The following is a 43,173-nucleotide window of genomic DNA, read 5'->3' as shown; positions in this document are numbered from 1 at the left end:
CGTGGGGCGGTGCGGTCGCGGGCCGGTTCGTGGGGTGCTGCGGGGTCATCGCGGGACCGGACGGGCATCGTGCTCCGGCCTACCGGCGACCAGGTCGACCACCGCGTCGACCGACACCTCGTCCGGATGCCGTCCGTCGACGACGACCTCGTCGAAGATCCTCTGAACGACCAGGCGTTTGGCCTGGTGCACGCGGTCTTGGGGGACACCGGCGTCGGCCAGGAGCCGGGAGAACGACGAGGTGGTGCCCGACCCCTCGTGCACGCCGAGCTTGGGGCGGACGACGACCTCGTGCGGCAGGACGTCGCCCAGGGCGGCGCGCAGCACCCACTTGTCGCGCCCGTGGCGGCGCTTCAGCCCGGCCTCCAGGGACACCAGCACGTCGAGGACGTCGCGGTCCCAGTAGGGGTGCGTCGACCAGTGGCCGGCCACCGAGGAGAGCGTCGGCGTCATCTCGTTGAGGCCGTCGAAGGTGTCCATGTCGTGGCAGACGGCCGTGTCCAGCCGCGGCAGCCGGTTCTCGCGGTGCATGCCGCCGAGGGGGATGTCCGCACCGTAGCCGGTGAGGATGCGCCGGCCGGTGTCGCCGCCTTCTCCCGTGCCGCCCAGCCGCAGGTACAGCGCGGTCAGCGGCAGCAGGTACTCGACGACGTCCGGGTCCAGGCATTCGGCCGCCCAGACCGCGCGTGGCAGTCCGCGCAGCAGGTCGGCGGTCGGCACGGTGATCTCCCGGTGTACGGAGCCGATGTGCCGGGCGACGACGCGTGCCTGCGGGAACTCGTCCGCCTCATCGGTGCCCATCGAGACCGTGTCGATCGGCCCGGCCGACCGGCCGGCGGCCAGCGCCGCGACCGCGGAGGAGTCGATGCCGCCCGAGAGCACCACCAGGGGTGTGCCCGCGCCCGTGCGGGTGCGGACCGCACGCTCCAATGTGCGGCGGACGGTGTCGATCGCCTCGTCCTCCGGCAGGATCCGGCGGGCCAGCGGTGGCGTCCACGTGCGGTGGGCGGCGCACTTCCCGGTGGACACCTCGATGTCGAGGACCGTGCCGGCCGGTACCTGGTGGGTGCCGGGTCGGCGGCGCAGCGGGCGTCCCGGGGGGACGGGCCGCCCCCGAGGGGCGGCCCGCAACGCCTTCGCCTCCGTCGCCGCCAGCACCTGTCCAGGGGCGACGGAGACGTACAGGGGCACCGAGCCGGCGTGATCCGTGGCGAGTACGGCGCGCCCGCGGTCCGTGAGCAGCGCGGCGAACCGGCCGTTGAGGAGCCGGAAGGCATGGACGCCGTACACGTCGAAGAGGGCGACGACGAGCGCGGCGTCGCTGCCCGGCAGCACGCGGCCGGGCAGCAGCCCGATCAGGTCGTCCTGGTTGTACAGCTCTCCGGCGAGGACCAGCGTCCTGCCCCGGTCGCGCGCGTATGCCTCGTCCGGCGCCCCGGAGTGCACAAGGGCGGTGTGCAGACTCCGGTCGGCCGTCCGCTCGTGCCACCGTGCCAGGGAGCCGCGTGCCGCGAAGACCGGTTCGAGCGGCCGGGCGTCGTCCTGGCGGACCTCGGCCAGGAAACCGATGGCGGCGGGCAGGGTCGCCTCCATGGCTCAGATGGTCAGGGCGGCGAAACCGCCGGCCTGGAAGTCGTAGCTCACCGGTACCTCGATCAGGAACGGCCGTCCCAGACCGGCGCCCTTGCGCAGTGCGGCGAGCAGCTCCTCGCGGCTGGTGGCCCGGGTGGCCTCCACACCGTTGGCGCGGGCCAGGGCCGTGAAGTCGACGCCGGTGAACTTCACCGCCGGGTCGTGGGAACGGTGGTGGCCGATGTTCTGGTACAGCTCGATCAGACCGTTGGCGTCGTTGTTGACGACGACGGTGACGATGGGCAGGTTGAGCCGGGCGATGGTCTCCAGGTCGGCGCTGTTGGAGTGGAAGCCGCCGTCACCGGCGATGAGGAACGTCGGCTGTCCGGGCCGGGCCAGCTGGGCGCCGATCGCCGCCGGGATGCCGTAACCGAAGCTGGAGCAGCCCGCGGAGGTGAGGAAGCCGAAGGGCTGGTCGGCACGGGCGAAGAGCACGCCGTAGTGGCGGAAGAAGCCGATGTCGGAAACGATGGTGCCCTCGCCCGCCTCGGCGGTCTCCGCCATGACGGTGTTCATGGAGTCCATCACCTGGTGCACGCGCAGGCCGTCGTCGTAGTGACGGGGGTCGGCCAGGAACTCCGCGATCCGCTCGCGCAGCGGCGAGATGTCGTGCGGGGTCTTCGCGGCGAGGCCCGCGGTGTGCCGGTCCAGGTGCTCCACGAAGGCCCGTACGTCGGTGACGACGTCGAGGTCCGGCCGGTACACACGCGGCACGGGGTTGGCCGTGGGCGACACCCTGACGGTGGTCTTGTCCGCGCCGCGCCGCCACATCGAGGGGCGCAGGTCCTCGGCGTAGTCGTAGCCCAGGGTGAGGATGAGGTCCGCGGGGCCGAAGAGGGTCTCCAGGGCGGGGAAGGACAGGATGCCGTCCATGTAGCCGGTGACCGCGCCGTAGTTCAGCTCGTGCCCGTGGGGCAGCACGCCCTTGGCGATGTACGTGGTGATGACCGGGATCCTCAGCCGCTCGGCGAGGGCGCGCAGGGCGGGCACGGCCCCGGAGCGGATCGCGGCGGCGCCGACGACCAGGACGGGGTGCCGCGCCGATCCGACCAGCTCGGCCGCCTTCGACGCGGCCTCCTGCCAGCCGTCCTCGACCGCGCCGACCGGCTTGGCCGGGATCCGGGCCTCGGGCCGCGGCCGTGAGGCGTCGACCTCGCTGCCGAGCAGGTCGACGGGCAGGGAGATGAAGCTGGGCCCCACCGGTTCGGTCATCGCCGCGCTCATCGCCGAGTCCACCAGGTCGCCTATGTCGTCGGGCCGTTCGAGCTCCACCGCGTACTTGGTCATCGGGCGCATGACCGACACCGAGTCGAGGCACTGGTGCGTGTCGTTGGGGAAGATGTCGTGCGACTCGGACTGGGCGGCGAGCGCGATGACCGGTGACCGGTCGAGGACGGAGGTGGCGACCCCCGTGGCCAGGTTGGTCATGCCGGGGCCGAGCGTGGCCCAGCACGCCTGCGGGCGGCCGCTGATACGGGCCAGCACGTCGGCCGCGACGCCGGCGGTGAACTCGTGCCGGGTCAGCACGAAGTCGATGCCGTCCGCCTCGTCGAAGAGGATCGACGCGGCCTCGCGGCCGACCACCCCGAACACGGTGCGCACGCCGTGGTCGTGGAGCCGTCGCAACAGGGCGTGGGCGGTGGTCGGGCCGGTGCTGGGGCCGGTGGAGACTCGGGACATGGCAGTTCCTCTGCGTCAGAACGGATGATGGCTGCGCCTGGGGTGCTTCCGGCATACGGACTGTGCGGAGCCGAGGAGGTTCTTCGGCGACCACTGGCCACTGTGCCGACCCCGCCTTGCAGGGGAGTGGGCGCTCCTCTTGCACGGTCCCTGTGGACGGCTGAGGCGTCGCCGGTACGCGCCCTCCCATTCCGTCCGGTGGCCATGCGGGCATCGATCGGGCGGCCACGGCCCGTGTTCCGGGCACGGAGACGTCCGTACCTGTCGGCCTGATGGCCAGACCTGGAGCACCAGAGCTTTGGGCACGGGCAACTGGAGCACCGCATTCAGGCAAGGGCAGGCACAAGACGTCCCGATCCGGGCAAGAAGGGCACCAGCCCATCGGGGGAAGGTGGGTGCACCACAGGCCCTCCGCGCGCCACGCAGAAAGGAACGGATGACGCAGTGAAACCGACGAGCCAGGAGTCCCGAGCCGATGTGCGTGAACCGACCGGACCGCCGCCGATCGGCGCGTTGGGTGCTCTGTCCGTGAGCGTCGACAGCCGCCCTCTGGAGCTGGGACCGCCACGCCAGCGAGCAGTCCTCGCCCTGCTCCTGATCGGCGCGGGCAGCGTGGTGTCGGTCGATTCGATCATCACGCGGATCTGGGGCGACACACCACCGGCAACGGCCAACGCGACCTTGCAGTCCTACGTCTCCCGCCTGCGCAAGCTCCTCGCCGCCTGCGAGCTCCCCGACGGGTCGAGGCCCCGACTCCTCTACCAGCAGCCGGGTTACGCGTTGGTCATCGACCCCGACCACGTGGACGTCCATCGCTGCGAGAGGGCCGTGCGGGTCGGAGGCCGACTGGCGCGGACCGGCAGCGTCGAGGAGGCGCACGCCGTGCTGAGCTCGGCCCTGGGCACCTGGGTCGGTACGCCGTACGAGGAGCTGAGCGCGTACGACTTCGCCGTGCAGGAGGCCGGGCGGCTCGAACAGCTTCGGCTGAGCGCGGTGGAGTCGTGGGCGCAGTGCGCGCTCCGGCTGGGACGCGAGGAGGACGTGCTGCACCCGCTGGCCCTGGAGGCCCGACGCAACCCCCTGCGTGAACGGCTCATCGGGCTCTACATGCACGTCCAGTACCGGCTCGGCCGACAGGCCGACGCCCTGCGGACGTACGAGGACACGCGGCGCGCCCTCGCCGACGAGATCGGTGCGGACCCGGGCAAGGCGCTGGCGGCGCTGCACGCGGCGATCCTGCGGCAGGACTGTTCCCTGGACCGTGTGCCCGAGGTTCCCGTGCGGGACGCGCGAACCGGCTTCCAGGGCGACGCCGTGCCACGCAGCGCAGGTCCGCTCCCCCCGGGAGCCGCCGCCGAATCCGGCCGCATCACCATTCCTCAGCCCCGGACGCGCACCGGTCACTGGGGAGACACGGTGGTACAGCGGCGGGGACAGGGGACCGATCAGCCGGTGTTCGTCGGGCGTGACGACGAGCTGAGGGCCCTGCTGGACTGCGCCGTCGGCGCGTTCCACACGTCGGGGCGGGTGGCGTTCGTCGTCGGTGAGGCCGGAATCGGGAAGACGCGGCTCGTGTCCGAGCTCGGCCAGACGATCCCGGACAGCGTGCAGGCCGTCTGGAGCTCCTGCTCGGAGAGCGAGGACAAGCCGGACTACTGGCCGTGGACGACGCTGCTGCGCCGGCTGAGCGCGCTCTGGCCCGAAAGGGTGCGTCGATTACCCGACTGGGTCCGGCACGGCCTCGCCCACCTTCTTCCCGAGATGTGCTCGGACATCTGCGATCCGGCGGACCACCAGCCGAGTGCGCGATCGGTGACGGCCCCGCTGTCCAAGGACGACCGGTTCACGCTGCACGACGCGGTGTGCCAGGCACTTCTGCGGACCGTCCGGGAGCCGACGGTCCTGGTCGTGGAGGACGTGGACCGTGCGGACGCGCCGTCGTTGGCCCTGCTGCGGCTGTTCGTGGAGCAGCTGCGCGGTGTCCCGGTCCTCTTGGTGGTCACCACGCGCACGTTCCAACTGGCCCACGACGCCGAGCTGCGACGGGCCGCGGCCGTGATCCTCCAGTCGTTGGACGCGCGGCGGATCCTGCTCAGCCCGCTGGACCTCGCGGCCACCGAGTCGCTCGCGAAGAAGACACTGGGCGACCGTCCGGAGCCACGCCTGGTGGAGAGGCTGCACCGGCGAACCGCCGGCAACCCCTACTTCCTCGGCTACTTGCTGCATGCGCGGACGCAGGCGCCCGGCGCGGACCTGGACGCCGCGATCCCTCACGAACTGGCCGGCGTCGTGCTGCAACGCCTGTCGGGGCTGCCGCCCGGGGTACGCCGTGTCCTCGAACTCTGCGCGGTCACGGAGGACGGCTGCGAGCAGCGCGCGCTGGAGGCGACGCTGCGGCACGAGGGCATCTCCACGGACACGCTTCTCATGGCTCTGCACGGAGGCCTGCTGGAGCCCGACCCGTCCGGGGCCGAACGGCTGCGCTTCGTTCATCCGCTGGTCCGCGAGGCGGTCCGCCATGACCTGGAGAACCCGTGTCCGGCGCTGCCGGCCGCGGGCGGCGCGACGGCGCTGTCCGCGGGCTAGAAGCCCAATGAAGATGTTGCGAGAAGACCGTTCGGCAGCCTGGCTGGGCGGTCTCTTCTTCCTGTTCAGGGGGTTGCTGGCGCCAGAGTCCAGGTTCCCTTGCGGTGGTCGAGTCCGAGGTTGATCAGGCGGCGGAGGTTGAGGGCGGCGGCCCGGTGGTGGATCCAGCGTTCGCCGTTGATCCAGCCGCGGCAGGGCAGGCGGCGGTTGCCGCGGGCCACGAGCCAGGCGATGACCCGCTCGACCACGGGACGCCAACGCCGGTAGTCGGCCTGCCAGTCGGGATCCGATGTGGCCTGGCTGCGGGCGGCCTGCTGCAGGTCATGGTGGGGGCGCCAGGTGACGACCCGGCCGCCTTTCGCTGTGGTGCAGCGGGATTTGAGCGGGCAGGAGGTGCATTGCTTCGCGGTGAACCAGGCTTTGCGCTGGCGGTGACTGCCACCGGGCGCCAGCAGAATGGTGGTATGACCTCCTGGGCAGGTCACCGTGCCGTTGGTGGCATCGACGTGGAAGTCGTCGAGGGTGAAGCCGCCCGGGACGGCGGGCTTGAGAGCCGGGGGTTTGATCAGCAGGCGGTGTCCGGCCGCGGTGAGGGTCGCCCGCAGGTCGGCGCTGGAGTATGCGGCATCGGCCAGCACCTGAAGGACACCGGTCTCCTCGGCGAGCAACTCGCGGGCGACAGCGGCCTCGTGCCAGGCGGCCCCGGCGGCGGGCCGCAGCGCGATCGCGGTGATCAGCCCGGTTTCCGGCTCAACGGCGAGGTGGGCCTTGAACCCGTCGTGGTAGCGGGAGTGGGTCTTATGGGCGTGCCGGGCCTCCGGGTCGACAGTGGAGATCATGCGGTCGGGCGCGGTGCGTCGCGCGATGCGCCAGCGCCCGTCGGTGCCGTCCGAGCCGTCGGCGGGCTCGACGTCCTGTCCGGCCACCAGGGTCAGGATGCCCACCGCGTCGGCCGCCTTCAGACCCAGGTTCTGCTCCGGCAGATGCCCCAGCAGCCGCAGAGCGTCCGTGACGAGCGCGTCCACGAGTCGGGTGCGGGCCGCCTCGTCGTTCCAGGCGATACGGGGTTTGCCCGGGTCGGTGTAGTCATGAGCCCGGCAGTGCCCGGCGGCCACCGCCTCGGCGCCGGGGACATCACGGATCACCCGCCGGATCGCGGCGATCAACTGGGTGACGGTGTCCTGTGTGGCCACCGCATCCTCCAGCACCGCCGAGTCCAGCGCCCGCCGGTGTTTACCCTTCAGGGCGCCGGTGGCGGCCACCACCTCACGCACCTTCTCGAAGATCCGGTCCGGCTGCATGGAGCAGGCCAGCCGGCGCCGGAAGTACGCCAGCAGCGACGGGTCGAATGCCGGATCGTTCAGGCCCAGTCCGCACGCGGCCTTCCACCGCAGATCGCACCGCAGGTGCTGGACGGTCTCGAAGTCCGACAGGCCGTGCAGCACCTGCAGCACGATCGCGCAGGCCAGCTCGTTTGGTGGCACCGACGGGCGCCCGTCCGCAGACGGGTACATGTCCGCGAACATCGCCTCGGGAAACAGCGCGTCGCGGTGCTCGGCCAGGAACGCGAACACGCTCCCGGCAGGAATCAACTCCCGGCACACGGACCACACATCAGGCCCGACCGGCTCCTCGGGCGGCCGCCCCATCATGCCTACCAGCCTGGCCCCGAACCCCATGATCGAGGGCCAGAACAGCCCAACATTTTCACGGGACTTCTAGGGCCTGTCCGACGGCCAGCGTGCGCACTATGGCGCAAGCGTCCCGGGATGCGGGGGTGCGCGCCGACTACTTCGAGCACTCAGCAGCCAGCCTGGAGAAGCAGCTCGCCGAGGGGCTGACCGCCTACACCGCACCCGAGGTGGTGCAGCGCCTCAGGACTTCCCACTGATCACAACTCCGGCGATGAAACCGTCGAGCAGGCCGGGCTGGTACTGCCTCCGTACGGGGGTTTACCCCAGGCACCGCCTGAGGGGGGCCATCGGTTCGTCCGGGCGAAAGCCGGATGGGTCGGTCCTCTCTTCCGCTGATGGGATGGACGCCGTGGGGAATGACCATGAGCGTGTCCGCGAGACGCCGACGTGGCCTGCTCGTCCCGACCGGCCTTGCCGCCGTTCTCGTCGCCTCGTCGGGCGGGCCGGCGTCGGCCGACACCGATGCCCAGGCGGGGCCGGCGGTGACGAGGCCACGGCCGGCCGGTCCCCTCCAGCAGGCGGTGAACGCGATGCACGACACCGGGACCGTCGGGGTGCTCGCCGAGGTGAGGTCACCAGGCATACGTCACCCGGCGCGCGCCGGGACGGCCCAGCTCGGCACCGGGCGGCCGGTGCCGTGGGACGGCAGGTTCCGCATCGGATCCCCGGTGTTGTGGGCGACATCCCCGCGTTGAACAGTGCCGCCGGCTACCGGGCCGAACGGTTGCGCACCTACACCCCCGAGGAGCTGGTGGCGCTGGCGATGCGGCACCCGGCCCCCAACGACCCGGGCGTCTGGTCGTACTCCAACACCAACTACATTCTCGCCGGGATGATCATCAAGAAGGTCACCGGCCACAGCTGGGCAGATGAGGTGAACGCCCGGATCATCGGACGGCTGGGGCTGACGAGGACCAGTACGCCTGGCACCTCCGCGTCCATCCCGGGTGCGCACGCCCCCGGCTACAGCGCGTTCGGTACCGGCACCACGCTCGACGTCACGGAATTCAACGCGAGTGCGGTCGACGCCTCAGGATCGATCATCAGCAGTGCGGACGACCTGAGCCGGTTCTACACCGCGCTGTTCGACGGCCGTCTGCTGGATCCGGCGGAGCTCGACGAGATGACGACCGCCGTGCCGGCGCCGCAACTGGACGCGGAATACGGGCTCGGCCTTGCCAAGTTCCCGCTGCCCTGCGGCGGCAGCTACTTCACGCACGTGGGCAGCGTCTCCGGCTACCGCGCCCAGGTCAGTGTCACACCGGACGCGACCCGTACCGCCGTAGTGCTGGCCACCGGCGACGGAGACAAGCACACCCAGGAGGCCATGAGCGGGCTCATGGACCAGGAGCTGTGCCGCAGCAAGGTTCAGCGGTGATCGCGCGGCTTGCGGCACCGGTATGCCGCAAGCCGGGCCACCGCACTGCACTGATCACGGACCCGTCATGACGTCACCCCGAACCGCGAAGAGCAGTGGGCCCGGGGCGGCGGGACGAAGGGCCGCACCAGGTCGAGCCGTCCCTCGTTCAAGGGAGTTCCAGCGGACGGCGCAGTGGGCGGCAACCGGGGTGTGTCACGGTGGCCGGGCAGGCGCCGGGATGGCCGGCACCTGCGATTCGAGAAGGGATCTCCGGTCCGATGTACGCCTCTTCTCCCAAAGGTTTCCTTGTTCACCACGGCCGAGCCGGCATCAAGGACGCACGCCCCGACTTCGCCGTGATCGCCTCCGAGGTGCCCGCGGCCACCAGCGCGGTGTTCACCCGCTCCCGCTTCGCGGGCCCGAGCGTCCAGATCAGCCGGGAAGCGGTCGCGGACCGGATCGCACGGGGCGTCGTCGTCCTGTCGGGCAACGCCAACGTCGCCACCGGGGCGGAGGGCCGCCAGGACGCCGAAGAAATCCGCCGTCAGGTGGCCGAAACGATCGGAGCCGACTCCAACGACGTGCTGATCGCCTCGACCGGGTTGATCGGCCACCGCTATCCCATGCCCCTCCTGCGCCGCCATGTCGCCTCGCTTCGCTGGCCGTTCTGTGGCGCCGATTTCGACGCGGCGGCGACCGCCATCATGACGACCGACACCCACCCCAAGATCCGCCGCGCCCGCTGCGGTGACGCGACACTCGTCGGCATCGCCAAGGGGGTGGGCATGATGGAGCCCGACATGGCGACGCTGCTGACGTTCTTCTGCACCGACGCCGAGGTGGGGCCGGTCGTGCTCGACGCCATCTTCCGCCGCGTCATGGACCGCACGTTCAACGCGCTGAGCATCGACACCGACACGTCCACCAGCGACACGGCGGCCGTGTTCGCCAACGGCCTCGCGGGCCCCGTGGACCTGATGGAGTTCGAACGGACTCTGGGAGCCGTCGCACTGGACCTGGTCAAGGACATCGCCCGGGACGGTGAGGGTGCCACCAAGCTCATCGAGGTACGGGTCACCGGGGCGAGGGATGTCGCACAGGCCAAGCGCGTGGCCAAGGCCGTGGTCAACTCTCCGCTGGTGAAGACCGCCGTGCACGGAGCGGATCCGAACTGGGGGCGGGTCGCCATGGCGGTCGGGAAGTGCCGGGACGACCTCGACATCGTTCCCGAGCGCGTCACGATCGGCTTCGGGGGCCAGGAGGTGTACCCGGCAACCCCGGGCCCCGAGGAACTGGAGCGGGTCGCCGAACACCTCAAGCAGCCAGAGGTCGGCCTCCGCGTCGATCTCGGCGTCCACCCGCACTCCAACGCCGAGTTCACGGCCTATGGCTGCGACCTCACCGAGGGATATGTGCGCCTCAACGCCGACTACTCGACCTGACTCCACGGGCCCGGTGACGTCATGAGGAACGCCTCCGATTCCGTGGTCTCTCCGGACACGGGACACACGCTGGATTTCCGTACGGTACTGGGTCGTTGTCCCACGGGAGTCGCCCTGGTGACCGCGCCCGCACGGCGTTCCGGGACGGACCCGCTCGGGATGATCGTCGGCACTTTCACCTCGGTGTCCCTGGACCCGCCCCTGGTGGGTTTCCTGCCCGCACGCACGTCGACGACATGGCCTCTCATCCGGGCCGCGGGCCGATTCTGTGTCAGCGTGCTGAGTGCCGGGCAGAGAGGCGTGTGCGAGGCGTTCGCCGCGAAGTCGCCCGGCCGCTGGGACGTGCCCTACCGGTGGTCGCCCTCGGGCTGCCCTCTGCTGACCGACGCCGTCGCCTGGGTCGACTGCGCCCTGCACGGTCAGTGCGAAGCGGGCGACCACTGGTTCGTCACGGGCTCGGTACGAGCGATGGGCACGGGAGAGCAGGGGCCGCCGCTGGTCTTCCTGGGCGGCGGCTACGGAACGTACGCGCCGCGAGCCGTCCAGAGCCTGCCGTGACAGGCGCCTGCGAGGCCCTTCTGACCCGGGGCGGCCGCGCGCTGGATGGCCGGACTCCGTAGCGGACGTCGCCCGGCGCCAAGAGACTTCGCCGTCGTTGCCGCCTTCCCCGACGAACTCGCAGCCGCAGCTTGACCCGTTGGCATCGTGAGGTGTGTTCTCAGGGGGGATCCGCCGCCGCGTCGTGCAGCTTCTTCAATAGTTGGCCGGTGTCCGGATGGCCCAACTCGGCGAGAATGGCCGCGGCCTGTCCCCAACTGGCGTGTGCCGAAGCGTGGTTGCCCTGTTCGTGCAGTGTGTCGCCGATGTGGCCGAGCGTGTCTGCCTCAAGGGTGCGGTCGCCGATCTCCCGGAAGAGGACGAGGGCCTGGCGGTAGCAGGACAGGGCGTGGGTGTACTGCCTGAGATGGTGATGGGCATACCCGAGGCTGTCCCAGGCGGCGGCCTCGCCATTGATGTCTCCGGTCGTCTGGTGCAGGGCGACGGCCGTGGTGCACTGCGTCAGGGCCTCCTGGTGCCCGCCACGCAGGATGTGGGTCCAGCCGATCTCGTTGAGTACGCAGGCCTGCCTGCTGACGTTGTCCGTCGCACGGTAGTGGGCGAGAGCCTGGGCGTAGTGGTCCAGGGCATCCTGGTGGCAGACGCGGCTGTTGGCCAGGAAGGCGAGGCTCCGCAGCGTGCGGGCCTGGCCGTCGCGGTGGCCGAGGGCGGTGAACAGATCCAGGGCGCGGCCGAGGTGGGACTCCGCCTCCGCGTCCGCGCTGACGCGGTGCAGGGCGAAGCCCAGCGTGCGATGGATGTGGGCCTGCCCGAGCCGATCGTCGCGGCGCTTGGCGGCAGCCAGGGCGGCGCGCTGCACGGCGATCTGTTCCTCCCTGAGGCCTCGACGGTCCAGGAAGAGCTCCAGAGCGAGCGCCAACTGCCAGGCGTGGGTGGCGAATCCGGCGGTTGCGGCGCGCTCGACCAGGGAGAGCAGTCCCGGGAGTTCGACGGTGAGCCATGCGGCGGCGGAATCCCGTCCGATGAGGTGCTCGGGTGCGCTGCCGGCGTGGCGCGAGGGCGGCGCCTCACGTTCTACGCGGTGCGGGAAGAGCAGGTCGACCGCGGTCTGTGCGGTACGCAGGGCGTGGTCGAGGAGTCGCCCGAGCGCCTCTCGGCACCCTTGCTCGCTCTCCTCTTCGTGGCGGAGTTCGTCCGCGTAGGCGCGCAGCAGATCGTGGCTGGTGTAGCGGCCCGGGGCGTGCTCGATCAGGAGGTGGGCGCGGACCAGGGAGGTCAGTGCCGTGCGGGCCTCGCCCGACGTCAGGCCGGCCAAACTCGTTGCGGCGGATCGGGAGGCGTCGGGGCCGGGATGGAGTGCCAGGAGGCGGAACAGCCGCGCGGCCACGGGGGTGAGTGCCCGGTGGGACCAGGAGAACACGGCTCGGACGTCGGCCTCGTCGCCGGAGAACGCGTCCAGGCTGCCGTGGCCCTCGCGCAACTCGGCGGCGATCGATGCCAGCGGGAGGACGGGGCCTGCTGTGGCGCGCGCCGCCACGATGGCGAGGGCCAGGGGTAATCGGCCGCACAGGGCGATGATGGCCTCGGCGGCAGCCGGTTCGGCGGCGAGCCGCCGCGCCCCGATGCGCTGGGACAGGACGTCGCGTGCTTCGGCGTCACTGAGCGGGCCCAGGGTGAGCGACTGGGCGCCGTCGGCGGCGATCAGGCCTTGGAGTCGACTGCGGCTGGTGACGATGACGAGAGAGCCGGGTGAACCAGGCAGCAAGGGCCGTACCTGCGCGGAGTCGCGAGCGTTGTCGAGCAGAACCAGCACGCGGCGATCGGCCAACAGGCTCCGGAAGAAAGCGGATTGGGCGTCGGGTCCTGCGGGCATGTCGCGCGGATGCACGCCCAAGCCATAGAGGAAGGAGCGCAGGACATCGCCAGGATCCACGGCTGCTCCAGCAGGATCGAAGCCCCGCAGGTTCGCGTAGAGCTGGCCGTCTGGAAAGTGGTGGGCGACGCGGTGGGCCCAGTGCACGGCCAAGGCCGTTTTGCCGACGCCCGCCATTCCCTCGATCGTGGTGATCGCCGTGGCGCGGGAAGGGGCGCCGGGGGAGCCGAGTCGGAGTAACAGAGCTATGACGCGGGCGAGTTCGCCGCGTCGGCCGGCGAACACCGGTAGGTCGGCGGGGAGCTGGGCGGGACGGGCCGGCGGGGTGCGGGTTCCGGACGGTGCTGCGGGCTGCGGGTCACGGCGGGCGCCTGCCGCGTCGCCGGCGTCCGGCCCCGGGGGCGTACCGCATCGTCGTCCGTCGGAGGCGTCCTGGTCGAGCACGCGCTGCTGTGCGTCCGTCAGCTCGCGCCCGGGAGCGATACCCAACTCGTCGGCCAGTCGGTCCCGTACGGCGTGGTACGTCGCGAGCGCCTCGGCCTGGCGCCCGGCGGCCGCGAGGACGAGCACCAGGCGAGCTTGGAGCGGCTCGTCCAGAGGATGGGTGGCGGCGGCCCGACGCAGCGGGGCGAGGACACGCTCCGGTGCACCGGAGGCCAGGGCGTCGACGGCGGCGTGGCGTACGGCGTTGACGCACTCCTCGTCCACGGCGGTGAACACCGGGTGTGCCCGGATGTCCGCGGGGACACCGTCGGCGACCGGCCCGCGCCACAGCGCGAGCGCCTCGTCGTACAGGTCGGTCGCGGTCTTCGGCGAGCCCTCGCTCGCCGCCTGCCCGGCCCGCGCCGCCAAGCGGCGGAAGACCAGCAGGTCCAGACCGTCGGCGTGGGTGTCGAGGCGGTAGCCTCCGGAGCACCGCACCACCGCCCCGGCTGCCCTGTCTCCAGCCTTCGGTGTCTCTTGGCCCAGCAGGCGCCGCAGCGAGCCCACGTGATGGCGCACGACGTTCGTCGCGCTCTTGGGCGGACCCTGCGGCCACAGTACGTCGACCATGTCGCTCAGGCTCACCGGCGTACCCGCCCGTACCAACAAGAGGGCCAGCAGCGCCCGTTGCTTGGGCGGACCCAGAGCGAGCTCTGTGTCACCACACCATGCCCTGACCGGTCCGAGCACCGTGAACCGCATAGCCAAGACTGTAGTCGGCCCCGCGGTGACCGCCCGGTCACAGCGGCGGCGGTCGAGTCCGCCGCGAAGCTTTTTCGACACCTTTTCGACACGCCACCTCGTCTACGCTCGCGGCCACGCGGCGGCCGGAATGACACGTGTGCCCGGCAGTCAGTTGAACCGGCTGGTCGCACGCCCCGTACAGGTGTGATGCGTGGGGGCAGGAGACGGTCGGCCCGACTGATGGGACAGGGGCCCGGCTGAAGTCGACACGGGGGAGGGCGACGCATGACAGACATGGTCATAGGCCGCGCGGCCGTTGCGGAGGGCGATGAACGGCGCCGCCGCATCGTGACGAGCGCGCGCCGAGCAGGATCCGTTGACGTGACCGCGATCGCCGCTGACCTGGGGGTTTCCAAGGAGACGGTGCGACGCGACCTGAGCGTGCTGGAGCGGCGCGGCTTGGTGCGTCGTACGCACGGGGGCGCGTACCCGGTGGAGAGCAGGGGTTTCGAGACGACGCTGGAGTTCCGCACGGGGATGCACGTCGCGGAGAAGGCGCGGATCGCGGCGGCCGCCGTGGAACTCCTCGGGGATGCCGAGACGGTCTTCATCGACGAGGGCTACACCCCGCAGCTGATCGCACAGGCGCTGCCCGACGACCGGCCGCTCACCGTGATCACCGCGTCGCTCGCCACGGCCCAAGGCCTCGCGGCCAGACCGAAGATCACGGTCCTGCTCCTCGGCGGCCGGGTCCGCGGCGGCACGATGGCCACCGTCGACCACTGGGCGGCCCAGATGCTGTCCGAGTTCGTCATCGACTTGGCCTACGTGGGCGCCAACGGAATCTCCCGCGAACACGGCCTCACCACTCCCGACCCGACGGTCAGCGCGATCAAGCAGCAGGCCATGCGCGTCTCGCGCCGACGCGTGTTCTCCGGGGTGTACTCCAAGTTCGGCGCGGTGAGCTTCTGCCGCTTCGCCGACGCGCGTTCCTTCGAGGCGATCGTCACCGACACCCGGCTGTCCCCGACCGAGGCCCGACGCTACGCGCTGCTTGGACCGGAGGTGTTGCGGGTGTGAGGGCGGCTTGAGGTCCTCAGTCGCGAAATGGGCTGGCGCGTCCGTGTGACACGGGCTCGGTAGGTCATGAGACGTGGTGAACTCGGGCCGAGTGCGTGTGGTCCAGGGGCTTCCCCACGCCAACCGGTGTGGAAAGCCCCTGGACTCATCTCAGTGGGGTGTTACGAGCGAAGGGTCACCAGGACGATGCCGGCGGCGGCCGCGCCGAGTGCCACGGCGGCGATGCCGTGGGAGAGCCGGTGCGTGCGCAGTACGGGCAGGAGCCGGTCGGCCGCGTACCTGCCGGGGCCCGCCAGCGTCAGGCTCGCGGCTGCGATGAGCAGCAACAGCTCGTACTCGATGCCGGTGGGGCCGAAGAAGCCGTTGCCCCACTTCACCGCGATGACGTTGAGCATGACGCCGACGATGCCTGCTCCGGCGAGCGGGGTGAGCAGGCCGACGACGAGGCCGAGGCCGCACAGGGTCTCGGTGAGAGCGGCGACCACCGCCATGGCTTTCGCGGCGGTGTAGCCGCTGCTCTCGAAGAAGCCCGCGGTGCCGTCGAGGCCGCCCCCGCCGAACCAGCCGAACAGCTTCTGGCTTCCGTGGGCGGCCATCGTCAGACCGACCGCCCAGCGCAGGATCAGCAGACCGAGGTCAGCGCCGGACTGGGTGGACGTGGCGGGAGAAGCAGCGTCGCCGGGCGGGGTGGTGCGCGCGTCGGTGAATACGGACATGAGTGTCTCTCCTGTACTTGAGCGTGGCGGCTGCGGGTGAAGGCGCAGCACAGAGGCACCGACCGGCTCAGTTTGGGCTGGTCGGCCGTGGACGGGGGGAGAGAGCCCGTCTACGTTCTGCTGATCTGGATTCTGTGCAGGTCGACCGCGGTGGTGCCCGGGGGCGACGCGAGGGCAAGAGCCGGGATGTCGTCCTGTGGGCCGGCGGAGGCGGGTGTCGGCTTGGGGACGTGCGGCCCCGGCTGGTCGGGGCTCAGAGCGCGTGCGCCGAACGGCGCTCCCGGCTGGCCTTCGCTGCAGCCGGGCTCCTCGGCGCGCGCATCTGCGCGAGAGGGGAAGGCGACGGCGATGGCGGCGCGTTCGGCCGTCGGTCCGGCGGTGCGGGAGTCTGCCGCGCCGTTGATGCCGAACAGCGGGACGAGGCACACCAAGATGAGGGCGAGCAGAGCCGCACGGACGGTGCCGTACCGGGATCGCATCTGCCGCGTCGTCATGTTCCGACTGATGGTAAGCGGCGCACTCAATGGGCGCAGGAGAAGATGGAGACACCCGCGATGCGTGTCGCTCCACACCGAACTCGACAAGTGCCCGGGTCGGCGGCCTTGCGAACAGAAGCGGGCGGCGGGCACCTGCCGGTGATCCCGCCACCGCCCGCCCGCATCAACCAGCAGATGAGCCGAAGAAAGAGAAAGCGCCCTAGGCAGTCTCATTTCGGCGAAGGCAGGCCAATATGTAGATGGCATGAAACCTTGCCATGACCTTGGACTGTGGTCTGCCGGATCTGGATCATGAGATCCGTGACGAGAACGACGACGGGGCCCGATCCAGCAGCAGTTGTGCGGGACTACTACGAGCAGTCAGCGGAACGTGAGGCCGATCGGCTGGACAGGCCCACCGACGGGGCCATCGAACGGGAGCTGCACGCGCGGGCACTTGAGGAGCATCTGCCTCCTGCGCCCGCGCGGATTCTGGACAACGGTGGGGGCCCAGGCACGTGGACGCTGTGGCTCGCCCGCCGTGGCTACCGGGTGACGCTCACCGATCTGTCACCTGCGTTGCTGGACGTTGCCCGCGACCGTGTCGGACGGGCTTCCCGGCAGGATGCCGTGAATGTGGAGGCCGTCGCGGAAGCGGACGCGCGGGATCTGAGTGCCTTTCCCGACGCTTCTTTTGATGCCCAATTGTGCCTGGGGCCCTTCTACCACCTGACCTCCAGCACCGACCGACGTCAGGCCATACGGGAAGCTCATCGAGTCCTGCGACCAGGAGGGCTGCTCATAACAACCGTGATGCCGCGCTATATGCGCTTGGTTTCCACCGTACTCGAGCGCGGGTCCGCCGCCTTCACCACCGGCGCGGTCGATCTCATTCTGGACGAAGGCCGTTACGACGACGCGCGGCCCGGACGCTTCACCGGCGGATATCTCACCCGCCCGGACCATGTCACGTCCTTCTTCGAGGACCACGGTTTCCGTGTGCGGCGCCTGCTCGCATCGCAAGGCATCCTGTCCTGGGCGCAGCCGGAAGTCGCTGCGCTTGCGCAACGGGACCCCGACGCCTACCAGCGACTGCTCGACATCGCCTATCGGACTGCCGACGACCCGTCCATTCACGGTATGAGCGGCCATCTGCTCGTCATCGCCGAACGACCGGCGGTTCAAGCCGGGGAGACGCCGGCCACCGGGCGGGCCTGAGGAAGTGCCGGCCGCGTGCAGTCCGGTCACAGAGATCGCGACCCGCTCGTCCGGGCCCCCGCCCGGCTCGGCGGTCGGTCGTTCTCGGCCGTGTCCTTCGTGCCGCCTTGTCGATTCGGGCGGCTGCGCCGACGGCTCGCCGGCCGGACCGTGCGGCGGCTGCCCGTGTCGGCCACGGCTCCCTTCGGATCCCGTCCGACTGGCCCACCGTCTGAGTACAGGCTTTCCTGAATTCACGATGCGATGTACTGTCGCGACGTGCTGACTGTTGCCTCCGACATCGAGGTGCTGGCCCGCTTCGGCCGGGCGCTCGCCGAACCGATCCGCTGTCGCGTTCTGCTCGCGCTGCGCCGGGCGCCGGCGTATCCCGCCGACCTTGCCGACACGCTCGGCGTCTCCCGGACCCGGCTGTCCAACCACCTGGCCTGCCTGCGCGACTGCGGTCTCGTGGTCACCGTGCCTGACGGGCGCCGCACCCGCTACGAGCTCGCCGACGAACGCCTCGGCCACGCCCTGGACCACCTGCTCGCCGCCGTGGTCGCCATCGAGTCCGACCAGACCTGCCCGGACGCCGCCGCCAAGGACTGCTGCCGATGACCGCGACATCCCTCGGGCGGTCCCCGGCCCGCCGCGACGTTCTCGCTCGCCGCATACGGCTGCTGGTCGCCGCGACCATCGCCTACAACGTCATCGAGGCCGTCGTCGCCATCACCGCGGGCACCATGGCGTCCTCGACGGCGCTGATCGGCTTCGGGCTGGACTCCGTTATCGAGGTGTCCTCCGCCGCCGCGGTCGCCTGGCAGTTCTCCGCCCGCGACCACGCGGTGCGCGACGCCAGGGAGAAGACGACCCTGCGGATCATCGCCGTCTCCTTCTTTGCGCTGGCCGCATACGTCGCCTTCGACGCCGTCCGGGCCCTTGCGGGCACCGGTGAGGCCGAGCGCTCGGTCCCCGGCATCGTCATCGCCGCCCTCTCACTGGGGATCATGCCGTTCCTCTCCGCCGCTCAGCGCAAGGCCGGCCGCGAACTCGGCTCCGCCTCCGCGGTCGCCGACTCCAAGCAGACCCTGCTGTGCACGTACCTCTCCGCCGTTCTCCTGGTTGGCCTGGTCCTCAACGCCACCCTCGGCTGGTCCTGGGCCGACCCGATCGCCGCTCTCGTCATCGCCGCCATCGCGGTCAAGGAAGGCCGCGACGCCTGGCAGGGCAAAGGCTGCTGCGCACCCGCCGCCCACACCTCGGCTGCCGTCGGTCCGGAGAGCGCCGAGGCAGACGCGTGCGGCTGCGAGCCGGGCTGCGCCTGCTGCTCGTAGAGTCCGCGCCTTCCCGCCCGCGCCATCGCCATGAGATGCCCGGTCCGGGCATGCGCCTGAGTCGCGCGGGCGTTCCGTGGCCGCGCGGGGCGAACAGGATGACCGCCATACCGGCGAGGCAGACCAGTGCGCCGATGACGTCGAAGCGGTCGGGGCGGTAGCCGTCGGCGACCATGCCCCAAGTGATCGCCCCGGCGACGTAGACGCCGTACGCAGCGAGGATTCCGGCCTGCCGTCGGACTGGAGGGTGGCCAGCACCCCGTACAGACCGAGAGCGATGACGCCGCCGCCGATCCAGATCCAGCCCCTTGTGCTCGCTGATGCCCTGTCGGACCAGCCAGGCGCCCCCGGTCTCGCACTGTGCGGCGACGACGGACAGGGCGATGGAGCGCGCGACGAGCAGAACGGGAACTGCGCGGTCCGCCCGGTCGCGACCCCCTCGTGTCCTCGACCGGGCGGACCCGCAGGCGGGGCGACCGTCATGTGACCTGGTGTCGCTACAGCTCCGGCCCCCGCTTCAGAGCTTCGCGTCATTCCGGCGGTGATGGTCACTCGCCCTCCAATGTCACGTCACGGACGGTCGTCGCCCGCCCCCGTGGTGATCATTCTGCGACGGGTTCCGGCCGCATCCACCTAGCGTTGACGGCCCTCATACGCGCATACGTACGCCCTTGACGATCGTTTGACGCGCTCTCCGGACAGGCCGTCAGAGAGCCGCAAATTCCCTCACTTCCCGCCGGACCGCGCATGCTCGGCGTGGTTGCATGGCGCCCGGCCGCCGGAGAGGCCGCGGACGTCAGTGGCCTGACACGGCCGCCCTCGACAACCGCTTCCGGCCTTCCTCCGCGAACGTAGTCGTACGGCGCCTCTCCGGACGGCCGAGCCCGCCCGCCGATCCGGCGGCCACCCCACTCCCCGATCCGTTCGCGCCGAAGGTCTCCATGCAACCCGCCGTTTCTCCGCAGGCCTCACCCACCCGTCCTCGCCCCACACCGCCGGTCGAGCCCCGACGCTGGTTGCCCAGCGCCCTGTTCGATCCGCAACAGCTGGTGCGGTCGTTCCCGGACGCGCTGCGCAAGCTGCATCCGCGGGCGCTGGTCCGCAACCCCGTCCTGTTCGTGGTGTCGGTGGGCGCGGCTCTGACCACGCTCTCCGCGGCGTTCGACCCCACCGTCTTCAGCTGGGTGATCAGCCTCTGGCTCTGGCTGACGGTGATCTTCGCCAATCTCGCGGAGGCCGTCGCGGAGGGCCGCGGCAAGGCGCAGGCGAAGGCGCTGCGCAAGGCGCGTACGGACACGGTCGCGATGCGGCTGCGGCACTGGAGCTACGGCACGAACATGCGCACCGCCGAGACGGAGGCGGTCGCCGCGTCCGAACTCGGGCCGCTGGACGTGGTCGTGGTCGAGGCGGGCGAGATGATCCCGGCCGACGGCGATGTCATCGACGGAGTCGCGGCGGTCGACGAGTCGGCCGTGACCGGCGAGTCCGCCCCGGTGATCCGGGAGGCCGGCGGCGATCGCAGTGGCGTCACCGGTGGTACGACCGTGCTGTCCGACCGCGTTGTGGTGCGGGTCAGCGCCCGTCCCGGGCACTCCTTCCTGGACCGGATGATCGCCCTGGTCGAGGGAGCGTCCCGGCAGAAGACCCCCAATGAGATCGCGCTGAACATCCTGCTGGCGGCCCTGACGATCGTCTTCATCCTGGTGGTGGTGACGCTCCAGCCGATGGCCGCGTACGCGTCGGCGCCCCAGACGACGACCGTACTCGTGGCGCTCCTCGTCACCCTGATCCCGACCACGATCGGCGCGCTGCTCTCCGCGATCGGCATCGCGGGCATGGACCGCCTGGTGCAGCGCAACGTACTGGCCATGTCCGGAAGGGCCGTTGAGGCCGCCGGCGACGTCGGCACCCTGCTGCTCGACAAGACCGGAACCATCACCCTCGGCAACCGTGAGGCCGCCGCGTTCGTACCGATGCCGGGCGTCGAGGAGCTGCACCTGGCGGACGCGGCGCAGTTGTCCTCCCTGGCGGACGAGACACCTGAAGGCCGCTCGGTGGCCGTCCTGGCGAAACAGAGATTCGGTCTGCGCGAGCCGATGGACGGCGAACTGGAACACGCGACGTACGTGCCCTTCAGCGCGCAGACCCGAATGAGTGGCGTGGACCTGCGGTGGGGCAACGGCGCCGGTTGCGCCATCCGCAAGGGCGCGGCGCGCCAGGTGATGGACTGGGTGTCGCTGCGCGGCGGTGCCGTGCCGTCCCAGGCCAGGCAGTGCACCGATGCCATCGCCGCATCCGGCGGTACGCCACTGCTCGTGGCCGTGCACGACGGGAACGGTCCGCGGGTTCTCGGGGCCATTCACCTCAAGGACGTCGTCAAGGACGGCATCCGCGAGCGATTCGCCCAGCTGCGCCGCATGGGCATCAGGACGGTCATGGTGACCGGCGACAATCCGGTCACGGCTCACGCCATCGCCCAGGAGGCCGGTGTGGACGACTACTTGGCGGAGGCCAAGCCGGAGGACAAGCTCGAACTGATCAAGCGGGAACAGGCGGGCGGAAAGCTCGTCGCCATGACCGGTGACGGCACGAACGACGCCCCGGCGCTCGCCCAGGCGGACGTCGGTGTCGCGATGAACACGGGTACGTCGGCCGCCAAAGAGGCCGGCAACATGGTCGACCTCGACTCGAACCCGACCAAGCTCATCGAGATCGTCGAGATCGGCAAACAACTCCTCATCACCCGGGGCGCGCTGACCACCTTCTCCATCACGAACGACGTCGCGAAGTACTTCGCCATCATCCCGGCCATGTTTGCGGGCGCGTACCCGGGCCTGAAGCACCTCAACATCATGGGCCTGAGCAGCCCCACGTCCGCCATCACCTCGGCGATCATCTTCAACGCGCTGATCATCATCGCCCTGATTCCGCTGGCCCTGCGCGGCGTCCGCTACACCCCGGCTTCGGCCCACGAGCTTCTGCGCCGCAACCTGGCCGTGTACGGGTTCGGCGGCCTGGTCCTCCCGTTCGCCGGTATCAAGCTGATAGACCTGGCCGTGTCGGCGGTCCCCGGCCTCGGCTGACGGGCAGTCACCCATCAGGGCGCCGTATGGAAACACGGGGCGTCATTGCCCGGCTTGGCCGCACCCGCTTCCATGGACGTCGTGAACAGCGCGTGGAACCTGCTCGACCGGCCGCCCCATACGGGCCTCCGTCGCGCTCCCCGCTGTCCGCGAACGTCCGCACCACGCTGACCTGTTCGCCGATCTCACCGTGGGCGCCGTGATCCATGCGGCGCCCCGTTCCCATCTCTGTCTCCGTACATCCCGCCCTGTAGGCGCGGCGTACTCAAACCCTTGGACCTTCCATGCCCGAAAAATCCCTGTTCGGCCACACCGTTCTCGTGACCGGTGCCACCTCCGGCATCGGCCACGAGACCGCCCGGTTGCTCGCGGAGCGTGGTGCGACGGTGTTGTTGCACGGCCGTACCGCGGAGGACGTGAGCGCGGCAGCCGACCGTCTGGTCGCGACGTCGGCCGACATCCGGGCAGCCCAACTATGCGGTCTGGCGGCGGACTTCGCCCATCTCGACGAGGTCGAGACCCTGGCCCACAAGGTCGTCCGCGAGCACCCTCGGCTGAACGTCCTCGTGAACAACGCGGGCATGGCCGCCCCCGAGCGCCACACCCTCACGACCGACGGCAACGAAATCGCCTTCCAGGTCAACTTCCTCGCCCACTACCTGCTGACCTGCCTCCTGGAGCCCGCCCTCACCACCGACCCGGGCGGCCGCGTCGTCAACGTCTCGTCCTCGCTCCACCGCACCGCCAACATCCAGTGGAGCGACCCCAACCGGGCCCGCCGCTACTCGCGCCTGGCCGCGTACGCGCAGTCGCAGCTGGCCCTGACGGTGTTCGCGGCGGACCCGAGGGTCACCGCCGTCTCCGTGCACCCCGGCGTCTGCGACACCGCGCTCCTGCCGCTTTACGCCAACGACGGCGTGACACCGGCCGAGGGCGCGGCCCATGTGCTCCGGCTCTGCGACCCGGCCGTGGAAATCGTCAACGGTGCCTACTACGACCGCGGCGAGCGGGTCGAGCCGGCGCCGGCCGCGCAGGAGGACCGCACCGTCAGGCGCCTCAACAAGCTGGCGGACCTGCTGGTCGGTCGTGCCGGCAAGGCCGCTCTGAACTGACCCGGTTCGGGGGTGCGGGGCATCGCCGCGCACCCCCGACTTCGTATCCCCACGAGTGTCGACGAGGTTCCCATGATCGAGATCGCGCCTCACCAACTTCCCGCCCTCGCCCGCTGGTTTCCGGCGGGCGTTCCAGGACCCTCGATCGTCGGGGAGCACGCCCTGGTCACCGGCCATGGCCAGTGGTGGGCCGACCACCTTCGACAGCGCGGCGCGATCGCCGTCACCTGCGCGGGCCACACCGTGCTGCGCGGCTCGACGGAAGGGCTCACACCGGCGTCCCTCGCGCCGCTCGCGCACCACCACGTCGACGCACCGGCCCGCTTCCTGCCGCTCCTGAACGCCGCGTTTGACCAGGTCACACCGTGGGAGCGCATGGTCTGGACCCAGCAGGTTCGGGCGCGGCCCTGCAGGCCGCCGCGCGGCATCCACATACGCCGCCTTGAACCAGCCGACACCGACGGCCTCGTCGCCCTGGGTACCGACGCGGACTGGATCAGCGGAAGTTGGGGTGGCCCGCTGGGGCTCGCCGCCTCCGGACACGCCTGGACCGCCGCCGACCAGGGCGGCCGACTGCTCGCGATCGCCTGCACCTTCTTCCGCGGCAGGCAGTACGAGGACGTCGCGGTGTTCACTGTCCCCGACCGACGCCGCCACCGCCTCGGCCTGGCCTGTGTCACCGCGCTCACCGCCGACATCCGTGACCGCGGCCATCTTCCGAGCTGGAACTGCTCGGTCCTGAACCGGTCGAGCCGCCTGCTCGCCTGGACGGCCGGATTCCGGCTGGTCCGCGAGTACGTGCACTACGCGACGGGCAGCGCGGTGAGCGTGGCGTCGCAGCGCACCGCTGCCTGATTCCTGGGGGGGGCGGAGAGCAGCCGGGCATCGGCGGACCCGCCGGAATCGGGCTTCATCGCGTCGTGTCCGTCCAGCGCACCGGCGGCCGCAGTGGACAGCGGCATGAGCGACAACCCCGGGCCCGCCCTCGCGAAGACCGGCTGGTGCAGGCGTCGCAACAGGAGAGCGACTGCGCTTCAAGGGGTGCGGGCACCACGTCACAGCGAAGGGGACCGCACCGCCGGGATCTTCGGGTGGACGATGCGCAGCTGCTCCACGCGTCCGTCGTGGCGGAGGATGAGCCAGGTCAGAGACGGAGGGCAGTGCATCGGTAGGTCCTAGGCGTTGATGACGGTCATTTCCGGATGCCGATGGCCCTTCCGGCGACTACGCGGTGCAGGTGCTGGCGTACGCCGTCCTCCAGGAGGCGCGCATGACGGGAATGGGGTGGACGTGCTCGCCCGCGTGGTCGAGTCAGCGGACCATCTCGCCCTGCGCGGGCCACAGTTCGCCGATGGCCCGGGGTAGGGCTCCGCTCTCCCTCTCTTGAGGGTGGTCAGGGCTTCTTGCCCGCTGGCCTCGGTACGGCGGACTGCGTCGTCGTGGGTTTCTGTGGCGCTCCGCAGGAGGAGTCGGGCCAGTTTCGCGCGTGCCTGGCTGAGCCGGCTGCGGACGGTGCCCATGGGGATGTCGCAGGCGGTGGCGATCTCTTCGTACGAGGTCGTGCTGGTGAAGTAGCGAAGCATCACCACCAGGCGCAGCTTGGGCGGCAGTTCGGCGATGGCGTCCCAGATCCAGTCGCGCAAGGCGTGCTGTTCGACGAGGTGTTCACAGGTGTCGTGTGCGTGCTCGTCCCGATGGGGGTGGAGGTGGTCGAGGCCGTCGATTCCCGGGACCTCGCGGTCGGCACGCAGGTGCATCCGCGCGTTGTTGCGGACGATGGCGCGCAGCCACGCGCCCACGGCGGCTGGATTGCGTACGTCGCCGATGCGGCGCAGCGCGGTCAGCGCCGCGTCCTGGACGACGTCCTCCGCATCGGGGCCGTGTCCCAGCAGGCGCAGCGCCACGGCCCGCATCGAGGCCTGGTGGCGGGCGAGGAGCAGTCCGAGGGCTCCGGTCTCTCCGGCTTGGGCGCGCAGGGTGAGCTGTGCGTCGGTCAGCGGCTGGATCGGCCTCATGGCGGGCACCTCCCGGGGTGGGCGCGGACCGGGTGCCGCCCGGGAGCGAAGTGGTGCCCGGTCCCGGGCGGAGCTGTGCGTAGCGTAAGCCGGTATGCCGGATTCGTCAGCCTGCCGCTTGCTTGATCAGTGCGGCGACTTCGGCGGGCTTGGACACGTAGACGGCGTGGCTGGCGTCGGTCTCGACGATGGTCGCGCCGGCCCGCTCCGCCATGATGCGCTGGGCCGGGGGCGGAATCATGCGGTCGCCCGTGCTGATCATGTAGTGGCTGGGCTTGTTCTGCCAGGCGGGATGGCTCACGGCCCCTTCCAACGCGCCGATTCCCCAGGGGACTTGGGAGTCTGCGAGGAACTGGGCCTCGTCGGGCGGCAGGTCGGCCGCGAAGGACGCGGCGAACTTGTCACGGTCGAGATGGAGGAGCCCCGCCACGGGAGGCAGGATGGGCGGGACGGGGGCGCCGGGCGGCGGGTCGGCGATCAGTGTGTTCACGGACTCGCCCTTGTCGGGCACGAACGCGGCGATGTAGACGAGGGCCGTCACGTTGTCGTGCAGCCCCGCCTCGGTGACGACGGCGCCGCCGTACGAGTGCCCGACCAGCACCGTGGGCCCGTCCAGCGTGTCCAGGACGAGTTGGGTGGCGGCGACATCGCCGTCGAGGGAGAGCGTGGGGTTCTGCACGATCCGCACCTCGTACCCGTCGGCGCGCAGCAGGTCGTACACCCCCTTCCATCCCGACCCGTCGACGAACCCGCCGTGGACGAGGACGACGTTGCGTGCCTGGGGACGCCCTTCGGGTGTGTTGCTCACCGTGCACCAACTCCCTTGATCGGGGCGGCAGCCGACCTTGTTCGGCTGCCGGGTGGCCTGACACCTACGGGATGCGGGCGAACGCCCGAAGTTCGCCGCCGGGGGAGTGATGTGGGTCACATCGGGAGTTCGGGGTGGTTCGTGGAGGGTTCGGGGTGACGTCAACGGTCGCTTCACTGACCCGGAGACCTGTGACCGTTCCCTGAGGCAGGATGTGTTCATGATGCGTCCGGGGCGTGTCGGGGCAGTCTCGGCAGTGGTGTTCAGCGTTGCGGTGTGCTTGGTGGGCCTGTGGTGGACGGTGCGTGCGCTGTCGGAGGCGAAGGGAGTTTCCGACTCGGCGGCGGTACTGGCCCTCCTGCCCAGCCTGGTGGGCGTGGTCCTCGGGGCATAGGGAGCGTGGGCGGGAATCCGGGCCCTTCAGACACCGCTATCTGTCGCAGCGCGTCGCCTGCACGGAGCGGAGCCGGGCCCGCTGGCAGCCGGTCCTCTCCGCCCTGGAGTCGGTGGCGGCGGGCCCGGCCGACACCGTGCTGCCTGAACACGCCCTGCTGGCCGAGTGCCGTCGTGTTCGGACCCGTGGCAGCGGTCTGGGTCATACTCGCGCCCGAGTTCGCGAGGCGGCTCGCTTACGACGTCATTTTCGGAACAGAGCTGGGGGTGGTCAACTACCTGGCAAGTTCCTTCATCGGGTTGGTGATCGGGTGCTTCATCTTCAGCTTCCCCGTCGCGGGCGGTTCCGCGACCCTGCGGTACTTCGCGCTCCTTCTGCACACACGCAGGAAGCTGCCGTGGCGGCTGGGGAGCTTCCTTGACGACTGCTACGCACTCGGCATCCTGCGCGTGTCCGGGACGGCATGGCAGTTCGCCATCGTGAACTCCAGGACCACCTTGCCGTCCGCCCCACGCCACCACCCCGCTCATGAAGGAGAATTCCCGTCCGGGGCGGGGACGTCCTCCTACTCGGTGGCTGTGTGCCTGTCGCCGACCCACGACCCGCGGTTGGCGCGCCGCGCCGCTCGGCCATGTCCCCAGCTCAGCGCACCCGTCGCCGCGGCTTCAGCGGCACTGGCGGCAGGGTCGGGGCGGCCAGGGGGCCGCCGGGTGACACAACGGGTTCCCGACCGGGTTGCCTTGCGTCTCGGGCTCTCCGCCGTCGCCCGGCCGCCGCGCAAGGCGCGTGCGTAGCATAGGAGTTACTGAGGAAGGTCAAACCTGACTTGAGGAGTTCCGTGATCAAGATCAGCATCTTCCTGACCCGGCGCGCGGACCTGACCCACGAGGAGTTCGTGGAGTACTGGACGCACAAGCACCTGCCGCTGATCGCGAGCGTGACAGACGGAGCGGTACCGGTCCGGCGCCATGTCCTGCTTCTACCCACCAACGACGCGATCCCCGGCATACGCAGCTTCTACTACGACGGCGTCGTCGAGGTCTGGTTCGACGACGTTGCCGACGCCACCCGCTGGTTCACCTCCGACATCTTCACCACGACCGTCGCCGCCGACGAGGAGAACTTCCTCGACCGCTCCCTGACCCGTTTCCTCTACACCACCGAAACCCCGATCGTTGGTTGAGCACCACCGTCGAGGTACATCGACTGCGCGAGGTTCGGGGCGCTCGTGCTGGCCGTGGGCGGATGACTTCTTCCTCGAAGATCATTGGGCAGCGTTGGACTTCGCGGTTCTTGAGGACCAGCAGGGCCCGGGCCAGGGCAGTCGCCCGGTTCGGTTCGGCGCGGATCTTGCTGACGCCCCGCCAGTTCTTGGGGTGGGCGAAGCCGTGCTCGGCCGGCGCGCGGCCAGCAGCGAGTGCGGTGTCGGATAGTTTCTGAGTGTGACTCAGGAGCAGTTCCGGGCAGCTTTGTAGCCGGTGATCACGGCTGAGTCGGCATTCAGGTGCTTGGTGGCCAGGTCGAACAGCAGGGTTCGGCGCTCGGAGTCGGTCCAGGCCCGCTGGTACATCCAGCGGGCCAGCGCGAACCGGGGCGTCCGGTCGGGAACCGTGGCAGGGGCTCGAAGCTCTTCACCGTCATGTGGGAGACCGGCGATCACACCCACGTTCCGGAGTGGCTGCTCTCCCGGGCCAGCGCCCAGGACATCCGATCCTCCGTCCAGTCGCGCGGTGCGCACTGCGGCGGCCCACGGGATGGCATCCATCGTCCGGCCCGGCTGCTGGCGCAGCAGTCCGACCAGGGCACAGCGGATGAGGGCCTCATCGTGGATGACCAGCACACGAACCATGGGACGCGTCCTTCCCCGGGCCGCCGGGCGGCGGCAGTAAGCGGGGAGCGGATGGCGCGGACTATCCTCACCCTCCGCCCCGGACGTGTCATGTATGCACCGGGAGGGCCCTGGGGGCGTACGGGGCGCACCCGGGCGCACACCGGTGCATCTACTGCGGGGCATGGCAGCCGCCCGGCCGGGATACCCGCTCTGCACATCCTTATCCGCGAACGCCCCCCCCGCCGGGGGCGCCCCAGCGAGGCGATCCCCATGACCGGCCCTCCTTCGAACCCCGACAATGAGGTCCTGCTCGCCGTACTGGACCTGGCCGGTGCCCCTGAGCGCGGCCCGGACGAGTCGGCCGTGCCGCACCGGCTGATCGCGCACACCGACCGCCTTGACGGTGTGCAGGCCAGCGGCGTGCTGCTGCCCGACGGCCAGAGCCGACCCGCCGTCCTGGCCGCTTCCGGTCCTGGCGCGCGGCGCCTGGAGCAGGCCGAGCTCGACCTGGCCCAAGGCCCCTGCCTCGATGCCCTGCGCACCGGAAAACCAGCCGCCGACCTGCCCCTGGCCCATCCGCACTGCCGCACCCGCTGGCCCCGCTTCTGCCCAAAGGCCCTGGCCGCCGGCTACACCGCCGCCACCGCTCTGCCGCTCCAGCTCCACAACCAGACCCTGGGCGTCCTCAACCTCTTCCACCAACACCGCGCCCTTGGCCCCGGCCAGCTCCGCACCAGTCGGATACTGGCGCATGCCGCCGCCCTGGGCCTGGCCCGCCACCGCGCCCTGGCCGACCTGCGCGCCCGCAACCGCCAGTTGGAGACCGCCCTCGACAGCCGCGTCCTGATCGAGCAGACCAAAGGCCTCCTGGCCGAACGCCTCGACCTGACCCCCGACAACGCCTTCGACCTGCTGCGCCGCCATGCCCGCTCCCACCAGATGAAGATCACCGACCTGGCCCGGCTCATCCTCACCGGCCCCCCGAACAGCGGCCCCTTCCCTCGCCCCCACCGCACCTGACGGTCCCGGGCCCCGGCTGAGGACCCGCACATCCCAGTGGATGCCACCCGCGAACTGGCACCGCTACGCCGTCCTTGCCACCTCAGCCCGCTTCTGGCGGTACAGGGCTTCATAGAGCATTACAGGGCACTTTCTCTTCTGCTCTGTGTGGCGCGGGTGGGAGCGAGAAGATTGAGTACCGCGACGCCCGGTGGCGTGCTGGGTCGGGTGGGAAGGGCGATCGTGTCCGTTGAGCAGCGGCGGGCCGGCAACCTGCCGGCGGTGAAGGCACTGATGGTGGGCCGTCGTGCGGAACTGGCCGAGATCCAGGAGTTGTTCGCGGGGGATTCGCGGCTGGTCACGCTGACGGGGGCCGGCGGGGTGGGCAAGACCCGGCTCGCACTGGCGGCCGCGGACGCGTTGCAGCCCGCTTTCCGGGACGGAGCGTGGCTGGTGGAACTGTCGCCGCTGCGCGAGAGCACCCTGCTGCCGCACACCATCGCCGAGGCACTGCCGCTTGCCGACCAGACGACCCGGCTGATGCTCGAGGTTTTGGCCGACTATCTGGCGGACCGGGAGTTGCTGCTGGTCCTGGACACCTGTGAGCACCTGGCCGACGCCTGCGCGCTGATCGTTCCGGCGCTGTTGCGGGCCGCGCCGGGCCTGCGGATCCTTGCCACCAGCCGCCGTGCCCTGCACGTCCCCGGCGAGGTGGTGCTCACCGTCGAGCCACTTCCGGTGCCGAGGCCCGGGGACCCCGCGGCCCACCGGGCGGACGCGGTGGTCCTGTTGGCCGAGCGCGCCGCGCGGACCGCCCCCGAGGTCGGGGCCGGCGGCAGCGATGTGGCGGGCCTGGTCGCGTTGAGCCGCCGCCTGGAGGGCCTCCCCCTCGCCATCGAACTGGCCGCGGCACGCCTGGGCGAGTGGACCGTCAAGGAGTTGACCGCGCGCCTGGACGATCGGTTCGCCGTCCTGGGGGACACCGACGCGGTGGTGGACGAGGCCGACCCGCCCTGGCACCAGGCCCTGCGGACCGCGATCGGCTGGAGTCACGAGCTGTGCGGCCCGGCCGAGCGCCTCCTGTGGGCGCGGCTGTCGGTGTTCGCCGGGACCTTCGACGCCGAGGCGGCCCGCGCGGTGTGTGCCGATGGGCATCTGCCGGAGCACCGTGTCGAGGGGCTCCTCGCCGCCCTGGTGGAGAAGTCGATCCTGACCTGGCGCCTCACCGCAGGTGGTGCGCGGTACGGGATGCTGGACACCCTCCGCGAGTACGGCGCAGGCTGGCTGCGCCGCGTGGGCGAGGAAGACGAGCTGCGCTGCCGCCACCGGATCCACTACCGGGGGCTCGCCCTGCGGGCGGACGCCGCCTGGCTGGGGCCGGACCAACTTGCCTGGTACGAACGTACATCTGCCGAGCACGCCAACTTCCGTGCCGCGCTGGACTTCTGCCTGGGCGAGGGAGAGGACGGGCACACCGCCCTGGAGCTGGGCGGGGCACTGTGGTTCTTCTGGTTCGCCTGCGGCTTCGCTCGGGAAGGCCGCCACTATCTCGACCGGGCCCTGCAGCAGTACCCGGCCCAGGGACCGGCGCGCAGCAAGGCGGTGTGGGCCTGTGGCATCGCCGCCGTCGCGCAGGGAGATGTCGACGCCATCACCCGGCTGGGGAAAGTGTTCCGGGCGGACGCCGAGGCGGCGGGCACCCCTGCCATGCTGCCCGCCGCCGCCTACCTCGCCGGTGCCGCCCTGGTGCTGCGCGGCAAGCCCGCAGAGGCCGCCGCGTTGCTCGACGCCACACCGTATGCCCAAGACCACGGCAGCGCCTATGCCGAGGGGCGCCTGCTGGCCTGGTTGGGCCGGGTATTTCTCCACGTCACCCTGGCGGAGTTCGCGGATGTCGCTGCGGCGGCCGACGCCGTGCACGCGGAGTGCGCCCGGTTCGGCGATCGATGGGCTCGCGCCTTGGCGGACTACATCCGGGCGCTGGCGGCACAGGCTCTCGGCCGACCGGACGAGGCGGCCGCACACGCCCGCGCAGCCCTGGAAGGCCAGGCCCTGCTCCACGACAGCCTCGGCACAGCCATGACCGTCGACCTGCTCGCCGGAGTGGCCGTCGCCAGCGGCCGGGGCGAGGAGGCGGCCCGGCTCCTCGGCTTCGGCCAGCAGATCTGGGACACCCTCGGCCGCCCGCAGGTGGGCATCCCCGAACGCGTCGCCGCCCGCGCAGCCTGCGAACAGCGGACACGAGCGGCCATCGGGGGCACCGCGTACGAGACCGCCTTCCGCACGGGCCTGGAGGACAGCATTGACGACGGCCTCGCCTACGCCCTGCACCAGACCTGACCAGGCACCGCGAACGCTGGGGCATGGGGTTCCCAGGGCGTGAGGTCGCGGTTGTTCGCGCATTGCTCTCGTGCCGGGGCGAGTCCGGTCCTGCGCCCGTGGCCCTGGGTTCTGTCGGATCGTGGGTGCGGGGTGACTGCTCTGTGTCAGTGGAGTTTGATCGTGTGCCGGCGCAGTTTGATCGACATCGCATGGCCACCTACTGTCCTCGGCTTCGTGGGCGCCCGCATGAAGCGGCTGGCGCCCAGGCCGACGGACACGTCACTTCACGACGACTGCGCCCTTCTCCATGACGTAGTGGCCGGGGGAAGGTCATGGTTCATCGCGGTCGGTCACTCCAACCGCTCCGCCGCGGCCGAGGGGGGCGTGTCGATCAACAGGGTCGGCACGCACCCATGGGTGGTCTTCAGCAAGCCGGGCGTCCAGTGACGCGTTCAACTCGCCAACGCGGTCAGCCGCGACGAAGCTGCCTTTGCCGAGTCCCCATAACTCGTCGCCGTCCTGCCGTGGACGCCTCACGCCTCACGCCTCTCGACCTGGAGCTCACGCCGTGCGCCCGGGAGTCAGCATCGGTCCCGAGGCTCCACGGGTCCGTCCGTATCCCCGGCTCAGCGCACCCGTCCCCGCGGCTTCAGCGGTACCGGCGGCAAGGTCGGGGCGGCCAGGGGGCCGCCGTCGTAGCCCTTTACCTCGCCGAAGCGGGTGCCCGTCATCCAGTCCTCGCGTGCCTGCTCGATCTCCTGCTGCGTGCGGCCCACGAAGTTCCACCACATGATCAGTTCCTCCTCGAACGGCTCGCCGCCGAGGAGCATGACCGAGGCGTCGGACGCGGCGCGCAGCGGCAGTTCGGCGCGGCCGCAGCCGAGGTACAGCATCGAGCCCGGCAGGACCGGGACACCGTCGACGTGCACCTCGCCGGACATGGACAGCACGCCGTACTCGAAGTCGGGCACGAGCGGCAGGCGGGCCTCCGCGCCGGCGGTGAGGGTGAGGTCGGCGCCGACGATGGGTGTGTACGCCGTTCCGGGGGAGGCCGCGCCGTCGAGGTCGCCGAGGATCACGGTCGCCTCCAGGCCAGGGGCCGTCACCTTCGGCAGTTCGGCGTGGTGCTCGAACGTGGGGTCCGTGTTCCGGTGGGCGTCGGGCAGGGCGACCCAGAGCTGCGCGCCGTGCAGGAAGCGGGCGTGCGACGCGGGGCTCTCCTCGGAGTGGGAGATGGCCCGCCCCGACGTCATCAGGCCCAGTTCGCGGGGGCGGATCGTCTGGAGGCTGCCGGTGCTGTCGCGGTGGAGCACCTCGCCCTCGTGCAGCCAGCTCACGGTCTGCAGGCCCATGTGCGGATGCGGCGGCACCTGCATGCCGGGCTCGTCGGCGATGTCGTCGGGGCCGTAGTGATCGACGAAAGCCCATGCGCCGATCATGCGGCGGCCGAGGTTCGGCAGCAGCCGACGCACTTCGGTGCCTTCGCCGAGCTGTACGCGGCGCGGGCTCAGCAGTTCACGGACGGGCTCGGCGACGACGAAGCCACGTCCGCCGCACTGCGAGGGGACTGCCTGCCGGTCAAGGTTGCTCATGTCGGACAACTTAGCCGTGATCAAGATCGGATGGCGATACACGGGCGTTCTGCCGCTGACGGCCTTCCGTCATTCGACCGCCCGCGACGACGCGCGCGGGAAGAGCGTGGTCGGGACGATCCGCTGGAACGGTTGCCGCGACGTGGCCCCTTCGGCGGCGTTGATGAGGAGCTCGACCGCCTCGGCGCCGACACGGAGGGGCTTCCGCGAGAGCGTGGTGACGGGCGGCTCGGTGCGGTCGTACGCCCCGGAATCGCTGCAGCAGGCGAGGAGCACGTCCTGCGGGACCCGCAGCCCGTGACGGCGGGCGGCCGCGAGCAGATCGGTGCCATTGGTGTCGAACAGCCCGAAGACGGCGTCCGGGCGGTCCGGGCGCGCGAGCAGACGGTCGGCGGCGACGGCTCCCGCGACGGCGTCGTACGCCGGATAGGCCTCGTACACCGGCTCCTGGCCGACCTGCGCGCACCACCACAGGTACGTGGCGGTCGACAGGCGTGTGTACGCGTCGGTCGACGTGCCGGTCAGCAGTCCGACGCGGTGGGCGCCGGCGGAGGACAGGTGGTCGAGGACCTCGCGCACGGCTGCCTCGTGGTCGTTGCCGACCCAGCCGGTCACGGCGAGCGCGCCGGGCGGGCGCCCCACGGAGACGACCGGCATTCCCTGGCGGACCAGTTCGGCCACGTCCGGGGAGCCGTCGGGCGGGTCGACGACGACCATGCCGTCGAGGGTGACGTTCGACCACAGGTCGTGCCGCGAAGCCGTGGGCATGGTGACGAGGGCGTACTCGCGGGCGAGCGCCGCCGAGGTGGCGCCGCGGACCAGCTCGGCGAAGTACCCGGACTCGGTGAAGGTGAAGGGTTCGTTCCCGTACGTCGCCATCGTGAAGCCGATCAGGCCCGACGCCCCGGCGCGGAGGGTCCGGGCGGCGGACGTGGTGCGATAGCCGAGCCGGTCGGCGACCTCATGGACATGGCGGCGGGTGGTTGCCGGGAGCCTGCCCCTGCCGTTGAGCGCGTCGGAGGCGGTGGCGATGGAGACTCCGGCGGCGGCGGCCACCTCCCTGATGCTCGCGCTGCCCGGCCTGCGTGCCCTGCGCGGCTGCCCGGAGCGCCTCGCCGGGGCCGGCTGCGGAGCCGTGGCCAGCGTGGTCGCGGGAGGAACGGGCCGCGCGAGCCCGTGCCGCTCGCCGGCCGAGGCCCGCCGGGGCGCGGCCGTACGTGCCGGGGCCTGCGCCGCCTCCGTAGCGTCCGAGGCCTGGGCGGGGGCCGTGCGGTCCCGCCTCCCCCGGTCGGCGAGGCGGAGTTCGGCCGAGGCCAGGGCGTCCGCACTCGTCAGGCTCACGGGATGGCGGGAGCCCAGGGTGGCGGCGGCCTTCTGCGCGGCGGCGGCGAGCACGTCGGTCGACCGCTCCATGCGCTCCCGGTCGTCCGCCGCGGCCGCCGAGGCGAACTCGGCCGTGGCGAGAGCGACCACGGCGGAGAGCGACGCCGGATGATCACTGCCGAGACCGCGCACCACCTGCCGGACGGTGTGGTCGAGCGCGTCCAGCATGTGGTCCGCGGCGGCGTGGTCGCCCTGGCGGCGGCTCACCTCGCAGAGCACGGTCTGCGTCAGCAGCCGGACTTCGTGTCGTCGTACGTGCCGTTCCTGCCGTCGCGCGGCATCGTCCAGGTCGTCCAGCGTGTCCGAGGCCCGGGTGGCGAGGTCCCGGGCCGCCGACAGGTGCCCCATGCGCAGGCGGAGCGCCGCGAGGTTCGCCAGCGTACGGGCGTCGGCGGGGGCCGCCGCGTCCCCGGACGCGTGCGGGTCGATGGCCCCGGACGCGTGCGGGTCCATGGCCACGGCCGTCGACAGGACCGTGACGGCCGCCGACAGGCAGTCGCGTTCCGACAGGACGACGGCCAGCTCGTTCCTGGTGTCCGTCGACAGCGCCAACGCCTGCGGATCCCACAGGAGTCGGGACACCACGTGCTCGATGAGGGCCCGCGCCTCGTCCCCGTTCCCCAGGGCATCGAGAAGCGCCGACAGGCGCGCGACATCCCTGCCGATGACCGGGTGGCGCAGCACGTCGGGGTCACGGCACAACGCGGCCACCGTCGCCGTGACGCGCCCGCGCTCCTGTGCCCCGCCGCGCAGCGCGCCCTCGGCGTCCGCGATCGCCCGCCGCCAGTCGTCGGTCATGCCGAGTCCTTCCCCAACTGGCCCTCGATGGCCGTCTTGGCGGCCGAGAACTTGAGGTCGGCGACCTGCGCCGGACTGAAGGACCGCTGACTCGCCCAGAGGTCGATCTGCCGGAACCACGCGTCGACCGACGCGGCGGCCGACGCGACGGTGGAGCGTGGGCCGGGCGTGTCCTCCGGGTCCGGCCGCACCCGGGAAGGCGGCGAACTGCCCGGCCGCAGCACGTCGATGAGGTGCTCCACGTCGAAGTGGTCGAACCGGCTCATGGCCTCGCGGACGGTGGCGCCGAAGAGCACGTTCGCCGCTTCGTCCGTGGGTCCCCGCCGGGGGAGCTGTTCCAGCAGGATGCCGAGGACGGTCGCGTCCTCGTCACCGGGCCTGCCGGCGGCCACCGGTCCTCCGGAGTAGCCCGAGTAGTCGCCGAGTTGCTGTTCGACCGTCAGCTGGAGTGCCTCGACGACGGCTCCGCCCTCGCACTGGTACCGCGCCGCGCCGTGGTCGACGCGGCCGCTGAGCTGTGCCTCCATGCGCGCGGGACGGTAGGGGCCGAACCACGCGTCCCCGCTGAAGGCGATGCCGGCCCGGGGGACGGGCACCTTCACCTCGCAGCCGGAAGAGATCATGACCAGCGCGAGATCGGCGCCCTTGTCCTGCTCGCAGACCCGGCCCGAGAGCGTGCTGCCGTCCGGCAGGACGATGTCCAGCGGCGCGTCCGCCGCGGGCAGGCCGCGCAGACAGTGGAGCGCGGTGAGGACGAAACGGCGCGTGAGCAGGAAGCCCGCGCCCAGCCGCTGCCGGGACGCGTGCAGCTCGACCCAGTAGGCCGCGTCCGTCACGGGTTCTCCGCCTCCGGTTCCTGGGCCCGATGCTCGGTGTCCCGCCCCCCGGGTGGGTTCTCCGCGTCTCGCGCGACGACCCGTTCGTCCGGGACCCGTTCGTCCGGGACCCGTTCGTTCGGGACCTGTTGGTTCGGGACCTGTTGGTTCGGGAACCGTTCGTCCGGGACCCGTTCCACGGTCAGGGTGACGCCGAAGGACGCCTCGGCCGACGCCTTGCTGAGGATCACCCCCGCCTCCGCGGCCAGCGTCAGGCCGAACGTCACCTCCATGGCGGACACCTGCCAGCCGTCTCGCCGGGGCACCCGCGCCAGGGACTCCTGCGCGATGGAGGAGGCCTGCGCGATGGCCTCCTCCAGCTCGGCCGCACGCTCATGGAGCGCCTCGCTCGTGCGCACGCGGGTGGAGATCTGGCGGCTGCCCGCCTCCCACACCACCGTCTCGACCCGGACTTCAGCCGTCATGGATCCCCCGACGCTCAGTGCGGACGCGTCCGCACCCGGCCGCGGGGGAAGCGTAGCCAGATCGCCTGGGACGATGCGGGAGGTTCGGCACATCGCCCCGGCGAAGTGGGGATCAGGCGACGGTGGTGACGAACGTGGCGTGTGCCGCGACGACCTTCCATCCGTTCCCGTCGCGGACCCAGGTCCGGGTGTAGCGCACCCGGGCGTCCAACGGCCGTCCGCCGAAGGAACCCTCCAGCGCGCCGAGGAGCCAGGTGATGCCGGTGTGCCCGGTGGCCAGCGCGTGGAGTTCCTCCTCCACGAGCCGGGTCAGTCTCTGCACGCCGCTTTCATGCGCGCGGAGGTCGTCCTGCTTCGAGTACAGATTCCCGTCCGGCCCGGTGAACCGTCCCGCGTCGTCGATCAGCTCGGCCAGCGTCGCGACGTCCGAGGCCAGTTGGGCGGCCTGGAGGCGCCGTTCGGCCGTGCGAAGGCTTTCGGTGAGGTCGTCTTCTTTTGGCATCCCTCCACCCTGGCGGTCGCCCGCTGACCGCGCCCAGCCCTCTGCTCGTGGCAGATCCGTGGCAGATACGTGCCATAGACAGGTACGTTCCATGGGCAGATACGTGCCACGGTCCGTTAGCGCACGCGGCGGCGACCTTCGGGCGGCAGTACGAAGCCCACCTCCGCGCCCCCGTCGGGCGCGGCGTCGGCGAAGACCGTGCCGCCGTGCGCCGTGACGATGTCGTGCACGATCGCGAGGCCCAGGCCCGAGCCCGGTGTGCCCTGCGTGCCGGGGCTCCGGTGGAAGCGGTCGAAGACGGCGTCGCGTTCGGACCGCTCGATGCCGGGACCCTGATCGCGCACGGCGAGCCGGCGACCCGCGACACGGATGGTGACCGGCGTGCCCTCGGGGCTGAACTTCACCGCGTTGCTGAGGAGGTTGTCGACGCAGCGCTCCAGCGCGCGGGGGCGGGCCCGCACCTCGGCGGGCTCGTCCGTGACGACCGAGATCGCGCGGCCGGTGCGGACGCGGTGGCGGTGGGCGCAGTCCTCGGCCAGGGCTGCCAGGTCGACGGCGGACGGCTCCTCGTCCGTGTGGCGGTCGGTGGCCAGCTCGACGAGTTCGCGTACGAGTGCGTCGAGCGCCGCCGTCTCGGTGACCAGCGTGGTGAGGATCTGCTCCTCGTCCTTCGGTTCGAGCCGGCCGCGCGCCCGCTGGAGGAGCTCCGCGCTGCCCCGCACCGACGTCAGCGGGGTACGCAGTTCGTGGCTGGCGTCCTGGACCAGTTGCTGCTGCTGCGCGCGCGAGCGGCGCAGCGCCGAGAGCATCGCCTCGAAGCTGCGGGTCAGCTGGCCGATCTCGTCCTCGCCGGCGGGCGGCAGCGCGGTGGCCAGGTCCTGCGTCGCCGTGATCTCGCCGGTGGTGCGCGCCAGCTGACGGACCGGCCGCAGGATCCGGCCCAGCACGATCCAGCTGAGCAGTGCGGACAGGGCGATGGCCGCCGCCGTGGTCCAGGAGATGCGCCACAGGAACGCGTCGTCGACGCGCGCGGCTCCCTGATAGCTCTGGCCGACCATGACCGCGCCGCCACCGGGCAGCGGCCGGGTCAGGGTGCCGTACTCGGTGCCGGAGACGACGACGTCCCTGCGGCTCTCGCCCTGCCCCGTCCGAGCCACCCGCAGGGCCGACGACGACACCGGCAGCTCCGGGCCGTCGGAGGACAGGCGGCGCACGGACCCCCGTGCGGAGACGACCTGTTCGACCATGTCCGCCCGGGGCGGCGGCGTCAGGCCGGCGGCGAGCAGGGTCACCACCGTGTCGGAGCGGTCGTCGAGCCCGCGGTCGAGCTCGTCGGCGACCAGACCGCTCACGCCCCGGTACGACATGACGGCCGCCAGGGCGATCGCGAGGGCGGCGGCCCCGACGACGACGGCCGTGATTCTCGTACGCAGCATCACGCGGCCCTGACGGTGTAGCCGACGCTGCGCACGGTGTGGATCAGCCGGGGCTCGCCGCCCTGCTCGGTCTTCTGGCGGAGATAGCCGATGTAGACGTCGAGGGACCGGGAGGTGGTGTCGAAGTCGAAGCCCCAGATGCGCTCGTACATCTGGGACCGCGTGAGGACCGTGCCCGGGTGGCACAGGAGCAGCTCCAGCACGTCGAACTCGGTCTTCGTCAGGTCCAGTTGACGCGTGCCCCGGAACGCGAGGCGCGCCTCGGGGTCCAGGGTGAGGTCCGCCACCGCGAGCGCCCCCGTGCCCTCCACCGGTTCGGTGCGCCGGAGCAGGGCGCGTATGCGGGCGAAGAGCTCCTCGGTGGCGAACGGCTTGGCCAGGTAGTCGTCGGCGCCCGCGTCCAGGCCCGCGACCCGGTCACCGACCTCGTGACGGGCCGTCAGGACAAGGACGGGCATGCGGTCGCCGCGCCTGCGGAGCATCCGGCACAGCCCGAGGCCGTCGAGCTTCGGCATGACGACGTCCACCACCGCGAGGTCGGGCCGCTCCCGTTCGAGGAGGCCGAGGGCCTCCAGGCCGTCGCCGGCCTGGAGCACCCGGTAGCCCTCGAAGCGCAGCAGCTGGTCCAGGGTGCTGCGCACGCCCGGATCGTCCTCGACGACCAGCACCGTCCTGCCGTGTCCCGTTTCTTCTGTCATGTGATCATCTTCGTCGGTGGCGGACGCGGTCACGGCACCGGCCCGTCAGCCGCGGACCGGCGTCACCGCGAGGGGCGGCAGCGTTCGCAGGCAGGACGTGTCGCCGGGCTCACCGGTGCGGATGAAGCGCGTGGACACCCCGGTGACGCAGCCGGTCTGCTCCAGCTCCGGCACATGGCCGACGTTGCGTACGGAGAAGAAGCGGCTGTGGGTGAACTGCCGTGCCGCCGCCTTGCCGTTGGCGTCCGGGGTGTTGGCGTCGAGGTCGCCGGAGAGCACCAGGACGGGGACGTCGGGCAGCTTCGGGTGCGTGGGCTGCGGGCGCGGGGCGTTCTCGCGGGGCCAGCCGATGCACACGTCCCCGCCGTCCGTGGGCCCTTCGTTGAAGCCCCGGGCGCTGAACGCCCCGTGCGCGCCCGGCCCGGCTCCGGCCAGGGCCGCCCGGTACTGCCGCAGCCGCACCGGCAGCGGCGCGTCCTTCGACCAGGCCGTGCGGTAGTCGTTGCAGACGACGCCCACGTACGGGGCCTGGTCCTCCGTGCTGCCCGAGGCGCCGTCCTCCTGGACCAGCGTGCGCAGCGGTCCCGTGTCACCCTTCACGAAACGGTCGAGCGCGTGGGGCAGATGCCCGAGCAGGGAGGGCTCGGTCGGCTCCATGCCGGCCTCGCGGCTGGCCGCCTCGAACAGGAGGTTGGCGAGCTTGCCCTCGGTGAACCGCTCCTTGTACGTGCCGTGGTCGGTGGCGATCGGCACGGTCATCGGGCGGGCCCGCAGCCGTGCGGCCGTGGTGGCGAGGTCGGCGACGGCCTGCTTCCCGTCGCACACCGCGGGCACACCGCGCTCGCACACGCGCCGCAGGGAGAGGGAGACCGCCTGGGCGCTGGGCCGCACCAGCGGGTCGAAGCCGAGCGGATAGGCCCCGGACAGCACGATGTTCCGCACGCGCTCGGGGTGGCGGGAGGCGTACACCGGCATCAGATACGTGCCGTACGACAGCCCGTAGAGGCTCAACTGGCGCACGCCGAGCCGGGCGCGCACGGCGTCGATGTCGTCCGCCGTGGCCGCGCTCGTGTACGCGGCGGCCCTGGGCCCGAGGTTGCGGGCGCACCGCTCGACGGCGGCCCGCTGCTGGGCCCGCGTGCCGAAGCGGTACTCGGCGTCGGTCACCCCGCACGGCAGCCGCTCGGAACGCCCGGTGCCGCGCGGGTCGACGAGCAGCAGGTCATGGCTCTTCAGCAGGCCGCCCAGGGCCGGGGCGAACATCTCGGCCCGGTCGATCGCGACCTCACCGGGCCCGCCCGGGTTGACGGCGACGGTGCCCTTGGCCGCGCCCGGCCCGCTGTGCCGCACGACCGCGTAACTCACCTTGATCGTGCCGAGCTTCGGCTTGCCCGCGACCAGCGGGCGGTCCATCGAGCCGCAGTCGACGTCGTGCCCGGGGACCGTCGGGCACCACGCGGGGGCCGCCTGCGGTCTGACCTCAGGCGCGGCCGCCGCGACCGTCGGCAGCGCCGATGCCACCAGTGCCATCAGGCCCACGACCAGTCCCGCGCGCCGCGCCCTGCTCTTGTTCGTCATCGCCCCGCTCCTTCGTCTCTCGGCTGCGAGGACGACCTTGCCGGGCGCGTTTCAGGGGAGTGGCAGAGCAATGACAAAGCCCTGTAAGAGATGCCGGGGCGCCGCCCCGGGGATCAGCCGGTCACCAGTTCTCCGGGGTGAGGTCGGGGCCCAGGACGTGGCCGTGGGAGTGCGCGGCGTCGTGGGTGAAGTGCGCCGCGTACCAGAGCACCACGTCGGTGTTCAGCAGGGATTCCGCGGGGGTGCGCAGGGAGTCGAGACGGGCCCGGGTCAGCTGGGGGTCGGTGGCGAAGTTCTGGCCGTCGTCGAGTTCGGTCGAGCGATAGCGCAGCGCCCACAGGTCGCCCACGCCGTACGCGTCCTGGGTGCCGTCGTCGGCACCGGGGGTCAGGTGATACGCCTGGCCTCCGGAGGTGTTCCGCACCCGCCAGCGCCGGTTGCGTGCCGGGTCGCGGGGGCGGCGGATCTCCCAGGACTTGGTGTGCCAGTTGCTCCCGCCCACCGCGAGCGGCGGGTCGTTGAACTCCTCCACCACGTTGGGCGCGGCGCCGCCCACGTCGAAGTCGAAGCGCCAGTAGACGTGGTGGCGGTGCTCGCGGCACGTGCAGGGGTTGTTGACCCCGGCGAAGCCGAAGCGGGGCCGGATGGTGCCGTTGCTGTGCAGCCGCCACTGGCTCACGTAGCGGTACCAGCCCGCCATCATCTCGCTGACCAGGACCACCTCCTGGCCCAGGACGTAGACCGCGACACCGCGGAAGTTGCCCGCGTCGGTCCCGGTGTCGAGGATCGTCCGGGCGGGCTGCGGGCAGACCCGGAACCCCGGTGCCACGGTCTGGCCGTCCGCCTGGAAGCAGGCCTCCGAGTTCTGCCAGTCGCGGTAGGTGGGTCCGCAGCCGCCCGCGGTGGACCGCTCGTACTCGACGTTGAGGATCGGCACATGGGCGCGGTAGAGCACCGTGCGGCCGCGGTAGCGGACGTGCCGCAACTCCACCCCCGAGCCGTTGGTGCCCGACGACGCGGCGGGCCGCACCACCTGGAGCTGCCACAGGGTCTGTCCGCCCTGGGTGACCGTCACATCGACCTGTCCGGCCGTCCCGGTGGCCGCGCAGCGGTCGTCGGGTGCCGTGGGCTCGCACCGCGCCGCCCCGTGGGGCAGGTGCTCGTCCAGGTCGTGCAGCACCCGGCGCTCGGACATCAGCACCGCCACGACCTGGACGTGGTCGTCGTCGACGCGCAGGAGCCCGACGCCCAGGGTGCGCCGGGCGCGGCCGTCCAGGTCCTCGTACTCCACGAGCGCGGGCATGGGACGGAACGTCGTGAGCTGCCGGGAGCGGATCGCGTCGCCGTAGCGGGAGTCCTCACCGACGACGGCGACCGCCGCCGCGAACTCCTCTGCGGTGGGCAGCGGTTGGGCGACGAACGTCTCGACCGCCAGTTCGCGGGGGTCGCGCGGGTCCGCGTCGCGCAGGTCGCCGCTGACCGCGAGGACCCGCTCCTCGTCGTAGTCGTAGATCTGCGCGGTGAACCGGTACGAGGGCTGCGGTTCCTCGCTCTTGCGGGCCTCCGGCTCCGGCACCAGGGACAGCACGCGGGCCCGTGCCCCGCCGAGCTCCTTGGTGACGGAGGGGTGATCAAGGAGGGCCTTGCGGATCCGGCTGACGTCCCGCTCGAACGGCGCGACGGGGACTACCTGGACTTCGAGCTCTGTGGTCATGACGGCCTCCTGCCGCACGGAGCCACGGCCACCCGCCCGGACACACGCGGCGGGGAGACGCACCCGCACGACAAGGCCTGCTGTGGCCTGAACGGCTCACGCTAGCGGCGGAATCCCCGCGTCGGATCCCCTGGGAGAGGCTCGGGGAAGGCCGGTGGGGGCAGGCGCCCGCACGAGTGCGCCCCCTTAGCCACGGCACTCCCGCGCCCGGTTCCCCGCCCCGCTGATCAGGTCGACGCGCCGGCCCGCGTTCTCCTTGAGGACGTAGAGGGTGCCGTCCTGGGGCGTCCAGTCGCGGGGCACGAGGAACACGCGGTCACCGGAGACGTGGAACAGGCGCAGCCCCGCGTACTCGTACGCGTACCGGCTTCCCTTGGTCGTCACCTTGCGGTAGCAGCTGCCGCCGCCGCGGATCATCAGGTCCTTGTCGCTGAAGACGGTGACGGCGGGGAATCCGTCGTGGACGGTCCGCTCGGTCAGTTCGGCGCGCCCCCGGCCCGCGATCTCCGCGTACGCGGACACGGCCCAGAACAGTGACAGGACGCAGACGAAGAGAGTGAGCCCCCACAACCGCAGGTCACGCCGGTCGCGGGTGCGGGCGTACGCGTTGAGCGAGAGGCCGACGATGGCGGCGAGCGGCAGCGCGAGGTCGAAGAGCCAGGGCGCGAGCGGATACAGCGGTACGAGGACGAGCGGCACGGCCCAGGCCAGGCGCAGCACGCCCACGGCGCGGGAGAGCCGGCGCGGTTCCCGCGACGCCCAGCGGTGCAGCCCGAGCACGCCGAGGGCGGCGCCCGCCGCCAGCCAGGCGGG

At 71.4% G+C, this 43,173-nt stretch carries 34 protein-coding genes and 1 pseudogene; 15 read left to right on the top strand and 20 right to left on the bottom strand.

Features of this window, described 5'->3' with window-relative positions; genetic code table 11:
* Positions 1-45: 45 nt before the first annotated feature.
* Together AOK22_RS06035 and AOK22_RS06030 are read right to left on the bottom strand one after the other, a co-directional pair.
* On the bottom strand, positions 46-1,593 hold the full coding sequence (locus tag AOK22_RS06035) for an asparagine synthase-related protein (protein WP_055697520.1): 1,548 nt from the start codon (positions 1,591-1,593) through the stop codon (positions 46-48).
* 3 nt (positions 1,594-1,596) lie between these two features.
* Positions 1,597-3,312: a thiamine pyrophosphate-binding protein gene (locus AOK22_RS06030; RefSeq protein WP_055697519.1), complete on the bottom strand. Its 1,716-nt coding sequence runs from the start codon at positions 3,310-3,312 to the stop codon at positions 1,597-1,599.
* A gap of 528 nt (positions 3,313-3,840) precedes the next feature.
* Between AOK22_RS06030 and AOK22_RS06025 the strand changes: the two genes are divergently transcribed.
* Positions 3,841-5,898, top strand: a complete 2,058-nt coding sequence (locus tag AOK22_RS06025) for an ATP-binding protein (protein WP_237773350.1) — start codon at positions 3,841-3,843, stop codon at positions 5,896-5,898.
* Positions 5,899-5,963: 65 nt separating this feature from the next.
* Here AOK22_RS06025 and AOK22_RS06020 read toward each other — a convergent pair whose 3' ends face one another.
* Positions 5,964-7,550 carry an IS1182 family transposase gene (locus AOK22_RS06020; protein ID WP_079036371.1) on the bottom strand — a complete coding sequence of 529 codons (1,587 nt, stop codon included), beginning with the start codon at positions 7,548-7,550 and terminating at the stop codon, positions 5,964-5,966.
* A gap of 98 nt (positions 7,551-7,648) precedes the next feature.
* Here AOK22_RS06020 and AOK22_RS41340 point away from each other — a divergent pair, with 98 nt between their 5' ends.
* From AOK22_RS41340 to AOK22_RS06005, 4 genes are all read left to right on the top strand, one after another.
* Positions 7,649-7,789, top strand: a complete 141-nt coding sequence (locus AOK22_RS41340) for a hypothetical protein (protein ID WP_157872184.1) — start codon at positions 7,649-7,651, stop codon at positions 7,787-7,789.
* A 494-nt stretch (positions 7,790-8,283) separates the two neighbouring features.
* Positions 8,284-8,970: a serine hydrolase domain-containing protein gene (locus tag AOK22_RS06015; RefSeq protein WP_341845551.1), complete on the top strand. Its 687-nt coding sequence runs from the start codon at positions 8,284-8,286 to the stop codon at positions 8,968-8,970.
* Positions 8,971-9,230: 260 nt separating this feature from the next.
* Positions 9,231-10,394, top strand: coding sequence for a bifunctional glutamate N-acetyltransferase/amino-acid acetyltransferase ArgJ (argJ, locus tag AOK22_RS06010; RefSeq protein WP_055697517.1), 1,164 nt, complete (start codon positions 9,231-9,233; stop codon positions 10,392-10,394).
* 21 nt (positions 10,395-10,415) lie between these two features.
* Positions 10,416-10,952 carry a flavin reductase family protein gene (locus tag AOK22_RS06005; protein ID WP_055697516.1) on the top strand — a complete coding sequence of 179 codons (537 nt, stop codon included), beginning with the start codon at positions 10,416-10,418 and terminating at the stop codon, positions 10,950-10,952.
* A 160-nt stretch (positions 10,953-11,112) separates the two neighbouring features.
* On the opposite strand, the gene AOK22_RS06000 is transcribed toward AOK22_RS06005, so the two are convergent.
* The gene (locus AOK22_RS06000) at positions 11,113-14,010 is read right to left on the bottom strand and encodes an AfsR/SARP family transcriptional regulator (protein WP_055697515.1); all 2,898 of its coding nucleotides are present in this window, start codon (positions 14,008-14,010) and stop codon (positions 11,113-11,115) included.
* Positions 14,011-14,286: 276 nt separating this feature from the next.
* On the opposite strand from AOK22_RS06000, the gene AOK22_RS05995 reads away from it, so the two are divergent.
* The gene (locus tag AOK22_RS05995; RefSeq protein ID WP_107101867.1) at positions 14,287-15,072 is read left to right on the top strand and encodes a DeoR/GlpR family DNA-binding transcription regulator; all 786 of its coding nucleotides are present in this window, start codon (positions 14,287-14,289) and stop codon (positions 15,070-15,072) included.
* A gap of 161 nt (positions 15,073-15,233) precedes the next feature.
* Here AOK22_RS05995 and AOK22_RS05990 read toward each other — a convergent pair whose 3' ends face one another.
* Complete coding sequence (locus AOK22_RS05990; RefSeq protein ID WP_055697513.1) at positions 15,234-15,788, bottom strand: DoxX family protein; 555 nt, start codon at positions 15,786-15,788, stop codon at positions 15,234-15,236.
* 110 nt (positions 15,789-15,898) lie between these two features.
* Positions 15,899-16,282 carry a hypothetical protein gene (locus tag AOK22_RS05985; protein WP_055697512.1) on the bottom strand — a complete coding sequence of 128 codons (384 nt, stop codon included), beginning with the start codon at positions 16,280-16,282 and terminating at the stop codon, positions 15,899-15,901.
* Between the two features lie 303 nt (positions 16,283-16,585).
* Between AOK22_RS05985 and AOK22_RS05980 the strand changes: the two genes are divergently transcribed.
* From AOK22_RS05980 to AOK22_RS05970, 3 genes are all read left to right on the top strand, one after another.
* Positions 16,586-17,482, top strand: a complete 897-nt coding sequence (locus AOK22_RS05980) for a class I SAM-dependent methyltransferase (RefSeq protein ID WP_157872183.1) — start codon at positions 16,586-16,588, stop codon at positions 17,480-17,482.
* Positions 17,483-17,740: 258 nt separating this feature from the next.
* Entirely contained in the window at positions 17,741-18,079 is a 339-nt protein-coding gene (locus AOK22_RS05975) for an ArsR/SmtB family transcription factor (protein WP_055697523.1), read from the top strand.
* Positions 18,076-18,795 carry a cation efflux transmembrane domain-containing protein gene (locus tag AOK22_RS05970; protein WP_055697510.1) on the top strand — a complete coding sequence of 240 codons (720 nt, stop codon included), beginning with the start codon at positions 18,076-18,078 and terminating at the stop codon, positions 18,793-18,795. Before AOK22_RS05975 ends, AOK22_RS05970 begins: the two co-directional genes overlap by 4 nt.
* Positions 18,796-18,886: 91 nt before the next feature.
* Here the strand turns inward: AOK22_RS05970 and AOK22_RS41335 are convergent.
* A pseudogene (locus AOK22_RS41335) lies at positions 18,887-19,180 on the bottom strand (YnfA family protein); the annotation flags it as partial.
* 556 nt (positions 19,181-19,736) lie between these two features.
* Here AOK22_RS41335 and kdpB point away from each other — a divergent pair.
* The 3 genes from kdpB to AOK22_RS05955 all read left to right on the top strand — a co-directional run bounded on the left by kdpB (position 19,737) and on the right by AOK22_RS05955 (position 23,845).
* Positions 19,737-21,878 (top strand): potassium-transporting ATPase subunit KdpB, encoded by a 2,142-nt coding sequence (gene kdpB, locus AOK22_RS05965; RefSeq protein WP_055697509.1) that lies wholly within the window; start codon positions 19,737-19,739, stop codon positions 21,876-21,878.
* 284 nt (positions 21,879-22,162) lie between these two features.
* Positions 22,163-22,990 (top strand): SDR family NAD(P)-dependent oxidoreductase, encoded by an 828-nt coding sequence (locus tag AOK22_RS05960; RefSeq protein WP_055697508.1) that lies wholly within the window; start codon positions 22,163-22,165, stop codon positions 22,988-22,990.
* Positions 22,991-23,062: 72 nt separating this feature from the next.
* Positions 23,063-23,845: a GNAT family N-acetyltransferase gene (locus tag AOK22_RS05955; RefSeq protein ID WP_055697507.1), complete on the top strand. Its 783-nt coding sequence runs from the start codon at positions 23,063-23,065 to the stop codon at positions 23,843-23,845.
* A gap of 320 nt (positions 23,846-24,165) precedes the next feature.
* Here the strand turns inward: AOK22_RS05955 and AOK22_RS05950 are convergent, their stop codons facing one another.
* Together AOK22_RS05950 and AOK22_RS05945 are read right to left on the bottom strand one after the other, a co-directional pair.
* Entirely contained in the window at positions 24,166-25,005 is an 840-nt protein-coding gene (locus AOK22_RS05950) for an RNA polymerase sigma factor (protein WP_107101866.1), read from the bottom strand.
* A 106-nt stretch (positions 25,006-25,111) separates the two neighbouring features.
* Positions 25,112-25,813: an alpha/beta fold hydrolase gene (locus AOK22_RS05945; protein ID WP_055697506.1), complete on the bottom strand. Its 702-nt coding sequence runs from the start codon at positions 25,811-25,813 to the stop codon at positions 25,112-25,114.
* A gap of 1,232 nt (positions 25,814-27,045) precedes the next feature.
* On the opposite strand from AOK22_RS05945, the gene AOK22_RS05935 reads away from it, so the two are divergent.
* Complete coding sequence (locus AOK22_RS05935) at positions 27,046-27,390, top strand: EthD domain-containing protein (protein ID WP_055697504.1); 345 nt, start codon at positions 27,046-27,048, stop codon at positions 27,388-27,390.
* A 264-nt stretch (positions 27,391-27,654) separates the two neighbouring features.
* Here AOK22_RS05935 and AOK22_RS42130 read toward each other — a convergent pair whose 3' ends face one another.
* The gene (locus AOK22_RS42130) at positions 27,655-28,056 is read right to left on the bottom strand and encodes a hypothetical protein (RefSeq protein WP_055697503.1); all 402 of its coding nucleotides are present in this window, start codon (positions 28,054-28,056) and stop codon (positions 27,655-27,657) included.
* Positions 28,057-28,308: 252 nt separating this feature from the next.
* On the opposite strand from AOK22_RS42130, the gene AOK22_RS41330 reads away from it, so the two are divergent.
* Together AOK22_RS41330 and AOK22_RS05920 are read left to right on the top strand one after the other, a co-directional pair.
* Entirely contained in the window at positions 28,309-29,058 is a 750-nt protein-coding gene (locus AOK22_RS41330) for a GAF and ANTAR domain-containing protein (RefSeq protein WP_055697502.1), read from the top strand.
* Between the two features lie 222 nt (positions 29,059-29,280).
* Positions 29,281-31,377, top strand: coding sequence for an ATP-binding protein (locus AOK22_RS05920; protein ID WP_157872182.1), 2,097 nt, complete (start codon positions 29,281-29,283; stop codon positions 31,375-31,377).
* Positions 31,378-31,985: 608 nt separating this feature from the next.
* Here AOK22_RS05920 and AOK22_RS05910 read toward each other — a convergent pair.
* From AOK22_RS05910 to AOK22_RS05865, 10 genes are all read right to left on the bottom strand, one after another.
* A complete protein-coding gene (locus AOK22_RS05910) occupies positions 31,986-32,951 on the bottom strand; it encodes a pirin family protein (RefSeq protein WP_055697500.1) in 966 nt (321 codons plus the stop codon).
* A gap of 69 nt (positions 32,952-33,020) precedes the next feature.
* Complete coding sequence (locus tag AOK22_RS05905; RefSeq protein ID WP_055697521.1) at positions 33,021-34,094, bottom strand: LacI family DNA-binding transcriptional regulator; 1,074 nt, start codon at positions 34,092-34,094, stop codon at positions 33,021-33,023.
* A gap of 1,034 nt (positions 34,095-35,128) precedes the next feature.
* Positions 35,129-35,968 carry a S1 family serine peptidase gene (locus tag AOK22_RS05900; RefSeq protein WP_055697499.1) on the bottom strand — a complete coding sequence of 280 codons (840 nt, stop codon included), beginning with the start codon at positions 35,966-35,968 and terminating at the stop codon, positions 35,129-35,131.
* Positions 35,965-36,432 carry a CU044_2847 family protein gene (locus AOK22_RS42540; protein WP_244164699.1) on the bottom strand — a complete coding sequence of 156 codons (468 nt, stop codon included), beginning with the start codon at positions 36,430-36,432 and terminating at the stop codon, positions 35,965-35,967. Before AOK22_RS42540 ends, AOK22_RS05900 begins: the two co-directional genes overlap by 4 nt.
* 112 nt (positions 36,433-36,544) lie before the next feature.
* A complete protein-coding gene (locus AOK22_RS05890; protein WP_055697498.1) occupies positions 36,545-36,934 on the bottom strand; it encodes a nuclear transport factor 2 family protein in 390 nt (129 codons plus the stop codon).
* A 116-nt stretch (positions 36,935-37,050) separates the two neighbouring features.
* Complete coding sequence (locus AOK22_RS05885; protein WP_055697497.1) at positions 37,051-38,370, bottom strand: HAMP domain-containing sensor histidine kinase; 1,320 nt, start codon at positions 38,368-38,370, stop codon at positions 37,051-37,053.
* Entirely contained in the window at positions 38,370-39,068 is a 699-nt protein-coding gene (locus tag AOK22_RS05880; protein ID WP_055697496.1) for a response regulator transcription factor, read from the bottom strand. Before AOK22_RS05880 ends, AOK22_RS05885 begins: the two co-directional genes overlap by 1 nt.
* Before the next feature lie 45 nt (positions 39,069-39,113).
* Positions 39,114-40,646, bottom strand: coding sequence for an alpha/beta fold hydrolase (locus AOK22_RS05875; protein ID WP_055697495.1), 1,533 nt, complete (start codon positions 40,644-40,646; stop codon positions 39,114-39,116).
* A 121-nt stretch (positions 40,647-40,767) separates the two neighbouring features.
* Positions 40,768-42,360, bottom strand: a complete 1,593-nt coding sequence (locus tag AOK22_RS05870; protein ID WP_055697494.1) for a hypothetical protein — start codon at positions 42,358-42,360, stop codon at positions 40,768-40,770.
* A gap of 186 nt (positions 42,361-42,546) precedes the next feature.
* The coding region (locus tag AOK22_RS05865) for a hypothetical protein (protein ID WP_208606368.1) at positions 42,547-43,173 on the bottom strand (627 nt) is incomplete at its 5' end.

This window comes from Streptomyces silaceus (assembly GCF_001419745.1).
Taxonomy (GTDB): domain Bacteria; phylum Actinomycetota; class Actinomycetes; order Streptomycetales; family Streptomycetaceae; genus Streptomyces; species Streptomyces silaceus.
Note: the sequence above shows the minus strand (reverse complement) of the source record. Positions and strands in the feature narration are given on the sequence as shown.

What these genes read in the sequence shown, in the direction of transcription:
- AOK22_RS06035 (WP_055697520.1), bottom strand. Translation starts at nt 1,593, where the DNA reads ATGGAGGCGACCCTGCCCGCCGCCATCGGTTTCCTGGCCGAGGTCCGC.
- AOK22_RS06030 (WP_055697519.1), bottom strand. Translation starts at nt 3,312, where the DNA reads ATGTCCCGAGTCTCCACCGGCCCCAGCACCGGCCCGACCACCGCCCAC.
- AOK22_RS06020 (WP_079036371.1), bottom strand. Translation starts at nt 7,550, where the DNA reads ATGATGGGGCGGCCGCCCGAGGAGCCGGTCGGGCCTGATGTGTGGTCC.
- AOK22_RS41340 (WP_157872184.1), top strand. Translation starts at nt 7,649, where the DNA reads ATGGCGCAAGCGTCCCGGGATGCGGGGGTGCGCGCCGACTACTTCGAG.
- argJ (WP_055697517.1), top strand. Translation starts at nt 9,231, where the DNA reads ATGTACGCCTCTTCTCCCAAAGGTTTCCTTGTTCACCACGGCCGAGCC.
- AOK22_RS06005 (WP_055697516.1), top strand. Translation starts at nt 10,416, where the DNA reads ATGAGGAACGCCTCCGATTCCGTGGTCTCTCCGGACACGGGACACACG.
- AOK22_RS06000 (WP_055697515.1), bottom strand. Translation starts at nt 14,010, where the DNA reads ATGCGGTTCACGGTGCTCGGACCGGTCAGGGCATGGTGTGGTGACACA.
- AOK22_RS05995 (WP_107101867.1), top strand. Translation starts at nt 14,287, where the DNA reads ATGGTCATAGGCCGCGCGGCCGTTGCGGAGGGCGATGAACGGCGCCGC.
- AOK22_RS05990 (WP_055697513.1), bottom strand. Translation starts at nt 15,788, where the DNA reads ATGTCCGTATTCACCGACGCGCGCACCACCCCGCCCGGCGACGCTGCT.
- AOK22_RS05985 (WP_055697512.1), bottom strand. Translation starts at nt 16,282, where the DNA reads ATGACGACGCGGCAGATGCGATCCCGGTACGGCACCGTCCGTGCGGCT.
- AOK22_RS05970 (WP_055697510.1), top strand. Translation starts at nt 18,076, where the DNA reads ATGACCGCGACATCCCTCGGGCGGTCCCCGGCCCGCCGCGACGTTCTC.
- kdpB (WP_055697509.1), top strand. Translation starts at nt 19,737, where the DNA reads ATGCAACCCGCCGTTTCTCCGCAGGCCTCACCCACCCGTCCTCGCCCC.
- AOK22_RS05960 (WP_055697508.1), top strand. Translation starts at nt 22,163, where the DNA reads ATGCCCGAAAAATCCCTGTTCGGCCACACCGTTCTCGTGACCGGTGCC.
- AOK22_RS05955 (WP_055697507.1), top strand. Translation starts at nt 23,063, where the DNA reads ATGATCGAGATCGCGCCTCACCAACTTCCCGCCCTCGCCCGCTGGTTT.
- AOK22_RS05950 (WP_107101866.1), bottom strand. Translation starts at nt 25,005, where the DNA reads ATGAGGCCGATCCAGCCGCTGACCGACGCACAGCTCACCCTGCGCGCC.
- AOK22_RS42130 (WP_055697503.1), bottom strand. Translation starts at nt 28,056, where the DNA reads ATGGTTCGTGTGCTGGTCATCCACGATGAGGCCCTCATCCGCTGTGCC.
- AOK22_RS41330 (WP_055697502.1), top strand. Translation starts at nt 28,309, where the DNA reads ATGACCGGCCCTCCTTCGAACCCCGACAATGAGGTCCTGCTCGCCGTA.
- AOK22_RS05910 (WP_055697500.1), bottom strand. Translation starts at nt 32,951, where the DNA reads ATGAGCAACCTTGACCGGCAGGCAGTCCCCTCGCAGTGCGGCGGACGT.
- AOK22_RS42540 (WP_244164699.1), bottom strand. Translation starts at nt 36,432, where the DNA reads ATGACGGCTGAAGTCCGGGTCGAGACGGTGGTGTGGGAGGCGGGCAGC.
- AOK22_RS05890 (WP_055697498.1), bottom strand. Translation starts at nt 36,934, where the DNA reads ATGCCAAAAGAAGACGACCTCACCGAAAGCCTTCGCACGGCCGAACGG.
- AOK22_RS05885 (WP_055697497.1), bottom strand. Translation starts at nt 38,370, where the DNA reads ATGCTGCGTACGAGAATCACGGCCGTCGTCGTCGGGGCCGCCGCCCTC.
- AOK22_RS05880 (WP_055697496.1), bottom strand. Translation starts at nt 39,068, where the DNA reads ATGACAGAAGAAACGGGACACGGCAGGACGGTGCTGGTCGTCGAGGAC.
- AOK22_RS05875 (WP_055697495.1), bottom strand. Translation starts at nt 40,646, where the DNA reads ATGACGAACAAGAGCAGGGCGCGGCGCGCGGGACTGGTCGTGGGCCTG.
- AOK22_RS05870 (WP_055697494.1), bottom strand. Translation starts at nt 42,360, where the DNA reads ATGACCACAGAGCTCGAAGTCCAGGTAGTCCCCGTCGCGCCGTTCGAG.